This is a genomic window from Edwardsiella piscicida, from assembly GCF_001896205.1.
In the GTDB taxonomy this organism is placed as follows: Bacteria; Pseudomonadota; Gammaproteobacteria; order Enterobacterales; family Enterobacteriaceae; genus Edwardsiella; species Edwardsiella piscicida.
Genome location: NZ_MPNU01000001.1, coordinates 3378415 through 3422610, shown reverse-complemented (window position 1 = coordinate 3422610; position 44196 = coordinate 3378415). Strand labels below are relative to the sequence as shown.

The 44196-nt window shown below is 62.2% G+C and carries 37 protein-coding genes and 2 pseudogenes; 26 read left to right on the top strand and 13 right to left on the bottom strand.

The features are described from left to right. Together BRD58_RS15775 and BRD58_RS15770 are read left to right on the top strand one after the other, a co-directional pair. On the top strand, nt 1-1230 hold a 1230-nt coding region (locus tag BRD58_RS15775), incomplete at its 5' end, for an autotransporter outer membrane beta-barrel domain-containing protein (protein ID WP_139263917.1). A gap of 209 nt (nt 1231-1439) precedes the next feature. Next, a complete protein-coding gene (locus BRD58_RS15770) occupies nt 1440-2630 on the top strand; it encodes a right-handed parallel beta-helix repeat-containing protein (protein WP_073383650.1) in 1191 nt (396 codons plus the stop codon). Nucleotides 2631-2767: 137 nt separating this feature from the next. On the opposite strand, the gene BRD58_RS15765 is transcribed toward BRD58_RS15770, so the two are convergent. From BRD58_RS15765 to BRD58_RS15755, 3 genes are read right to left on the bottom strand one after another with little or no spacing between them, the layout of a single operon-like run. Beyond that, nucleotides 2768-4024, bottom strand: a complete 1257-nt coding sequence (locus BRD58_RS15765; protein WP_073383645.1) for a PTS ascorbate transporter subunit IIC — start codon at nt 4022-4024, stop codon at nt 2768-2770. Nucleotides 4025-4034: 10 nt separating this feature from the next. Further along, nucleotides 4035-4322, bottom strand: a complete 288-nt coding sequence (locus BRD58_RS15760; RefSeq protein ID WP_005289977.1) for a PTS sugar transporter subunit IIB — start codon at nt 4320-4322, stop codon at nt 4035-4037. Nucleotides 4323-4347: 25 nt separating this feature from the next. Further along, a complete protein-coding gene (locus BRD58_RS15755) occupies nt 4348-4791 on the bottom strand; it encodes a PTS sugar transporter subunit IIA (protein ID WP_073383640.1) in 444 nt (147 codons plus the stop codon). Nucleotides 4792-5022: 231 nt separating this feature from the next. Here BRD58_RS15755 and BRD58_RS15750 point away from each other — a divergent pair, with 231 nt between their 5' ends. Beyond that, a complete protein-coding gene (locus BRD58_RS15750) occupies nt 5023-6057 on the top strand; it encodes a LacI family DNA-binding transcriptional regulator (protein ID WP_073383636.1) in 1035 nt (344 codons plus the stop codon). Nucleotides 6058-6087: 30 nt separating this feature from the next. On the opposite strand, the gene BRD58_RS15745 is transcribed toward BRD58_RS15750, so the two are convergent. Beyond that, a complete protein-coding gene (locus BRD58_RS15745) occupies nt 6088-6900 on the bottom strand; it encodes an IclR family transcriptional regulator (protein WP_073383631.1) in 813 nt (270 codons plus the stop codon). A gap of 268 nt (nt 6901-7168) precedes the next feature. On the opposite strand from BRD58_RS15745, the gene BRD58_RS15740 reads away from it, so the two are divergent. The 12 genes from BRD58_RS15740 (at nt 7169) to araD (ending at nt 19527) form a co-directional block, all read left to right on the top strand. Beyond that, the gene (locus BRD58_RS15740) at nt 7169-8722 is read left to right on the top strand and encodes a sugar ABC transporter ATP-binding protein (protein ID WP_073383628.1); all 1554 of its coding nucleotides are present in this window, start codon (nt 7169-7171) and stop codon (nt 8720-8722) included. Further along, on the top strand, nt 8703-9776 hold the full coding sequence (locus BRD58_RS15735; protein ID WP_073383624.1) for an ABC transporter permease: 1074 nt from the start codon (nt 8703-8705) through the stop codon (nt 9774-9776). The genes BRD58_RS15740 and BRD58_RS15735 overlap by 20 nt, the downstream gene beginning before the upstream one ends. Nucleotides 9777-9806: 30 nt before the next feature. Then, nucleotides 9807-10919 (top strand): ABC transporter substrate-binding protein, encoded by a 1113-nt coding sequence (locus BRD58_RS15730; protein WP_073383620.1) that lies wholly within the window; start codon nt 9807-9809, stop codon nt 10917-10919. 1 nt (nt 10920) lies between these two features. Further along, on the top strand, nt 10921-11826 hold the full coding sequence (locus BRD58_RS15725; protein WP_052219224.1) for an SMP-30/gluconolactonase/LRE family protein: 906 nt from the start codon (nt 10921-10923) through the stop codon (nt 11824-11826). Then, a complete protein-coding gene (gene yiaK / locus BRD58_RS15720) occupies nt 11820-12818 on the top strand; it encodes a 3-dehydro-L-gulonate 2-dehydrogenase (RefSeq protein ID WP_034168445.1) in 999 nt (332 codons plus the stop codon). The genes BRD58_RS15725 and yiaK overlap by 7 nt, the downstream gene beginning before the upstream one ends. A gap of 255 nt (nt 12819-13073) precedes the next feature. Further along, the gene (locus BRD58_RS15715; RefSeq protein ID WP_034168444.1) at nt 13074-13532 is read left to right on the top strand and encodes a TRAP transporter small permease subunit; all 459 of its coding nucleotides are present in this window, start codon (nt 13074-13076) and stop codon (nt 13530-13532) included. Continuing rightward, entirely contained in the window at nt 13532-14812 is a 1281-nt protein-coding gene (locus BRD58_RS15710; protein WP_073383614.1) for a TRAP transporter large permease subunit, read from the top strand. The genes BRD58_RS15715 and BRD58_RS15710 overlap by 1 nt, the downstream gene beginning before the upstream one ends. Before the next feature lie 17 nt (nt 14813-14829). Next, nucleotides 14830-15813 carry a TRAP transporter substrate-binding protein gene (locus tag BRD58_RS15705; protein WP_034168442.1) on the top strand — a complete coding sequence of 328 codons (984 nt, stop codon included), beginning with the start codon at nt 14830-14832 and terminating at the stop codon, nt 15811-15813. A gap of 9 nt (nt 15814-15822) precedes the next feature. Next, nucleotides 15823-17325 carry an FGGY-family carbohydrate kinase gene (locus BRD58_RS15700; protein WP_139263916.1) on the top strand — a complete coding sequence of 501 codons (1503 nt, stop codon included), beginning with the start codon at nt 15823-15825 and terminating at the stop codon, nt 17323-17325. Beyond that, the gene (ulaD, locus tag BRD58_RS15695; RefSeq protein ID WP_073383604.1) at nt 17322-17981 is read left to right on the top strand and encodes a 3-keto-L-gulonate-6-phosphate decarboxylase UlaD; all 660 of its coding nucleotides are present in this window, start codon (nt 17322-17324) and stop codon (nt 17979-17981) included. Before BRD58_RS15700 ends, ulaD begins: the two co-directional genes overlap by 4 nt. Continuing rightward, nucleotides 17978-18838: an L-ribulose-5-phosphate 3-epimerase gene (locus BRD58_RS15690; RefSeq protein ID WP_073383600.1), complete on the top strand. Its 861-nt coding sequence runs from the start codon at nt 17978-17980 to the stop codon at nt 18836-18838. Before ulaD ends, BRD58_RS15690 begins: the two co-directional genes overlap by 4 nt. Beyond that, a complete protein-coding gene (gene araD, locus BRD58_RS15685; protein ID WP_034168439.1) occupies nt 18832-19527 on the top strand; it encodes an L-ribulose-5-phosphate 4-epimerase in 696 nt (231 codons plus the stop codon). The genes BRD58_RS15690 and araD overlap by 7 nt, the downstream gene beginning before the upstream one ends. Nucleotides 19528-19647: 120 nt before the next feature. Here the strand turns inward: araD and BRD58_RS15680 are convergent, their stop codons facing one another. Beyond that, nucleotides 19648-21462, bottom strand: a complete 1815-nt coding sequence (locus BRD58_RS15680) for a cation:proton antiporter (protein WP_015462328.1) — start codon at nt 21460-21462, stop codon at nt 19648-19650. A 165-nt stretch (nt 21463-21627) separates the two neighbouring features. Here BRD58_RS15680 and BRD58_RS18280 point away from each other — a divergent pair. After that, nucleotides 21628-21729 (top strand): annotated as a pseudogene (locus tag BRD58_RS18280) (hypothetical protein); the annotation flags it as partial. Nucleotides 21730-21833: 104 nt separating this feature from the next. Here the strand turns inward: BRD58_RS18280 and BRD58_RS15675 are convergent. Continuing rightward, a complete protein-coding gene (locus BRD58_RS15675; RefSeq protein ID WP_073383596.1) occupies nt 21834-22061 on the bottom strand; it encodes a hypothetical protein in 228 nt (75 codons plus the stop codon). A gap of 451 nt (nt 22062-22512) precedes the next feature. Between BRD58_RS15675 and BRD58_RS15670 the strand changes: the two genes are divergently transcribed. Next, a complete protein-coding gene (locus BRD58_RS15670; protein ID WP_069579334.1) occupies nt 22513-23817 on the top strand; it encodes an MFS transporter in 1305 nt (434 codons plus the stop codon). A 45-nt stretch (nt 23818-23862) separates the two neighbouring features. On the opposite strand, the gene BRD58_RS15665 is transcribed toward BRD58_RS15670, so the two are convergent. Further along, nucleotides 23863-26229 carry a glycoside hydrolase family 31 protein gene (locus BRD58_RS15665; protein WP_073383586.1) on the bottom strand — a complete coding sequence of 789 codons (2367 nt, stop codon included), beginning with the start codon at nt 26227-26229 and terminating at the stop codon, nt 23863-23865. 14 nt (nt 26230-26243) lie between these two features. After that, nucleotides 26244-27546 (bottom strand): annotated as a pseudogene (locus BRD58_RS15660) (MFS transporter). Between the two features lie 287 nt (nt 27547-27833). On the opposite strand from BRD58_RS15660, the gene BRD58_RS15655 reads away from it, so the two are divergent. Further along, complete coding sequence (locus BRD58_RS15655) at nt 27834-28928, top strand: LacI family DNA-binding transcriptional regulator (RefSeq protein WP_162274057.1); 1095 nt, start codon at nt 27834-27836, stop codon at nt 28926-28928. 189 nt (nt 28929-29117) lie between these two features. Further along, nucleotides 29118-29807: a 2'-5' RNA ligase family protein gene (locus tag BRD58_RS15650; protein ID WP_015462321.1), complete on the top strand. Its 690-nt coding sequence runs from the start codon at nt 29118-29120 to the stop codon at nt 29805-29807. A gap of 9 nt (nt 29808-29816) precedes the next feature. Here BRD58_RS15650 and BRD58_RS15645 read toward each other — a convergent pair whose 3' ends face one another. Continuing rightward, nucleotides 29817-30236, bottom strand: a complete 420-nt coding sequence (locus BRD58_RS15645; RefSeq protein WP_012849837.1) for a hypothetical protein — start codon at nt 30234-30236, stop codon at nt 29817-29819. 408 nt (nt 30237-30644) lie between these two features. Here BRD58_RS15645 and BRD58_RS15640 point away from each other — a divergent pair, with 408 nt between their 5' ends. From BRD58_RS15640 to BRD58_RS15610, 7 genes are all read left to right on the top strand, one after another. Next, on the top strand, nt 30645-31640 hold the full coding sequence (locus tag BRD58_RS15640; RefSeq protein ID WP_012849835.1) for a sugar ABC transporter substrate-binding protein: 996 nt from the start codon (nt 30645-30647) through the stop codon (nt 31638-31640). After that, nucleotides 31640-32389, top strand: coding sequence for an ATP-binding cassette domain-containing protein (locus BRD58_RS15635; RefSeq protein WP_012849834.1), 750 nt, complete (start codon nt 31640-31642; stop codon nt 32387-32389). The genes BRD58_RS15640 and BRD58_RS15635 overlap by 1 nt, the downstream gene beginning before the upstream one ends. Nucleotides 32390-32393: 4 nt before the next feature. Continuing rightward, nucleotides 32394-33359 (top strand): ABC transporter permease, encoded by a 966-nt coding sequence (locus tag BRD58_RS15630; RefSeq protein ID WP_012849833.1) that lies wholly within the window; start codon nt 32394-32396, stop codon nt 33357-33359. 40 nt (nt 33360-33399) lie between these two features. Further along, nucleotides 33400-34779, top strand: coding sequence for an alpha-glucosidase/alpha-galactosidase (gene melA / locus BRD58_RS15625; RefSeq protein ID WP_012849832.1), 1380 nt, complete (start codon nt 33400-33402; stop codon nt 34777-34779). Between the two features lie 137 nt (nt 34780-34916). Beyond that, nucleotides 34917-36542, top strand: coding sequence for a LytS/YhcK type 5TM receptor domain-containing protein (locus BRD58_RS15620; protein WP_045474943.1), 1626 nt, complete (start codon nt 34917-34919; stop codon nt 36540-36542). Further along, nucleotides 36539-37273, top strand: a complete 735-nt coding sequence (locus tag BRD58_RS15615) for a LytR/AlgR family response regulator transcription factor (protein ID WP_196796973.1) — start codon at nt 36539-36541, stop codon at nt 37271-37273. The genes BRD58_RS15620 and BRD58_RS15615 overlap by 4 nt, the downstream gene beginning before the upstream one ends. 144 nt (nt 37274-37417) lie before the next feature. After that, nucleotides 37418-38635 (top strand): L-lactate MFS transporter, encoded by a 1218-nt coding sequence (locus BRD58_RS15610; protein ID WP_069579330.1) that lies wholly within the window; start codon nt 37418-37420, stop codon nt 38633-38635. 84 nt (nt 38636-38719) lie between these two features. Here BRD58_RS15610 and BRD58_RS15605 read toward each other — a convergent pair whose 3' ends face one another. From BRD58_RS15605 to BRD58_RS15590, 4 genes are all read right to left on the bottom strand, one after another. Beyond that, the gene (locus BRD58_RS15605; RefSeq protein WP_012849828.1) at nt 38720-39361 is read right to left on the bottom strand and encodes an RpiB/LacA/LacB family sugar-phosphate isomerase; all 642 of its coding nucleotides are present in this window, start codon (nt 39359-39361) and stop codon (nt 38720-38722) included. 504 nt (nt 39362-39865) lie between these two features. Continuing rightward, entirely contained in the window at nt 39866-42001 is a 2136-nt protein-coding gene (locus BRD58_RS15600) for a lysine decarboxylase CadA (RefSeq protein WP_073383583.1), read from the bottom strand. A gap of 15 nt (nt 42002-42016) precedes the next feature. Then, entirely contained in the window at nt 42017-43348 is a 1332-nt protein-coding gene (gene potE / locus BRD58_RS15595; RefSeq protein WP_034168430.1) for a putrescine-ornithine antiporter, read from the bottom strand. A gap of 100 nt (nt 43349-43448) precedes the next feature. Beyond that, the coding region (locus BRD58_RS15590) for an Orn/Lys/Arg family decarboxylase (RefSeq protein ID WP_456303529.1) at nt 43449-44196 on the bottom strand (748 nt) is incomplete at its 5' end.

Genomic DNA, 44196 nt, shown 5'->3' with positions numbered 1-44196 from the left:
GGCGGCTCATCGTCGGGCAGCGGCGTGGGCGATTCGCCGTCGGGCAGCGGTGCGGGCGGCTCGTCGTCGGGCAGCGGCGCGGGCGGTTCATCGTCGGGCAGCGGCGCGGGCGGCTCATCGTCGGGCAGCGGCGTGGGCGGTTCGCCGTCGGGCAGCGGTGCGGGGGATTCATCATCGGGCAGCGATACAGGCGGCTCATCGTCGGGCAGCGGTGCGGGCGGCTCATCGTCGGGCAGCGGCGCGGGGGATCCGTCGTCGGGCAGCGGTGCGGGTGGTTCATCGTCGGGCAGCGGCGCGGGCGGCTCGTCGTCGGGCAATACCAGCACGTCTGTTAATGGGGAGCATCTGTTCAGGAAACAGGATAATACGGCGCTGCTGAAACAGGCGCGGAGTCTGTTTGCCGCCCGAGAATATCTCCTCAGTGATCACGTGGATAATTGGGAACAGATTATTGATTACACGGATGCGCAGAGCGGGGCATGGGCCATGACGGGCTACAGCCACGGTGGTTATGACGCTTATACCGTGAAGCAGAACGGCCTGGATTTCGGTTTCAGAAAGCACGGTGACGCAGGTGAATTCTGGGGTACCGCGCTGGCGCTATACGACGGCGACAGCCGCGCTACGGGGTTCCGCGATGATTACAGACTGTGGGGCGTCAGCCTTTTTGCAGGCCAGACATTGGCATCAGGCCTGTTTGTGGATGGCTCCGTGGGATACCAACGGCTGTCTGAGCGATTTTCCGTTCAGGGTGAGCTGAGTGATCTGTCTGGAAACGTGAAGAGCCATATTGCCACCGCCGGGGCCCGGCTCGGCTGGAGGATATCCTTTAACGACGCCGATATCGCTATCACGCCCTCGGTGTCGGTGAACGGGGCCCGTATCGATGGCAATCATCTGCAGGGCAATGCGCGGTCGGCAGAAATGCATGCGGGGGGCGCGCTATGGCTGAAGGCCGGCGTGATGATAGAGAAGGATTTTGGGCCCCTGTCGATTAAATCCGGGCTCTTCCGGAATATCACGCTGAATGAGATGCCGGGCATTACGCTTACGGATAATTGGAAGGCAAGGCGCTATAACGCGGAGCGCGCCGATCGCTATATCGCCACCGTGGGCGTTGACGGCAGCGTGACGGAAAACCTGCGCGTACAGCTGAGGCTGAGCAGCAGTTTTGACGGGAAGTTTACGACAGATGGTGAGGGTGGGCTGGGAATACGCTATAGCTTCTGATATTCGAAGTCTGTCTTTGCGAGGGTGTCATCGCCTGATGTTGATCTGTTCAATCCAGGATCAACATCAGGTTGTTTGATGGATGAAAAACGGTTGGCTCTCGATTCTTGGGTTATCTGGTCGATAAACGCAGCGATGATGTATTTCGGTAGTCGATAGCCTAAGGCGTGGGTTGATGCTTGGCTCTAACTATATTGACGATATAAAAAATGATTGTATTCCTTAAAAAAGACTTTGGCGCAACAGGTAATGCCGTTGACGATGATACATCATCAGTTCATAAATTCTTTAACTATCTATCTACACATGGCGGGATTGGCGTTATTGAGGCGGGCACGTATAATACATCTGCTTATAAGTTTAACCATGATACTAAGCCGCTCTCTATCCTTGGCGAGGGGCCGACGCAGTGTCTATTTAAAAATCTCTCCCACGGGACCTTTTTGACATTCGACAGATGCTCCGGCGTTAAGATCTCCGGTCTCACCCTGGACTGTCAGTACACAAGAACGAAGGCCCGTATGCATGGTATTGCACTCAATACGTGTATGGACAGCACTATAGATAATTGTCATGTTTATGACTATCTGGGGACCGGGATTATTGCCTATGGGAGCAATACGGTCGACGGTAAAAAATGCAGCGGCATTCATGTAAGGGATTGTTTGGTTCAGGCCGAAGCGGCATTTAAAGATTGGCAAAACGAACCGCCTGAAAGCAAAAAAGACAAAGAGTGCAATGGTGTGGTGTTGTCTGACTGCGAGAACAGTAAAATATCCGGCTGTAGGGCCGTTGATATATCCTTGTTCGGTATTGAGCTTAAAGGCCATTCAATATGGAACTTTGTGGTTAACTGCGCCGCCAAAAACTGCAGGTATGGCTTTGGCATGGGGCAGCAGACGATAGATGATACGGGATGTGAAAATAACATTGTCAGCGACTTTTTGGCTCAGGGATGCTACATGGGCGGCATCGTTGGAAAGGCAAAAAGAAATAACATGGCTAATTTTACCGTTGATTTTACTGGTGTGCCCTCCAACCTGGCCCAAAATGCCTTTCGCTTTCAGTTAAAGTCCGTTTTTAATTCATTGGATAACCTTGTGGTGTCCGGCGCTGCGAATGGGATCGGCATGATAAGATATGAGTCCGGCGCGAGCAATAACACGGCAAAAATCACCAACTGCCAACCGCTGTCTGACGAGTTAGCATTAGTCGTTGCCGAATATTGTGATGAGTCTCAGAAAACAGAGGGTAACTATACCGTCCTGCTCCGTTCTCATGTCGATAGCCCCCATTTAACGGTGGTGGGAGATGCCGCCTCAATGAATAAAACGTGGTATGCGTGGGATCACACCGAGATCTGCAGGCTGGGTTTACTAAATGACACCGTGGCTGACTGAGCGGGGGGATTGCGCGCGCCGCCGTGCGCGCTTCACGCTCCGCGCTTGACTCGGCTATCCGGCTTGCCTTTCGCTCTGCGCGGTAAAAAAAACGCCCCGTCGATAGCGACGGGGCGTATTGTCACGCGGGGGGCAAATCAGCGCACGATAATGCCCAGTAAAATACCGATCACGCCGAAGTCGGCGTCGCTGAAGGTGGTGTTGGCGATGCCGATCTGGCCGAGCACCGGCAGCAGAAACACCGGCAGGAAGGTGATCAACAGCCCCTGGGCGAAGGCGCCCAGGATGGCACCGCGCCGCCCACCGGTGGCGTTGCCGAATACACCGGCCGCCGCACCGACGAAGAAGTGGGGCACCACGCCGGGGATGATCACCGTCATGTGCAGCGCGTAGAGTACGAACATGCCGATGACCCCGGCGGCGAAGCTGCTGAGAAAGCCGACCAGCACCGCGTTGGGAGCGTAGGGGAACACGACCGGGCAATCCAGCGCCGGCTTGGCGTTGGGCACCAGTTTGTCGGAGATCCCCTTAAACGCCGGGACGATCTCGGCGATAACCATCCGCACGCCCTGCAGGATGATGTAGACCCCGGCGGCGAAGGTGATGGACTGCATCAGCGAGAACATAAACCAGTTTTTACCGCCGCTCACCTCGCGTACATAGTCACCGCCGGCGAACAGGCAGGTGATGATGAAGATGATGAACATGGTAAATGAGATAGCCACCGGCGTGTCGCGCAGGAACAGCAGGCTCTTCGGCACATTCATGTCTTCGGTTGAATGCTCTTTATTGCCGAACTTGCTGCCGATAAAGCCGGCCAGAACGTAGGATACCGTCGAGAAATGGCCGATAGCCACGTCATCCGAGCCGGTGATCTTTTTCATATAGGGGTGGGCGATGGCCGGGAAGAACACCATGCAGAAGCCGACGATCAGCGAGCCGACCAGCACCAGCATCGTTCCCTGCATCCCGGCGGTGGCCAAGATCACCGCCACCATCATCGACATAAACAGCGTGTGGTGGCCGGTCAGGAAGATAAATTTCCACGGCGTCAGGCGGGCGATGACGATATTGATCAGCATGGCGAAGAACATGATCATCGCCATTTCACGGCCAAAGCTCTTTTGTGCAATGGAAACGATGGCCTCGTTATTCGGCACGACGCCGTTAATACCGAAGGCGTGCTGGAAAATAGCGGAGAAATCGCCCAGCGAACTAACCACCAGGCCGGCACCGGCGCCCAGAATAACAAAACCCATAATGGTTTTGATGGTGCCTTTAATACATTCGGTGACCGGTTTTTTCTGCGCGATAAGGCCGATAAGCGCAATCAGGCCGACCAATATCGCCGGCTCTGAGAGCACATCCTGCATCAGAAAACGAAAGAATGACATGCTGCCTCCACTAGAGTGCGCCGAGTTTACGCAGTGCGACGCTCAGACGCTCTTTCATCGCCACTTTGTCGATCATATTATCCAGCGCGACGATCTCGCCGCCGACCTGCTGGGCGACCAGCTGCTCGGCAATATCGGCGGTGCCGACAAAGATATCGCTGGCGGTGCCTTTGGCGGAGCCTAAGTCAACGTGGTTAACCTCGGCGTTGACCTGCAGATCTTTAAGAATGGTTTTGATGCTCATTTCCATCATCAGGCTGGTGCCTAAACCGTTTCCGCATACAACCGTAATATTCATGGTATTCCTCTTGATGCTTTATTCGTTAATAACGAGCAATGATGCTGAGAATGTCATCTGCGTTTTCTGACTGCAGAATTCTGTCGATATCGTCTTGGTTATCAAAAAGCTCGGCGAGTTTGGCGATAACGCCGATATGGCTGTTGCTGTCGGTGGCCGCCAGCACAATCAGTAATTTAATCGGGTCGTTACCCTCAGAGCCGAATTCCACGCCCTGTTTGATCACCGTCAGCCCCAGCGAGAGGCGATTAATGCCGTCTTCGGGGCGGGCGTGGGGCATCGCCATGCCTGGCCCCAGAACATAATAGGGGCCGATTTTTTCGTGGGACTGAATTATGGCGTCGATATAGCGGGGGGCGATCGATTGGTTGTGGATCAGCGGCGCGCAGGCGATATGGATCGCATCACGCCAGTTCTCGGCCCGTTCAACCACCTGAATAACGTCGGGGGTAAGCAGCGTCGTCAACATGAAATCAGCTCCTGGTTATATGCGCTGTTTTTTTCGTTCTTCTTCTTACCTACGGCATAGTAGAGATCTATGGTAGCGCTATCTAGCGTGGGACGGCGTTTTCGTGATAGCGCTATCATTTTAACCAGAAGAGGACAGGATGCGGCGCTGAGTACCAATGTCCGCTGATCATCGCCGTTGAGCTGTGCTAAGTTAGGGCGTCGCGATGAACCTGGGCAATAACCGCATTTCATGGAAAAAACACGCAAGAGAAAAACAACCGGGCGCGTCACCCTGCAAGAGGTGGCCAGGCATGCAGGCGTGGGGGCCATGACGGTCTCCCGGGCGCTGCGCACCCCGGATTTGGTCTCTGACAAGCTGAGAGAGAAGATAAATCAGGCCGTTGACGAGTTGGGCTACATTCCCAACTTGGCGGCGGGGAGCCTGGCGTCGGGGCAAAGCCGGACGGTGGCGGTGATCGTCCCCTCCCTGCGCGACTACGCCAGCTCGGTGTTTCTGCAGTCCCTGCAGGAGGGGCTGAATAAAAACGGCTATCAGGTGGTGATCGGCAGCCACGACTACCAGCAAAAGCGCGAGTCAGAGGTGCTGTTCACCCTGCTGCAGAGCAATCCGGCGGCGCTGGTGATTTTTGGCGCCCTGAACTCCGAAAAGGCGCTCGGCTACCTGGATAATATTGATATTCCGCTGATCGGCGCCGGGTGCGAGGCGCCCAGCGCGTTTGCGTTGCACATCAAAAGTAATATTGGCGATGCCGCTTATTTCCTTACTGAATATTTATTGGATAAGGGGTATCGACGCATCGGGTATATCGGTGCCCAGATGGATCGCAAGATGCAAAGCCAGCAGCTGAGCGGCTGGACTCGCGCGATGCTGCACCATAACGTCAGCGCCGAGCAGAGCATCACCACCCCCTACGTGGCGACCCTCGACTTTGGCCGCCAGGCCATCAGCGAGATACTGACCCGTCAGCCGGAGCTGGAGGCGGTGGTGTGCAGCCACGAGGCCATCGCGCTGGGGGTGCTGTTCGAGTGTCAGCGCCGGCTGATCAAGATCCCCTCGATGCTGGCGCTGGCCTGCGTCGAGGGCTCATCTAACTGCGATCAGATTCACCCTTCGCTGACCTCCGTGCGCATCGACTACGCCAAGATGGGCGGTGAGACGGCGCGGTATGTGCAGCAGTGGCTGGCGGCGCCGGACGCCGGGCGCCTGACCCGCCAAGAGACGGTGGTGTTCCCCTATAAGTTCGTGGCGCGCCAGAGCGCATAGGCGCGCGGCGACGTCTGGCCCGCGCGCGGCCTACCCGTTAAATCCCAGCTCGGCGGAGATGGCCTCGGCGGTGGCGCGCAGGGGGGTAAGCAGCGTCTCCAGTCCAATCTGCGCCAGACGGGCGCTGGAGAGAGAGACGGAGACCGAGTAGGTGACGCGCTGGCGAATATCGAACACCGGCACCGCGATGCAGGAAACCCCCAGCTCATTCTCCTCGCGATCCAGCGCAACCCCCTCTGCGTGCACCTGCGCCAGCTCCTGCTGCATGGCCGGAAGTTGGGTGATGGTGTTGCAGGTCAGCGCCTGGATCTGCTTGCGATGGCCGCGCCAGTAGGCGCTCAGGTAGTCGGGCTGTCCGTAGGCCAAAAAGATTTTCCCCATCGCCGAACAGTACAGCGGCATCCGCTGGCCGATGTAGGCCCGGGTGCGCAGCATGCCGGTGGTCGGCTCCAGCTTATAGATCAGAATAGCGTGGTCATCTTCACGGCTGGAGAAGTTGACGGTCTCGCCGCAGCGCAGATTGAGCGCCTCGAGGTGGGGGGCCGCTACGTGCAGAATATTGAGGGACGACAGCGCCTTTTGCCCAATCGCCACCAGCTTGGTGGTCAGACGGTAGCTGCCCGCCGCCGGCGCCGGGGTGACATAGCCACAGGCCTGTAGACCCTGCAGCAGGCGGTGCACGGTGCTTTTGTTCAGCTCGGCCAGCGTGGAGAGCTGCGCCAGGGGGCAGCCGTTGGGGTAGTTGCTGAGGATCTCCAGCAGCATTAGGCCGCGCAGCAGGCTCTGGCTGCCGGTCGGCATCTCTTTCTCTTGGCTTTCGTCCCGTCTTTCCGCCGCTGTCATCACTCTTCCCCTTTGCGTTGTGGATTACCCCTCTTGGCTCGCCGCCGTCGCTGCGCTGCAGTATAGGGCCGCCGTTGATGGTAGCGCAAAGTGTGTCGCAGTTCACGATCTGAGCACAAACAAAATAACTGATTGATATTTAAATACTTAGCAATGTGTTTATTTTTTGACTTGTCAAAAAATGATCAATATATTTGAAATCAAGTTTTGCAATATGAAATTTATAGCGCAATAAATGCGCGATAAATCACCCGGAGGGATCACGCCGATGACGCACCACGCCGCACCGCCCTTGCTCTCCCTGCGCCATATCGTTAAGCGCTTTGGTCACCATGCCGCCGTCAATGATGTCAGCCTGGATGTCTGGCCGGGGCAGATCGTGGCGCTGCTGGGGGAGAACGGGGCGGGCAAGTCGACGCTGATTAAGGTGCTGGCGGGGGTCTATGGCCGCGACGGCGGCGAGATCCTGTTTAAGGGGCGCGCGGTGGCCTCTGCGCGGGCTCTGCGGCGCGCCCGGCGTCAGCCGATCGCCTTTATTCATCAGGATCTCGGTCTGGTGGAGTGGATGACGGTCGCGGAGAACATGGCGCTGGTGATGGGCTTTCCGCGCCGCTGCGGGATGATCGACTGGGCGGCGACGCGGCGTCAGGCCGCTCAGGCGCTGGCCCAGATCGACATCGCGCTGGATCCCGACGATCGGGTGTTCGATCTGTCGCGCACGGAAAAGTCGCTGCTGGCGATCGCCCGGGCGCTGGCGGTGAATGCCGAGGTGCTGGTGCTGGATGAGCCGACGGCCTCGCTGCCGGCCGATGACGTGCGCCATCTGTTTCGGGTGATGGGGCTGCTTAAGGAGAAGGGGGTGGGAATGGTCTACATCACCCACCGCCTGGATGAGGTGATGGAAATCGCCGACGGCGTGTGCGCCATGCGCGACGGCGCCTACGCCGGCGGCGGAGCGTTGGCCGATTATACGCTGCAGGGGCTGGTGTCGCTGATCGTCGGCGGTACTCTGCAGACGAGTCAGCGCGCGGCGCTGCCGCCGGATGCGGCTTTGCCGGTGCTGACGCTGCATCAGGTGCAGGTGGGCGAGGTGGGGCCGCTGTCGTTTCAGCTGCGCGCCGGTGAGATGGTGGCGCTGGCGGGGCTGCGCGGCGCCGGTCAGGAGGCGGTCGGCCGGCTGCTGTTTGGCTGTCAGGCGCGACAGCGCGGAGAGATAACGCTGTGCGGCGCGCCGTTTGAGGCCGAAAGCCCAGCGCAGGCGATGGCGGCCGGAGTGGCGCTGGTCGCCGGCGATCGCCTGGGCGAAAGCCTGGTGGACGGTATGCGCGTGGGGGAGAACCTGTTTCTGAATCCCGTTATGCACGGCTATCGTCCCTGGTCACGCTACGACGCCGCACAGGAGCACGGGGCGGCCCTGGCGACGATCCGGCGCTTTGACGTCCGACCGCCGGACGGCGACAGCGATATTCGGGCGCTCTCCGGCGGCAATCAGCAGAAGGTGGTGCTGGCCCGCTGGCTCTCGCTGGCGATGCCGCTGCTGGTGCTGGAGGATCCCACCGCCGGGGTCGACGTGGGATCGCGGGCGGAGATCTATGCGCTGCTGAACCAGGCGTTGGCGCAGGGGGCGGCGATCATCGTGATCTCTAACGATCTGGAGGAGGTGGCGCACATCTGTAACCGTGCGCTGGTGTTTAACCGCGGGCGGATCGTCGCGGAGCTTATCAATCAGGATGTCACCTTTGCCCGTTTGCTGGAGCAGGCCGCGGCCGCCCCCTGCGCCGCCGGGTCAGTCGGAGCGCACTATGGCGAAAACCTCTATTAAATCTACGGCGCTGGAAACCCACGTGTCGCTGCGCCGGGACGGCACAGCGGCTTGGCTGGGGCAGGCTTTGACCCGCTATGGCCTGCTGATCCTCTGCGTGGCGCTGATCGGGCTGTTTGCGCTGACGACGCCTTCATTTGCATCGCTGCTGACGCTGCAGGCGATTCTGGGCAGCAAGGCCAAGATAGCGCTGCTGGCGCTGGCGGCCACCGTGCCGATGATCGTCGGCAAGATCGATCTCAACGTCGGCTTCGGCATTGTGCTGTGGCACATCCTGGCGATCACCTTGCAGGTGGAGTACGGGCTGGCCTGGCCGCTGGCGGTGTTGGTGGTGCTGGGGCTGGCGGCGCTGTACGGGCTACTGAACGGTCTGCTGGTGGCGCTGGCCGACATCGACAGCTTTGTGGCGACCCTCGGCTCCGGCACCGTGCTGTACGCCATTGCGCTGTGGCACTCCGGCGGTCGGCAGATCGTCGGTACGCTGCCGGAGGCATTTACCAACCTGCACCACCTTGAACTGTTCGGACTGCCGGTGGTGGCGCTGTACGTGGTGCTGGCGGCGGTGGCGCTGTGGCTGGTCACCGAGCACACCCCGGTGGGGCGCTGCATGTATGTGGTCGGCGGCAACCCGATCGCCGCGGCCCTCAACGGCATCGCGGTTAACCGCTATGTGATCGGCGCTTTTGTGACCTCTAGCCTGCTGACTGGCTTTACCGGGGTGATCATCGCCGCCGAGCAGGGGATCGGGCAGGCCAGCGTGGGCATGGACTACCTGCTGCCGGCCTTGGTCGGTGCCTTTCTCGGCAGTACCACCATTCGCCCTGGCCGGGTGAACGTGTGGGGTAGCGTGGTGGGGATTGCGGTGCTGGCCATCGGTATCGCCGGCATCCAGCAGTTCGGCGGCGCGTTCTGGGTTGAGCCGCTGTTTAACGGCGCCACCCTGCTGCTGTCCATCACGCTGGCGGGCTATGCCCAGCGTCACCGTCGCCTGCGCCGCGCGTCGCGCCAGGCCCCCGCGGCCGATAGCGCCGCGCCGTCATCCAGCGCGCCCTGAGCGCGGAGTCAACGCAAGGAGCCTCATCTTATGAAACGTAGATTCATTACCACGCTGATCGGCCTTGGCCTGCTGTACGGCAGCGCGGCCTCTGCCGCAACGGCAGAGGAGGTCGTCCAGCAGGCCCGTCAGGCGGTCGCCCGCGCCACCGCGCCGGTCAGCGCGTGGGATGGACCGCGCTCTGGGCCTGCGCTGGCCCCGGCCAAGCGGATTATCTTTATCGCCTCCGACATGAAGAACGGCGGCGTCTTAGGCGTAAGGCAGGGGCTGGCGGAGGCCGCCACCGCCGCGGGCTGGTCGCTGGATACCCTGGACGGCGCCGGATCGGTCAAGGATCAGCTGGCGGCGCTGAACCAGGCCATTGCCCGCCGCCCGGACGGGATCGTCATCGGCGGGTGGAACCCCAACGTGGCGAAGATCCCGCTGAAGAAGGCGCGTCAGCAGGGGATCGTACTGACGGCCTGGCACGCGCTGCCGACGCCGGGGGCGATCCCCGAGTACGACATTTTCTATAACGTCACCTCCGACTCCGACGAGGTGGCGCGGGTGGCGGCGCAGTATGCCGTGGCGGCCTCTAACGGGACGGCGCGGGTGCTGATCTTCACCGATTCGCTGTACCAGATTGCCCTGGACAAGGCCAATGCGATGAAGGCGGTGATCGAGCAGTGCCAGGGGTGTCGGGTGGTGGAGTTTATCGATACGCCGCTGGCGGATACCGCCAATCGCATGCCGGGAATGACCTACAGCCTGCTGCAGAAGCAGGGCGATGACTTTGAATATGCGCTGGCGATCAACGATCTCTATTTCGACTTTATGGCGCCGGCGCTGCAGAGCGCCGGAAAGGGGAGCGCGGGCCAGGCGCCGTTTACCATCTCCGCCGGGGATGGGTCAGTCAGCGCGTATCAGCGGGTGCGCAGCGGCAGGGGGCAGGTGGCGACGGTGCCGGAGCCGCTCAGGCTGCACGGCTGGCAGCTGCTGGACGAGTTTAACCGCGCCTTTGCCGGAGAGGCGCCGTCGGGCTACGTTACCCCAGCCCATCTGGTGACGCGTGACAACATTGAGTCCGACGGCGGGCGCAACAACGAGTTTGATCCGGACAACGGCTATCGCCAGCGCTATCTGGCGCTGTGGGGAGTGCGTTGAGATGGCGGCCTCCCATCACTATCTGGGCGGCACGCTGGAGAAGCTGTGTTCGCCGGCGCGCTGGGCCGAAGGGCCGGTGTGGCTACCGGCTCAGCGCTGCCTGATCTTCAGCGATGTGAAGGGCAACTGCATGTATCGCTGGGATGCGCGCCGCGGGGTCACCCTGTTTCGCGCCGAGTCTGACTACGCCAATGGCAATGCGCTGGATGCCCAGGGGCGGCTGATCACCTGTGAGCACGGGCGGCGCGGGCTCAGCATGACCGATGCCGAGGGGCAGCGCCGTCTGCTGGTGGATCGGATCGAGGGGCGGCGCTTCAACTCGCCCAACGACGTGGCGGTACACCGCGACGGCAGCATCTGGTTCAGCGATCCGCCCTATGGGATCGTCGGCGATGACGAAGGGTACCGCGCCGACAGTCAGATCGTCGGCTGCTATGTCTACCGTTTTGACCCACGGCACCGGCGGGTGACGATCGCCCTCTGCGACACCCAGCGACCCAACGGGCTGGCCTTTTCGCCAGACGGACGCTGGCTGTACGTGGTGGATATGTCGCAGCTGGACTTTCCGCAGCAGGGGCGTCATGAGATCCGCGCCTATCGGCTACAGGCGGATCGCGCCCGCTTTTCCCACGTACTGGCCGAGGTGACGCCGGGTCTGCCCGACGGCCTGTGCGTGGACGGGGCGGGCAATCTGTACTGCAGCTGCGGCGAGGGCGTTGCGGTGTACTCCCCGCAGGGGGCGCGGCTGGGGCGTATCGACGTGCCGGAGCGGGTGTCCAACTGCACCTTTGGCGGCGACGATGGCCATACGCTGTTTATTACCGCCAGCGCGTCGCTGTATCGGGTTACCTTTCCGTCCGGCGCCGTCGTCGGCCCCCTATCTAACCATGGAGAAATGCAATGTTAGTCACCTTTGCACAGTTAAAGCAGGCCTTCCTGCGTGTACTGCTGGCGCGCGGCGTGGCGGCGGATCGCGCCGAGGCGTGCGCCGAGATGTTCGCCCAGACGACCGAGGCCGGCGTCGCTTCGCACGGGGTGAACCGCTTTCCCCGCTTTATTCAGCAGCTGGAGGCGGGCGATATCGTTGCGGACGCCGAGCCGGTTTGCGTCACGGCGCTGGGCGCCATTGAGCAGTGGGACGCACGGCGCGCCATCGGCAATCTGACCGCGAGGCAGATGATGGATCGCGCGATGGCGCTGGCGGATAGTCACGGCATCGGCCTGGTGGCGCTGCGCAACGCTAACCACTGGATGCGCGGCGGCGGCTATGGCTGGCAGGCGGCGCAGCGGGGCTACATCGGCATCTGCTGGAGCAACTCTATCGCGGTGATGCCACCCTGGGGAGGGAAAAGCTGCCGTATCGGCACCAATCCGCTGATCGTGGCGATACCCAGCCAGCCGATCACCATGGTGGATATGTCCATGTCGATGTTTTCCTACGGCATGCTTGAGGTCAACCGTTTGGCGGGTCGCGCGCTGCCGGTCGAGGGGGGCTTTGACGACGCGGGGCAGCTGACCCGCGATCCGGCGGTGATCGAGCGCAACCGACGTATTTTGCCGATGGGCTACTGGAAGGGATCTGGGCTGTCGATCGCGCTGGATATGATCGCCACGCTGCTCTCCGACGGCGCCTCGGTGGCCGAGGTGACGGAGGATCACCGCGATGAGTACGGCGTCAGCCAGATCTTCATCGCCATCGAGATCGATCGGCTGATCGATGGGCCAACGCGCGAGGCCAAGCTGGCGCGCATCATGGACTACGTCCGCGGGGCGCAGCGCGCCGATGAGCAGGTGGCGATCCGCCTGCCGGGGCACGAGTTCACCCAGCTGCAGGCGCGTAACCGGGCGCAGGGGATCGAGGTGGACGATCGGGTATGGCAGCAGCTCTGTGCGCTGTAGCCACGCGGCGCCAGCGCCGGGGAAAATATAAAATAATTATTTTTGTCTTGGTTCCTTTTTTATTTATCTGCTTTCGGCAAATAACCGTCAGCTGATGGAAGTTATATGACGTGTAATAACCGGCAGGCGCGCTGCCGGTAAATAGTGTCGGGCACTCGCCTGCGGCGATCCGCTTTATGGAAAAGGCTACATTCAACGCGGTGCGGGCGTTATTTCCCGGTCGCTCTGAAAATAACGCTGTGCGCTGGAGGATTAATGAAACGCGGATTAGAAATGGTCTCTGCATCGTTATTAGCGCTGTTATCCTGCATTGTTTTTATTAATGTGGTGCTGCGCTATGGCTTTGCCAGCAGCCTATTATCGGTCGATGAACTGTCGCGCTATCTCTTTGTTTGGCTGATCTTCCTTGGCGCCATCGTCGCATTTATGGAAAACCGCCATGTCAGGGTGACCTTTTTTATCGACAGGCTGGCGCCGGCGTGGCGCCGCCGTTTGGAGCGGGTGACCCATCTGGTGATGCTGGCGCTGTGCGTGATGCTGCTGGTGGGAGGCACCCTGAAAACGCTGCAGGACTGGGATAATCGCACGCCGATCCTGGGGCTGCCCGTCGGGCTGCTGTATGCCGCCGTGCTACCGACCAGCGCCGGCGTCGCGCTGATCCTGCTGGCGCGCCTGCGTCGCCTGTGCGCTCGCGCGGCGGATCAGGGGGCATAATGGCGATCCTGATCTTCCTCTGTGTCCTGCTGCTGGGGATCCTGTGCGGCATTCCGATCGCCTGGTCGCTGCTGCTGTGCGCGCTGGCGCTGATGGGCTATCTGGATCTGTTCGATGTCCAGATTATGGCGCAGACGCTGGTCAACGGCGCCGATAACTTCTCCCTGCTGGCGATCCCTTTCTTTGTGCTGGCCGGCGAGCTGATGAACGCCGGCGGGCTGTCGCGCCGGATCGTCGATTTACCGATGAAGCTGGTGGGGCACCGCCCCGGCGGGCTGGGGTACGTCGGCGTGCTGGCGGCGATGATCATGGCCAGCCTGTCCGGCTCGGCGGTGGCGGATACCGCCGCGGTCGCCGCGCTGCTGCTGCCGATGATGCGGGCGGCCAATTACCCGCACAACCGCTCCGCCGGGCTGATCGCCTGCGGCGGCATCATCGCGCCGATCATCCCGCCGTCGATCCCGTTCATCATCTTCGGCGTCTCCAGCGGGCTGTCGATCAGCCGGCTGTTTATGGCCGGGATCGCGCCGGGGATCATGCTGGGGCTGGCGCTGATGCTGACCTGGTGGTGGCAGGCGCGCCGCCTGGCACTGCCGCGCCAGCCGCGGGCCGATCGGCGTCAGGTATGGCAGGCGCTGCGCAGCGGGATCTGGGCGCTGATGCTGCCGGTGATCATCATCGGCGGCTTTCGCTCCGGGCTGTTTACCCCCACCGAGGCCGGCGCGGTGGCGGCCTTCTATGCGCTGCTGGTCGCCGGGGTTATCTACCGTGAGCTGAGCTGGGCCGCGCTCTATTCGGCGCTGGTCGCGGCGGCTAAGACGACCGCGGTGGTGATGTTTTTGGTCTCCGCCGCGCAGGTTTCGGCCTGGCTTATCACCGTAGCGGAGCTGCCGCAGCGGGTCTCTGCGCTGCTGCTGCCGCTGGTGGACTCACCGCGGCTGCTCTTCATTGTCATCATGGTGGCGATCATGGTCATCGGCATGGTGATGGATCTCACCCCGACCATCCTGATCCTCACGCCGGTGCTACTGCCGCTGGTCAAGGCGGCGGGGATCGATCCGATCTATTTCGGCGTGATGTTTGTCATCAACTGCTCCATTGGCCTGGTGACCCCGCCGGTGGGCAACGTACTGAACGTGATCGCCGGCGTCGCGCAGCTGAAGTTCGACGATGCGGTGCGCGGCGTGTCGCCCTATTTCCTCACTCTGATAGGCATGCTGCTGCTGTTTATTCTGCTGCCGCAGCTCATTACTGCGCCGTTGGCATGGCTGCTTCCCTGACCATAAGGATAAGACCGATGAAATGCTTCGCTCCGATCTCTGCCTTGCTCCTCTCCGTATCGCTACTGTCGCCGCCGTCGCTGGCGGCGCAGTCCCTGCGCTTTGGCTATGAGACTTCACAAAGCGACTCTCAGCACCAGGCGGCTGAAAAGTTCAGAAGCCTGCTGGAGGCGCGCACGCAGGGCGCGCTGAGTCTGCGCCTGTTTCCAGACAGTACGCTGGGCAACGCTCAGGCGATGATCAGCGGCGTGCGCAGCGGCAGCATCGATATGGAGATGAGCGGCACCAATAACTTTGCCGGTCTGCTACCGGCGCTCAATGTGCTGGATATCCCCTTTCTGTTTCGCGATACCGAGCACGCCTACCGGGTGCTGGACGGCGAGATCGGCGCGGCGCTGCTCAGCCGCCTGGAGACGGTGGGGCTAAAGGGGCTGGCCTACTGGGAAAACGGCTGGCGCGACGTGACGAACTCACGCCGCCCGATACAGACGCCCGCCGATCTCAAGGGGCTGAAGATCCGCACCAACAACAGTCCGATGAACATCGCCGCCTTTCGTCTGCTGGGCGCTAATCCGCTGCCGATGCCTTTTTCGGAGGTGTATACCGCGCTGGAGACGCGCACCATCGATGCCCAGGAGCATCCGATCAATGTGACCTGGTCGGCCAAATTCTATGAGGTGCAGAGGTACCTGACCCTGACGCACCACGCCTATTCGCCGCTGATCGTGGTGATGAATCTGAAGCGGTTTCAGACGCTGGAGCCCGACCAGCAGCAGGCGCTGCTGAGCGCGGCGCGCGAGGCGGGAGAGTATCAGCGCCAGCGGGTGGTGGAGGATCAGCAGCGCATCATCGCCGGGATGCGAGAGAGCGGGGTCGAGGTGATAGTGCAGCCCGATCGCCGGGCATTCGCCGAGGCGCTGGGTAGCCAGGTGCGCGACATGTTCCTGCAGGCGCATCCGCAGGAAGCGGCGCTGTTACAGGCGATTGAGCAGACGCAATAAGGACGGTTGATCATGGCGTATTGGTTGGGCATTGACTGCGGCGGCACCTGGCTTAAGGCCGGGCTGTACGATGCGTTGGGGCGTGAATGCGCCATTGTGCGTCAGCCGCTGGCGCTGATTTCACCCTGTCCCGGCTGGGCCGAACGGGATATGCGGCTGTTGTGGCAGCAGTGCGCCCGAGCTATCCGCGATCTGCTGGCGCAGTCGGCGACGGCGGGGCAGGCGATCCGCGGCGTGGGGATCTCGGCGCAGGGGAAGGGGCTATTTCTGTTGGATAAACAGGATAGGCCTCTGGGCCATGCCATCCTCTCCTCCGATCGGCGCGCGCAGGCGATTGTGCAACGCTGGCAGCGTGACGGGGTGGCGCAGCGTCTGTACCCGCTGACGCGCCAGGCGCTGTGGAGCGGGCACCCGGCGACGCTGCTGCGCTGGCTGAAAGAGCATCAGCCGCAGCGCTATCGCCAGATCGGCTGCGTGTTGATGGCGCACGACTATCTGCGCTGGTGTCTGAGCGGGGTGAAGGGGGGCGAGCTGAGCAATATGTCGGAGTCCAACCTGTACAGCATGGCCGACGCCGGTTTCGACAGCCGCCTGACGGCGTGGCTGGGGATTGCGGAGATGGATGCGGCCTTACCGCCGCTGGTCGGCTCGTCGCAGGTGTGCGCGGCGGTGAGCCCCGAGGCGGCGGCGCTCACCGGGCTGCGCCCCGGCACCCCGCTGGTCGGGGGGCTGTTCGATGTGGTTGCCACCGCCCTGTGCGCCGGCCTGCAGGATGAGCATACCCTGAATGCGGTGATGGGGACCTGGGCGGTGACCAGCGGCCTGGCCGACCGGCTGGAGGAGGGGGAGCCCTACCCCTATGTGTACGGCCACTACGCCTTTCCCGGACGCTATATCGTCCATGAGGCCAGCCCGACCTCCGCCGCCAATCTGGAGTGGCTGCGCGCGCAGTGGGGGGATCTGCCGCTGGAGCAGGTCAATCGCCTGGTGGAGCGCCTGCCGCGGGCGGGCAGCGATCTGTTCTTTCTCCCCTTTCTGTACGGCAGCAACGCGGGCGCGGCGCTGACCGGCGGTTTCTATGGCCTGCAGGCGCTGCACCAGCGCGATCATCTGCTGCAGGCGGTGTATGAGGGGGTGATCTTTAGCCATATGACCCATCTGGCGCGCATGCGCGCCCGCTTTACCCAGGTCAGGACGCTGCGGGTGACCGGCGGCCCGGCGCGCTCGCGCCCCTGGATGCAGATGCTGGCCGACGCCAGCGGGCTGCCGGTGGCGCTGCCGCAGGTAGAGGAGACCGGCTGTATGGGTGCCGCGATGATGGCGCAGGCGGGTATCGATGGGGGCATCGACGCCGCGCTTTGGCAGCCGTCCGCACCGCAGATCCTGTACCCCGACCCCGCGATCTATGCCGCCTATCAGGCGAAATATCAACGTTATCAGTCGCTGACTGTGGCCCTGCGCGACTGGCACGCCGCGAGTGCGGCGCGCGAGCAACAGGAGGAACCTCAATGAGCCGACCGGGACTGCAGTTGGCGCTGGACCAGCGCGATCTGGACTCGGCGCTGCGGGCTGCCGCGGTGCTTTATCCCTATGTAGATATCATCGAGGCCGGCACCATCCTGTGTCTCAACCAGGGGACGGCGGCGCTGAAGGCCCTGCGTCGCTGCTGCCCTGAGCGGCCTCTGGTGGCCGACTGGAAAGTGGCCGACGCCGGGGCACTGCTGGCGTCACAGGCGCTGGAGGCTGGCGCTGACTGGATGACGGTGATCTGTGCCGCGCCGCTGGCGACGGTCGAGCAGGCCCAGCGGGCGGCGCAGGCGCGCGGCGGCGAGATTCAGATAGAGCTGTTTGGCCACTGGACGCTGGACGATGCCCGGGCCTGGCGGCGTCTCGGCGTCCGTCAGGCCATTTACCACCGCGGGCGCGACGCCCAGGCCAGCGGGCAGCAGTGGGGCACGGCGGATCTGACGCGCATGGCGCGGCTGTCGGATCTCGGGCTGCAGATCTCCGTCACCGGCGGGGTTGTCCCGGCGGATCTGGCCTACTTTCGCCACATCGACGTTAAGGCGTTTATCGCCGGGCGGGCGCTGTATGGCGCGGCGGAGCCGCAGCAGGCGGCGCAGGCGTTTCAACGACAGATTCAGGACCTTTGGGGAGATAAAACATGAAAAAGCATCCGCTGGGGATTTACGAAAAGGCGCTGCCGCGCCATCTCTCTTGGCCGGAGCGTCTGGCGCTGGCCAAGGGCTGCGGCTTCGATTTTGTCGAGATGTCGCTGGATGAGAGCGATGAGCGTCTGGCGCGCCTGAGCTGGTCGCGCGCCGAACGCCATGCCCTGAGCGGGGCGATCCTGGAGAGCGGGATCGCCGTCCCCTCCCTGTGCCTATCGGCCCATCGTCGCTTTCCCTTGGGCAGCCGCGATCCCGCGCTGCGCCAGCGTGGCGAAGAGATCATGACCCAGGCTATCGGGCTGGCGCGCGATCTGGGGATCCGTACCATCCAACTGGCGGGCTATGACGTCTACTATGAGCCCCACGATGACGACAGCGAGCGGCGCTTCGCCGACGGGCTGGCCCGGGCGGTGGCGCAGGCGGCCGCCGCTCAGGTGATGCTGGCGGTGGAGATCATGGATACCGCCTTCATGAACGCCATCAGCAAGTGGAAGACGTGGGAGGCGCTGATGGCCTCCCCGTGGTTCAGCGTCTATCCGGATCTCGGCAACCTCAGCGCCTGGGGCAACGATGTCGCCGCTGAGCTGCGGCTGGGGATCGATCGTATTGCGGCGATCCACCTGAAGGACACCTATCCGGTGACAGTCGACGAGCCGGGGCAGTTCCGCGACGTTCCCTTCGGCGCGGGCTGCGTCGACTTTGTCGGGGCGTTTCGCACGCTGCGGCAGCTGAACTACCGCGGTGCCTTTGTCATTGAGATGTGGAATGAAGCGGCGCCGGAGCCGCTGCTGGAGGTGATCCAGGCGCGTCGCTGGATCACGGCGCGGATGCAGGAGGGGGGACTGATATGCTAGCACCATTGAAAGAGGCGGTGCTGGCCGCCAATCTGGCGCTGCCGCAGCATCACCTGGTGACCTTTACCTGGGGCAACGTCAGCGGACGGGATAGCGACGGCGAGCTGATGGTGATCAAGCCCTCCGGCGTTGACTACCGGGCGATGACGGCGGCGGACCTGGTGGTGGTGGAGATCGCCAGCGGACGGGTGGTCGAGGGGCGCTATAAGCCCTCTTCCGATACGGCGACCCACCTGGCGCTGTACCGCCGCTATCCCCAGATCGGCGGGATCGTGCATACCCATTCGCGCCATGCCACCATCTGGGCGCAGGCGGGGCGCGATCTGCCCGCCTGGGGCACCACCCACGCCGACTACTTCTATGGCGCCATTCCCTGTACCCGCCCGCTGAGCGAAGCGGAGATCGAGGGCGACTACGAATACCAGACCGGCGCGGTGATCATCGAAACCTTTGAGCGGCGCGGCCTGGATCCCAGCCAGATCCCCGCGGCGCTGGTCTACGCGCATGGCCCTTTCGCCTGGGGCGCGGATGCCGCCGACGCGGTGCATAACGCGGTGGTGCTGGAGGAGTGCGCCTACATGGGGCTGTTCGCCCAGCAGCTTACCCCCGGCCTGAGCCGGATGCAGCAGCCGCTGCTGGATCGTCACTACCTGCGCAAGCACGGCGCCGCTGCCTACTACGGTCAGTGAAGCGCCGCGCCCGGCCCCCGTGGGTGCGCTGGCGCGGCGACGTCTGGCCCGCGCGCGGCCTACCCGTTAAATCCCAGCTCGGCGGAGATGGCCTCGGCGGTGGCGCGCTCCCAGGCGGCATCAGGCGCGGGGGGCGGGGTCCGCCTCGCCGTCGCGCTGTACCAGCGCGATCAGGGTGCAGGGGGCCGCAGGCGCGCTGTCGGCGCGCACGGGCTGGAGCTTTCCGCTCTCCGACAGGGTAAACAGCGGAATGACGCCCTGGTGCATCGCCAGGTACTCCGGCCAGCCGAAGTTCTGATTTAGGCGCGTGACCTTGATGGTGGCGCCTTTGGCGATCAGGCTACTCAGCTTCCCGTAGCTGGCCTCGTGATTGAAAAGGCTCTCGTGGCGGCGGAAACGCGCGCTCTCCGCGCGATCGCCGCGTCCCTTCAGCGGTGAGCCGGAGCGGATCGCGAAGACGTTCTCATCGCCGAGAATATGGCCGAAGTGGTAGATGGCCAGGGCATTCTGGTGGCGGTTGGGCGACAGGGCGAACACCCGCGCCGTCTCGCCGAGATTGAGGTAGTTTTCCGCATGCTCAGAATAGGCGTGGCCGTAATAGGCGGGGATCCCCTCCATGCGCGCCTGGCGGTAATACTCCCAGCTGCTGTCGCTGACGATGACGGGGATCTCCAGCTTGATCAGCGCCTGGGCCAGCAGGCGGGCCACGCTATTGGCCCCGATGATCAGCACGCCGCGCGGCTTACGCTGCTGGACGCGCAGCAGGCGGGCCACGAAGCGGCTGGTCAGGCTCTGCAGGATGACGGTGCCGATGATGATGGCGAACACCACCGTCACCAGCCGTCCGGCATCTGGGTAGCCGCTGCGCTGCAGCGTCAGGGCAAAGAGGGAGCTGACGGCCGCGGCGACGATGCCGCGCGGCGCGATCCAGCTGAGCAATAGCCGCTCGCGCCACTGCAGCGAAGATCGCCAGGTGGAGACGGCGATGCACAGCGGCCGGGCGATGAACTGCACGACGCACAGCACCCCGATGAGCGGCCAGCCCATTTGCCAGAGCGCCGCGATATCGAGGCGCGCCGCCAGGATGATGAAGAGGGCGGAGATCAGGATGACGGAGAGCTCCTCCTTAAAGGCGAGGATATCGCTGGTGTCGACATCGCGCATGTTGGCCAGCAGTATGCCGATCACCGTGACGGTCAGTAACCCCGACTCGTCGGCGATGGCGTTCGACAGGCCGAATGCGGCCAGCATCGAGGCGAGGACCGCCAGGTTCTGCAGATAGCTCGGCACCCAGGCGCGGCGCAGGCTGACGCCGATAAGGTAGCCGCACGCCAGCCCGACGAGCAGGCCGACCAGGACGGTGCTGCCCAGTGTCCAGAAAAGATGGCCGTAAGACTGGGCGCTTTGCTGCAGGACGATGAATTCAAAGACCAACAGCGTGAAGATAGCGCCGATGGGATCGATGATGATTCCCTCCCAGCGCAGCACCTGGTTGACGCTGGCGTTCGGGCGCACCACGCGCATCAGGGGGGCGATCACCGTGGGGCCGGTGACCACGGTTACCGCGCCGATCAGCGCCGCCAGCTCCGGCGGCAGCCGCAGCAGCCACCAACAGGCGAGGCCGATGACGGCGAAGGTGGCCAGCATGCCGATGCTGACCAGGTTACGCACGACGCCGCCCAGGCCGCGTATCTCCTCTAGGCGCAGCGTCAGCGCGCCTTCGAACAGGATGATCGCCACCGACAGGGAGACGAGGGGAAACAGCAGCTCGCCAAAGAGTCGGTCGGGCTGAACCAGGTGGGTGACCGGGCCGAGAGCAATCCCAAACAAGAGCAGCAGCAGTATGGCCGGTAGGCGCAGTGACCAGGCGGCCCATTGCGCCAGCAGGGCGCTTAACCCAATCAGTACCAACATCAGCGGGGTAGATAACGCCATAATGATCCCTTCCTGTAGACAGCGCGATTCATGGAGAGAGGCTTCTCTCTATTTTAGCGGGTCTATTTTTAGTCATCATTTATATAAATGTGCAGAGTTAATTGTATTTCTGTATTTGATTTGTATTGATGATCAATGGGTTGGAATTATCTGAATCTGTACTGCGCCGATCGTACGCGGGAGAAACGCCCGGGTAGCCACCTGGGCGATCGTCTGAACTATTGGGATATTAAGGGCGGTATTCAGTATGACTTTGTGCTGAAGTGACGCGCCGTGGCCGCCAGTCCGCAGGCGGGCTTGCCCCTGGCGCCGCGCATATCGCGGCCATTCACTGCGCGGTGGATAGCGCAGTGAATACGCCGGGGCTGTTGTTAGGGAATTACTGCGTTGACCTGGTCAATAATTCGCTGCCGGCGTTTTTCAGCCATGCTATTCGAAAAGGCGCGAATCGCGGCGCCCAGCGTCGATTTCCCGCCAGACGCCGGCGTATCCCGCTGGGGATGATGATCGTAGGCGTTATCGAGCGTAGCGGCGCTCGATGCCCGGTTGACCACCTGTGAACTGATATAGTCAGGGAATAACGTGTCGATATAAAACATACTACACCTCGATTAAGCGTATAGGTTAAAAATAATCTGCAGTCGCGTCGGGCAATATGCGGCGCGTGGATTGACTATTCTTACTTACGCATGAGCGGGTGTTCAGAATCGTCAGTCCGTCGCGTTGCCGAACGATGGAGGTTCGTCTGATGTTGCGCTGAACATATCTACTCTCCTCTGGGGGAATGAACGGGTTATGGACAGTATGCGCCGCGAAAGATAAACGTAGCCTGTACCGGTCGGCGGGTTTTATTGTTGAGGCGCCGCCATCGCATTACGCTCGACGCCGAGAACGCGCACTTTTTCCGGAGGATCTCTGCCACATATACCCTAACAAAAAGGGGCTTGTTGAAATAAAACGGGGGAAAGTGTTACCCGTGAATTTGAGTTTTATCACAAAAGATGACGCGGCGCCGGTGGTGTGATAACGCCCCATATCTAAGGAGTGTTTATGACCAGGCGGCGTTATTTAATTATATTGCTGATGTTTATAGTCATCGCGATTAATTATATGGATAGGGTTAACTTTTCCGTGTCGATTCCGGAGATTCAGAAAGATTTGCACTTTAGCCTTGCGCAGATCGGCGATATCTCTTTTGTCTGGGGCATGGCCTATGCCCTGTTTAATTTCCCCGGCGGCTGGCTGGCGGATAAGCTGGGCCTACGCTGGGGGATCTTTGCCGCCTTTGGCTGGTGGTCGCTGTTTACCATCGCCTCGCCCTTTGCCACCACGCTCACCGGATGGTTTATTCTCCGTGGTTTGATGGGGGTCGGCGAGGCGCCGATCTGGCCGTTTAATGCCAAGGCCGCCAACAGCTGGGCGCCGCCGGGCGAGCGTTCGACCGCCTATACGCTGGCGGGCTCAGGGCAGTATCTGGGGCCGGCCATCGGCTCTATTTTGGTCGGCTGGATCGTGGTCGCCCTGGGCTGGCGCTGGGCGTTCGTTATTTTTGGCGGCGCGGGCCTGCTGCTGCTGCCGCTGTGGCTGTTCGTGGTGCGAGACACCCCGGCCAGCGATAAGCGGGTTAGCCAAGAGGAGCTGGCGCTGATCGGTAATCTGGCGAATGCCGCGCAGGAGAAGGTTGACTGGCCGGGGATCCGTCGGGTGTTTACCTCGCGCACCGGTATAGGGATGCTGCTGATTTACCTGACGTTTGGCTATATTTTGTTTACCTTTCTCAACTGGGTTCCCAGCTATATGTATTACACCTTCCACATGGATATTCTGAAGAGTGCCCTGTGGTCCAGCCTGGGCGCGTTTATGGGGTTTATCGGCTTTGTGCTCTCCGGCCCCTTTAACGATCGCCTGGTGAAAAAATATCGCCGTCTGACGGCCCGGCGCATTGGGACGGCGCTGCCGATGTTTTTGGCGGTGCTGTGCGTGGTGGCGTCGCTGATGACGGCGAGAAGCGGGCTGGGGCAGATGACCGCTATCCTGATCGGGATGGTGCAGCTGTTAATGAACCTGACCGTCGGCGCGTGGGCGGTCAACATTATCGATATCTCTCCCAATCAGGCGTCGACCGGCATGGTCTACGGCATTTTTAACGGGGTGCTGAATATGATGGGGGCGTTGAACTCCCTGATCCTGACCGCCATCGCGTCGGCCTATGGTTTTCCGCTGGCCTTTGGCAGCGCGGTGATCTTTATGCTGATTTTCCTGTTCAGCATTCTGTTTATCGTCGACCGTCGGAGCTATGAGGCGTTAACCGCCTATGCCATGGACGCCCGTCGCCGCGGGGCGGCGCAGGCGTAGCCATTCGGCGCCTGAGCGTGCAACCGTACTCAGGCACCGTTCGGTTTAGTCGATGTGCCACGCGTCGGTCGCGACGCCGTTGATCAGCAGCTGACGGCGCTCCCCCTTGGGCAGGGTGACTCGCAGCTGGCGCCAGGCCGGTCGGTACTGGCCGCGCGGCGTCACGCTGAGCGCGATCTGCGTGGCGCTGCAGGTCATTTCCCACGTCAGCCACAGCGCATTTCCCTGCTGGTAGCCCCAGCTTTCGCCGTCGTCCTCAAACAGCAGGCCTGAATCGCTGCCGCAGCCCTGCCGCGGGAATAGCCTGAGTTCGCGGCGATCGTCGGCGGCGCTATCGACGTGGCGGACGCGCTCGCTCAGCGGCAATCCGGCGCCGGCGCGCACCAGCAGCGGCAGTCTTTCCAGCGCGGCGTCCAGCGTGATCCACTGTCCCCCGCAGAACCACGCCTCGCTATAAAAGTCATACCAGCCGCCGCCGTTATCGGGCAGCCAGACCCGGCGCGTGCGGGCACCCGGTTCGACGACGCTGGCCACCAGAATATCGCGGCCCAGCAGGAAGTCGTCGCACTCGGCGAAAGTCTTCGCGTCGTGCTGATGGTCGAGAAAGGTGGGGCGCAGCATCGGCTCGTCGTCAGCGTGGGCCTGCCATAGCAGGGTGTACAGGTAGGGCAGCAGGCGATAGCGCAGTTCGATGGCGCCGCGGATGGCTGGGGTGATGGCCGGGTACATCCAGGGCTCGTTGACCGTCTGATCATCGTTCCATGAATGGATGGTAAAGCGCGGGTGCATGACGCCGTTCTGTACCCAGCGCACGAACAGCTCCGGATCGGGCTTATCGCCGGAGAAACCGCCGACGTCGTGGCCGACGTTAAACAGCCCGGACAGGCTCATACCGACCCCCATGCGGGTGTTGTAGCGCAGGGTCTCCCAGCTGGTGCGGTTGTCGCCGCTCCAGGTTTGGACGTAGCGCTGCATGCCGGCGCAGCCGGAGCGGGAGATCAGGTAGGGGCGCAGATGGGGGGCAAAGCGCTGCTGTGCCTCCATCGAGGCGCGCATCATCAGCAGCGGCATCACCGGGCGGATCTGCTTGATGGCGATCGGCTGGCCAAAGCCGTGGCAGCGGGCTTCGCCGTCCCACACTTCGAATTCGTTGTTGTCATTCCAGGTGGCGTCGATCCCCATCTCCAGCAGCTGGGTCGTGACCCCGTTTTGCCACCAGGCGACGGTGTGCGGGTTGGTAAAATCCAGGTGCGATCCCTCATCGTCCCAGAAGGTGGAACGCTCCGGGGCCTCGCTCTCCGAGTCGCGGATGAACAGCCCCTGCGCCGCCGCCTCTGCGTAGCGGGGGTGATCCTGCAGCAGGCACGGCTTGATGTTGGCCGCCAGCCGGATCCCGGCGTCGTGAAAGGCCTGGCTCATCACCTTGGGCTGCGGCACTTTGTCGTAGTTCCAGTTGAAGACATAGCGTTTACCGTTAATCGAGGTATAGCCAGAGGAGAGCTGGAACGAATCGCAGGGGATCGCGTGATCCTGACAGAGACGGATAAAGTTCATCAGCTGGTTCTGGGCATCCGGCGCATCGGTGTAGTGCATGGTGGAGCCGCTGTAGCCCAGGCTCCACTTCGGGCCGAACAGGGTTTTACCGGTCAGCCGGACGAACGTCTTGGTGATGTCCAGCACCCGTTTGCCGCAGAACAGGTAGTAGTCGATATCGCCGGCCTCGGCCTGCCAGCGGCGATAGGCGGTGTGATAGTTGTCGATCTCATTGCCCAGATCCAGCCAGGTGCTGCTCAGGTTGTCGTAGAACAGCCCCATGCTGACGTCGTCGCGTTGGGTAATGGTAAAGGGGATATGCTTGTACAGCGGATCGGTGCTGCGGGCGTTATACCCCATGGCGTCCAGATTGCGCATTTCATAGCGTTTGCCGTTGCGCAGCAGATCGCCGGCCTTTTCCCCCAGGCCATAAAAACGCTCATCCTTACGGCGCTGCAGATAGTGCGCGACGCCGTCGCCGTGGGGGTTGAGCAGGTAGGCGCTGGTGGGGCGATCGCCGGCCAGGTATTGCCATGCGCCCTGCTCATCGCGGTAGTGCCACTCCAGCCATAGCGGCTGGTGCACCGTGACCCGCAGCGCCGCCGTGGCGATGGTCAGGCTATCCTGGTGCTGCTCCAGCGTCCAGGTCGGCAGGCTAAAGCCGCTCAGATCGTCGCGCTGACGCCCCTCCCAGGGGACATCCTGCTGCGGCGCGATGCTCCAGGTGCGATCCAGGGTCAGCGCGCCTTTTCGCTTCAGAACGATGCGGAACAGATGCTCCTCCAGCATATACAGGCACAGGGTGTGCTGCCCATCGACCCGCAGCTCTACATGGTGGGCCGTGCGTTTTTCAAAACTCCAGTGTTTCAGCGTTTTCATCGTTTTTTCCACTATCAGGCGCGCTTGGCGCGGCGTTCAGCAATAAAGGTCACCAGGAAAAAGGCCCCGATCAGGTCAAAGAATCCCATGGCGATAAACAGCGGGTTGAAGCCGATTTTGTCGGCGGTCACCCCGATAAGCAGCGAGAAGAGGAAGCTGGCGATCCAGGCGGCGGAGCCGCGCATGCCGTTGACGGTGGCCATTTGCCCCTTGTCGAAGGACTCCACCACCAGGGCGCTCAGCATGCAGGAGATGATCTGGTGGCCGAAGCCGCCGATGGAGATCAGGACGATGGTGATGTAGGGATCGCGGGTGATGGCGACGACCGCCAGGGAGATCATCATGAACGCGCCGGTCACCGAGCTGGCGACCACCGAGTTGACGCGCGAGCAGCCGAACAGGCGCGTGTACAGGCGGGTCAGGTAGCCGCTGGCGATGCTGCCCAGATCGGCGGCCAGAAACGGCAGCCAGGCGAACATGGCTATCTGCTTCAGATCCATGCCGTGCTCTTTGGCCAGGTACAGCGGCACCCAGAAGCTGAGTACTGCCCAGGCGGGCTCCGCCATAAAGGCGGGAATGGCAATGCCGTAGAAGCGCTTGTTCTTCGCAACGATCTTTAAGGCGGTGAAGAAGGGCTGCTTGACCGGCGGCGCCTCGTGATCCTGCTTGATATAGTCCAGCTCCGCGCGGCTTAGGTTGGGGTGCTGCTCCGGGTTGTGATAGAACAGCCACCACAGGACGACCCAGATCAGCGCCAGCACGCCGGTAAACATAAAGGCGCCCTGCCAGCCGAATGAGGCATGGGCAAAGTAGATGATGGGCGGCGCCAGCATGGCTCCGATGGAGAAGCCGACGCCCGCCCAGCCGGCGGCGATGGGACGCTCGGATTTAGGGAACCATTCGCCCAGGGTTTTGGCGTTGGCCGGGGTGGCCGCCGCCTCGGCGCCGCCCATAAAGAAGCGCAGAATAGCCAGCTGGAGCCAGCTGCCTGCCCCGGCGTGGGCGATACAGGCGATGGCCCACAGGATGGCGCAGAGGGCGAACCCGATCTTCAGGCCAATCACATCGATCAGCCAGCCGCACAGTGGCTGAAAGAGGGTATAGGCAATCTGAAAGGCACCGACAATCCACGAATATTGTTCGGTGGTGATCCCGAGGCTCTCTTTGAGCTCCGGCGCCAGAATACCGAGAGAGTTACGTGTAATATAATTAACGGTAACTCCGAGTAAAAAAACGAATTAATATCCACCAACGCAGATTTTTCACCGCGCGGCGGGGGGTTCCGAGCGTTGCATCATTATTTATGCCTTGGCTCATAGGGGTCTCCACAGGATGTTTTGTCAGGGAATGTGCATGGCCCGCTTACGGCGCCACCTGTCACACCAATTTTGTTATTTTGTTGAAACTTATTGGTTTTATTTTAATAATCTTCTGCACCACTTGGCCGGAAGTTGTCAGGCCAATTCAGACTAAGGCAGAAGAATGGCTGGCCATAGCGCAATTTATGCAAGTTTTTTCATTAATAAGCGTTATTTCGCGCATTAGTACCTGTTTAATTAGCATCGGCGTGGGATATCTGTTGTGAAAATTCTTTCATTTTCAAAATGGAGATAGATCACAAATTGAATAAAAAGCTTAAGATTGCCGAAATCGCTGCGCGTACCGGCCTCTCTGCCAGCACCGTTTCACGGGTGCTGGCCGGGAAGGCCAACACCAGCGAAAAGGCGCGCAACCGGGTGCTGACGTGCGCGCGGGAGCTGGGGGTGATGGACGGGATGGCGGCGGGGCGGATGCTGTTGAACAGCCTGGTGGTCTTTGCCCCCCAGCGCGCATTCGACGAGCGGTCCGATATCTTTTACTACCGAGTGATTCAAAGCATCAATAAGGCGCTTTCCGCGCACGAGGTGCGGCTGCGCTACTGCGCGCTGGAGGAAGAGGACAGCGACGCCGAGCTGTTTCTGGCGCGGATGAACGAGCCCGGCACGCAGGCGGCGATCCTGCTGGGGATTGATGATGCGCGTATCCACCGTCTGGCCGCCGACGGCGCGCAGCCCTGCGTGCTGATTAACTGTCGCGATGAGCAGATGCGCCTGCCCTCTATCGCGCCCGACCACCGCCTGATCGGTCAATGCGCCGCGCGCTATCTGTTTGAGATGGGGCACCGGGCGGTGATGAACGTGATGTGCCTGCGCCGCTATACCATGGATCTGCGTCTGGTCGGGATTAAAGCGGCCTGGCGGGCGCAAAATCTGCGCTTTCTTAGCGCCCGGGATCTGATCGCGCTGTCCAGCTTTAGCGCCCGCGAGGCCGAGGAGCGGGTGGGCGGCTGGCTGGATGCTCAGCGGGGGAAACCGCTGCCGACGGCGTTTTTGGTCGGGGGCGACTTTATGGCGGCCGGTACCATCACCGCGCTGCGCCAGCGTGGGCTGCGGGTCCCGCAGGATGTTTCCGTGATGAGTATTGACGGGTTTAATCTGGCGGCGATCCAGGATGTGCCGCTGACGGCGGTGCACGTTCCGCGCGATGCGCTGGGGAGCGAGGCGGTGCAGATGCTGCAGCAGCGGCTGCTGCGACCTCGGGCGCCGTGCGGCTCGCTGCTGCTGTACGGAGAGCTGGTGGTCAGGGCCTCGGTTCGGCGGATCCGACCGGGAAATCGGCGCGGCGAGGTCTCCAGCGAGGGGCTCTATGACGATCGCTGAGGCCGGCGCCAATACCGATCGGGATCAGTCCTGTTTCTGCAATATACATATAGCGCGGCCTGTTTTTTGAGTGCGATCTCATTTTTGCCGCTGAGGGGCAGGGATGATAGCGGGGATAAACGGGATCGCCCGCGTCGCCTGAGCGCCGGGCGGCCGCAGAGTATGACGATCCGAAGGGGAGGCGAGACGATGGGTTATCGGTTGGGCGGCGCTGTGCTGCTGTGTGCGCTGACGGGGGCGGCCTGGGGCGCGGGGGCGAGCAAGAGCTATGATGTGTTCATTATTCCCAGCCGCGGGATGGAGACCCTGCTCGCCCAGACCACGGCGCAGCTGGGGCAGTATCATTTAACCAGCCTGGCGGCGCAGGGGTTTCAGCCCCATGTCACGCTGTATCTGGCCGAGTATGGCCCCGATGCCCTGCCGCGGCTGAAGCAGGAGGTCGCGGCGCTCAGCCAGCGTCAGCGGGCGTTTCCCCTGCGCCTGACCCACCTGATCCAGACGCGCGGCGACTGGCTGATGGTGGCGGTCGAGAACAGTCGGGAGCTGCAGAGTCTGTCGGATACGCTGGTGCGTCGGCTGTCACCCTATCGCGATAAGGGGGCGCCGCTGCCGGGCTGGGTGAACGCCTATCCGGAGAAGAAGGCGGCCTTTGTCCGCTATGGCAGCCCGAATGTGTTCAGCCACTTCGATCCCCACGTCACCCTGCTGGCGCAGAGCGACCATGCGGCGCTAAGCCAGTTTATGCAGCGCGATGGTCAGCGCTTTGGCGCGCAAACCCTCGAGGCGGTTGGGCTGGGGATCGCGGAGACGGACGCCAACGGACAGAGCAAGACGGTGCTGGCCCGCTACGATTTTGCCGCGCCGAGCGCGGGACAGTAAGGCTATCGCTTAGCGACGGATGATGCGACCGTCGTTGCCCTGGCCGTCGCGCGCCTGCTTGAGCTTTTCGGCACCGGTGGCCTGGATCAGCCACAGCGAGGTAAAACCGCGCAGATTGCCGTAGCTGTACTTGGGGTTGTTCGGCTCCAGCGGCTGGGTGACGGTCAGCAGACGCTCGCCGTCGCGGCGGCGGGTCTTATGGAATGAGACATAGATATCGTCGTCTTTCAGGTGAAATAGCACCTCCTGAGCGACGATGTCGGCGTTAATATCGTTGTCCGCCACGCTCCACAGGAACATGACGATCTTGACCGGGCCAAAGGAGCTGTCTTCCACCAGATGGACGTTGATTTCGCTGGTCTGCAGTTTATTGCCCTTCAGCGCATCCTTAATTCGCTCAACCAGAATGGCGGCCCGTGATTTGGACATGGTCGTTTCCTTAAATGGTGAAAATGGCCGGGCCTGGGCGAGTATCCGCCCGCCCCACGGCGATACATGATTATCTTATCGGCTGTCTTATCGATTATGTTATCGGGCGCTCACCCGCGGCATGCGTCGCAGAACGGTGGACGTTTTTCCCGCAGAGGTTGACGCGGCGCGGGCGATCCCTATTAACAGTCTACCGCAGACACCGCCAGAGTGGTATCGCCCGGGCGGTGCGGATGGGCTTTAGCTGAAGGATAAAAACGCCTACTATATTTCCCCCGCGTAAATGGATGTGACGAAAAACGACAGCGACGCCGTTGTCCCCGCTGTACTCCTCGTCCCCGACTGCGGCCTGGTGGCGTCCGTCTCTGCGGCGGCCGTCATACCCTACCAATAATAAAGGTGATAATGATGGGTGTTTCTCAAAGGATTAAAGGTTGGGCTGCGGCCTGTTTGCTGGCCGTTTCCTGCGTGGCTTCGCCGGCGTTTGCCGCGCAGTCCGGTAAGGATATGAGCATTTGGTTTGACGTGGGCGGCCCGGTGGGTGAGTCCTATGTGACGGTGGTGCAGAACGGGGCTAAGCAGGCGGCCGAGGATCTGGGCGTCGATCTGCGTCTGGTTTACTCCGACTGGCAGCCGCAGAAGATGATCGAAAACTTTAAGCAGGCGCTGGCGGCCAAGCCGACCGGCATCGTGGTGATCGGCCTGCCGGGCGACACCGCCTACCAGCCGCTGATCAAGGAGGCCATCGATAAGGGGATCCTGGTGACCTCTATCGACACCGAGCTGCCGGGCACCATGGCGGCCGAGCAGAGCAAGGGCTTTGGCTACGTTGGCGATAACAACGCGGTGCGCGGTCTGCGCCTGGCCAAAGAGGCGGTGCGCCGCAGCGGGCTGAAGGCGGGCGATCGCGCGCTGGTGTGGGGGCTTAAAGATCGCGCCGCCCGCAGTGAGTCAACGCTGGGGCTGATCAAGGGGCTGGAGCAGGCCGGGGTGAAGGTCGACTTCCTGCAGATCTCACCGGAGGTGGACAAAGATCCGTCTCTGGGCGCACCGGCCTTTACCGCCTATATGGCGACCCACCCAGATGTGAAGATGGTGCTGGTGGACCACGGCGCCCTGACCGCGCAGATGGGCAACCTGATGCGTAACGCCGGGATCAAGCCGGGCGAGGTCTACGTGGCGGGCTTCAGCCTGTCGCCGGCGACCGCCGAGGCGATTAAATCCGGCTATGTACAGCTGGTGGCCGATGCCCAGCCCTACCTGATGGGCTACTTCTCCGTGGTGCAGATCGTCCTGAGCAAGCGCTATGGCTTCTCCGGTCTGGATATCAACACCGGCGCCGGGTTTGTCTCTCAGGAGAATATCGGTCTGATCGCGCCACTGGCCAGCCAGGGTCTGCGTTGATGACGCAGCCTGCGCTGGAACTGATCGGGCTGAACAAATGGTTCGGCCCGGTTCATGCCCTGCGCGATATTCATTTTCAGCTGTTCCCCGGCGAGGTCGTTGCCCTGCTGGGGGATAACGGCGCCGGCAAATCGACCCTGATCCGGGCGATCGCCGGCGCCGAGCGCTTTGATAGCGGCACGCTGAAGGTGGCGGGGCAGGCGGTCGATGGGCGGCGCTACAACGTGCTGGGGGCCCGCCGCCAGGGGATCGAGACCGTGTACCAGAATGGCGCGCTGGGTCTGGGGCAGTCGCTGTGGCGCAACCTGTTCCTGGGGCGTCACCTGCGCAACCGCTGGGGCTTTATCGACGAGCGGGCGGAGCGACAGCGGGCGCAGGCGCTGCTGCGCCAGCTCAACTTTCGCGGCGTCGGCGCCAACGTGGACGCGCTGGTCGGCCAGCTCTCCGGCGGCGAGCGCCAGGGGCTGGCCATCGGGCGTGCCATGCTGTTCGACGCCCGTCTGGTGATCCTGGATGAGCCGACCACCGCCCTGTCGCTGGGGGAGGTGGAGAAGGTGCTGTGCTTTATTGAGCAGCTGCGCGCCCAGGGGCGGGCCTGCCTGCTGATCACCCACAACATGGCCGACGCCTATCGGGTGGCGGACCGTTTTGTGGTGATGGATCGCGGCGCCATCGTCGCCGCCTACCCGAAGGATCAGCTGACGCTGGCCAGCCTGCAGCAGGCGTTGTTGGATGCCGTGAGGTCATGAGTCGATGAAACTGTTTTTTGCCCGTCACCGGGCGCCGCTGCTGACCGGGTTTATCCTGCTGCTGTTGTGGAGCCTGTTTGCCGCCATCAGCCCGGTGACCTTTCTGCACGCGCGGATTTATACCTCGCTGCTCTCCACCATTCCGCTGACGGTGCTGCTGGCGCTGGGGATGACGCTGCTGATCATCGCCCGCGAGATAGATTTGAGCTTTCCGTCGGTGGTGGCGCTGGGGGGCTTTGTCTTCGCCTGGCTGTATCAGCATACCGGCTCTGCTTCGCTTGCGCTGGGCGGTGCCGTGGGCAGCGGCATGCTGTGCGGGCTGCTGAACGCCCTGCTGGTGGTGCGCCTCAATATTCCGTCGATTATCGCCACCATCGGCACCCAGTTCTTTCTGGGCGGCCTGTCGACGGTGCTGGCCAACGGGCTGGCGATCAGCCTGCCGACGCTGCGCGACGATGGGCTGTCAACCCTGCTGGTGGGGCGCCTGGGCGACTGGCTGCCGGCGCAGAGCCTGTGGGGGCTCCTGGTTACGCTGGTGATGTGGCTGTATCTGGCGCGTCACCGCTATGGCGATCAGATCAACTTTATTGGCGATAACCCTGAGTCGGCGCGCCTGATGGGGGTGCCGGTCAGCGCGACCCGCTTCTGGCTGTTTATCGTGATGGGGATTCTCTCCGCGCTGGTCGGGGTGCTGCTCAGCGTCGAGATGAGCAGCTGGTGGCCAAACCAGGGACAGGGCTACATGCTGCTGGTGTTTGCCTCGGTGTTTATCGGCGGCACCTCGGTGCTGGGCGGGCGCGGCTCGCTGATGGGCAGCCTGTTCGGCGCCTGCATTATTGGCATGCTGGAGGCGGGGATCATCAGCGCCGGTCTGGACGGCTTCTGGACCCGTCTGGTGTACGGCGTGATTATTCTGGCGGCGCTGGTGGTACACGGCTCTCTGCTGCAGCGCCGCCCGCGACGGCGTTAAGGCTGCGCCGTCGGCGCAGCGTATTGATTAAGGCAATCTAATGAGCAAGATCACCCTGATCGGCGCGGGCAGTATTATGTTTTCGCGTCAGATCATTTCCGCCCTGCTGTCCAGCCCGGTGCTGGCCGGCAGCGAAATCATCCTGATGGATCTGGATGAGCAGGTGCTGGCGCGCAGCCAGCGCCTGATCGGTATGATGGTGGCGCAGTCGGGGGTGCCGGTGACGGTGCGCCACACGACCGACAGACGCAGCGCGCTGCGCGGTGCCGACTTCGTCATCAACGCCATCCAGGTCGGCGGCCTGGCGCCCTGGCGGCTGGATATGGAGATTCCGGCGCGCTATGGCGTGATTCAGGAGGTGGGTGACACCCTGGGGCCGGGCGGTATCTTCCGCGCCCTGCGCCATATTCCCCCGATGCTGGAGATTCTGCGCGATATGGAGGATCTGTGTCCGCAGGCGCTGTTCATCAACTACGCCAATCCGCTGGCGCCGTTGACCTGGGCGGCCAAAGAGGCCAGCGGCGTGCGCAGCATCGGCCTGTGCTACGGGGTGCGCTATACCGTGGCGCAGCTGGTCGGCTATCTGGGGCTGGGGCCGTGGGTTGACCACCCCTCCACGCCGCAGCGCTGGCAGCGCCTGATGTACCACGAGGTCCCGGCCGATATCGAGTATGGCTTTGCCGGGATCAATCACATGACCTGGATTACGACGCTGTCGCGCCATGGCGAGGATCTGCTGCCGCGGGTACGCGCCCTGGCGGACGATGAGCGTACTCGTCAGGCCGATTTGGTTCGCTGCGAGGTGCTGCGCTTCTTCGGTCTGTGGTGTACGGAGAACCACTGGCACTGCAGCGACTATCTGCCCTACTTCCGCAAGAACCCGCAGATGATCGACCGCTTCCTGCCGCAGCGCTGGAACCTGCTGGCGCTGGAGGAGCAGGTGCACGCCGCCGGCAAGGCGGAGATCGATGCCCAGCTGGCCGGTGAGCGTCCCTTCGTTATCGCGCCGAACATGCTCAATGCGCCTAAGCTGATCACCGCGCAGCTCAGCGGTGAGCGCATCCGTATCAACGGCAATATGGCCAACCGTCAGCCGCAGGGGCTGCTGGTGGAGAATCTGCCGGCGGAGTGCGTGGTGGAGGTGCCGATTTGGGTCGACGGCGACGGGCTGCACCCCCAGACGATGGGGCGTCTGCCGACCCAGTGCGCCAGCCTGTGCAAGAGCAATATCGCGGTGCAGGAGCTGGTGGTGCAGGCGGCGCTGACCGGCGATCTGGACGCGGCGCGCTATGCGCTCTCCCTCGATCCGCTGACCGCCGCCGTCTGTACCCTGGATCAGATCCAGGCGATGTTCGACGCGCTGTTTGCCGCCCAGCGGCAGTGGCTGCCGCAGTTTAACGCCGCACGGACGCCGGCATGAGGCGTAAGGGGGGCGCGTGCTCCGCGCCGCCCTTACGGAGATCCCCGTCGGCCGCATGAGGCCGCATTGCCTGCCGAGGTCGTGGCGTGTTCAGTGATATCCTGCGGCTGCTGGCCGTGTTTGAGCGGGCGGCGTTGATGCTGATGATGCTGTTTTTCCTCACCCGTATTCGCCCGTTTCAGTCGCTGCTGCAGAAGCAGAAGCATTCGGCCATCGAGCTGGCCACCGTGTCGGTGCTGTTCTGCGCCTTTGCGGTCTTCAGCACCTACACCGGCCTGCGGGTCGAGGGGGCGCTGATCAACGTGCGCATTATCGCCATCGTCGCCGGTGGGATCCTGTTCGGCCCCTGGGTGGGTATCCCCGCGGGGATCGTTTCCGGGCTGCACCGTTATCTGATCGATGTGGATGGCTACACCTCGCTGCCCTGTCTGCTGAGCAGCGTGGCGGCGGGGCTGCTGGCGACGCTGATCTACTACCGGGTGCGCCGTTCGCGCCTGTGGCTGTATGGCATTCTGGCCGGCATGGCCTGTGAGGGGCTGACCATGCTGCTGATCCTGCTGCTGACCCAGCCCCACGCGGTAGGGATCGCTATCGTCGATCAGATCGGGGTGCCGATGATCGTCGGGACGACCTGCATCGGCCTGATCATCCGTCTGGTGCAGGATCTCAACGATGAGAAGGCGCTGATCGCCGCGCGTCAGGCTAAGCTGGCGATGGACGTCGCCAACCAGACGCTACCCTATTTTCGCCAGATCACCCGCAGCGCGTTCGAGTCGGTGTGCGAGATCATCCGTCGCGAAATCGGCGCCGATGCGGTCTCGATCACCGATACCCAGGATGTGCTGGCCTACGCCGGCGTCGGGCGCGAGGAGTACGCGCTGGAGGGGCATCACGCCATCGGCCAGCTGACGCGCGAGGCGGTGGAGAGCGGCCAGATCCTGCTGAACAATAACCTCAGCAGCTATAGCCTGTCGGGCTTTCACTCGGTGATCATCATTCCGCTGCGCGAGCAGCAGGAGGCGGTGACCGGGACGCTGAAGATTTACTACCATCGCCGTTATCGGATCAGCGGTGCGCTGCGCGAGCTGGCGGTGGGGCTGTCGCAGCTGATGTCCACCCAGATGGCGGTGGCGCGCACGGAGCAGCTGCGCGAAGGGGCGCGCAGGGCGGAGTTCAGCGCGCTGCAGAGCAAGATCAATCCCCATTTTCTGTTTAATGCGCTGAACGCCATCTCATCCCTGATCCGCATGGATCCGGATCAGGCGCGTCAGCTGATCGCCTCGCTGGCCGACTACCTGCGCTATAACCTGGCGCGCGGCGATAGGCTGATCGACCTGCAGGAGGAGCTGATGCAGGTGCGCAACTACATCGCCATCGAACAGGCCCGGTTTGGCCATCGGCTGAACGTGACCTTTGCGCTGGACCCGGTGTCGATCTCGCTGCCCAGCCTGCTGCTGCAGCCGCTGGTGGAGAACGCCATCCTGCACGGGATTCAGCCGCGCAGCGGGCCGGGGCAGGTGACCATTGAGGTGCGCGATGAGCCGACGCGGGTGCGCATCGCGGTGCGCGACACCGGCTATGGCATCAGCCAGGCGGTGATCGCCCAGGTGGCGAACGGCGAGTCCAGCGGCGACAGCATTGGGCTTGGCAACGTGCAGCAGCGTCTGCTGCTGCTGTATGGCGAGGGGCTGCATATCCGCCGCCTGGAGCCGGGAACCGAGGTCTGTTTCTATTTGCCGAAATCCGGGAGGAGCGCATGCTGACGGCGATCATTGTGGAGGATGAATACCTGGCGCGGGAGGAGCTGGCCTACCTGATCGGGCGTCACAGTCAGATCCGGGTGCAGGCGCAGTTTGAGGATGGCCTGGAGGCGTTCAAATACCTGCAGAGCCACCGGGTGGACGCGGTGTTTCTCGACATTCAGATCCCCTCCATCGACGGGATGATGCTGGCGCGCAATCTGCTGGGCCAGCAGCGCGGCGAGGGGGGGCCGGCGGTGGTGTTTGTCACCGCCCATAAGGAGTTTGCCGCCGAGGCCTTTGAGCTGGAGGTGTTCAACTATATCCTCAAGCCCTATAACGAGGCGCGTATCGTTCAGGTGCTGCAGCAGCTGGAGCAGCAGGCGCGGCGCCCGGCGCCCGGAAGCGTCGAGGTCAATGCGCCGGCGGCGACGGTCAATCTGACCAAGGGGGAGCGCATCATCGTCACCCCCTGTGAGCAGATTTACTACGCCGAGGCGGATGAGAAGCTGACCTATGTATACACCCGCGACGATCGCGTTGTCCTGTCGATGAGCCTGAGTGAGTTTATCAGCCGGCTGCCGACGGAGCGCTTCTTCCGCTGCCACCGCTCCTACTGCGTGAATATCGATAAGATCCGCGAGATCGTGCCCTGGTTTAACAGCACCTATCTGATCCACCTGCACGATCTGGATGCGGAGATACCGGTCAGCCGCAGCAACATCAAGGCGTTTCGCCAACTGATGCGTTTATAGCCTGCATTTTATGCGGCGCAGGGTGCAGTTCATTCCCGTCTAGCTGTATCTCATGCCTTTTTTGCCCGCCGCGCGCGGGTACATGCCTATAGTGCCTCTTAATTCGGCAGCGTATCGCCCGCCGCGAGCATTCTAGAGGTCACTATGGATTCATCTTGCCAACGTACCCGCGTACTGACGCTGATCGGTACGGTCATCACCCAGTTTGCCCTGGGCTCGGTCTATACCTGGAGCCTGTTTAACGCCCAGCTGTCGCAGCGGCTGGATCAGCCGGTCAGTCAGGTGGCCTTTACCTTCGGCCTGCTCAGTCTGGCGCTGGCGCTGGCCTCATCGTTGGCGGGCAAGCTGCAGGAGCGTTTCGGGGTGCGCCGGGTGACGCAGGGGGCGGGGATTGCGCTGGGGATCGGCTTTTTTCTGACCGCCCACGCCAACAGCCTGGTGATGCTGTACCTGTGCGCCGGGGTGTTGGTGGGGCTGGCGGACGGCGCCGGCTATCTGTTGACCCTCTCCAACTGCGTGAAGTGGTTTCCGCAGCGGAAGGGGCTGGTTTCCGCCTGCGCTATCGGCGCCTATGGGCTGGGCAGCCTGGGCTTTAAGTTTATCAACGGCCTGCTGCTGAGCCACGCCGGGCTGTCCCAGGCTTTCACCTACTGGGGGGCGATCGCCATGGTGATGGTACTGCTGGGGAGTCTGCTGATGCGTGACGCGCCGCCGCGTCAGGACAGCGCCGCCGCCGCGGACGGTCAGGATCGCCGCGTGGACTTCACCCTGGCGCAGGCGATGCGTCAGCCACAGTACTGGGTGCTGGCGCTGATCTTCCTCTCCGCCTGCATGAGCGGGCTGTACGTCATCGGGGTGGCCAAAGATATCGGTGAGCATCTGGCGCACCTGTCCGGCAGCGTCGCCGCCGGGGCGGTGGCGATCATCGCCGTGGCGAATCTGGGGGGGCGGCTGGCGCTGGGGGTTTTGTCGGATAAGATGCCGCGCATCCGGGTGATTTCGCTGGCGCAGCTGGTGACCCTGCTGGGCATGGCGCTGCTGCTGTTCGTGCCGCTCAATGAGACGCTGTTTTACCTAGCGGTCGCCTGCGTCGCCTTTAGCTTTGGCGGCACCATTACCGTCTATCCGTCGCTGGTCAGCGACTTCTTTGGCCTGAACAACCTGACTAAAAACTATGGGGTGATTTACCTTGGCTTCGGCATCGGCAGCATCATCGGTTCGATCGTGGCGGCGCTGTTCGGCGGTTTCCTGGCTACTTTCTACCTGATTTTCGGCCTGCTGCTGGTGACCCTGTGCTGCTCGCTGCGGGTGGCGCGCCCGCGTCTGCCGCACGTCGATGCGCGCCTGGCGCTGGAGTCGTAATTCTTCCTGATGTCGCCCCTGCGCTTCAAAGAGCAACAACGGCGCGGCCGAAAGGCCGCGCCGTTGTTTGACGATGTTGCTCGGTTACGCGGCCAGCAGGCTGCGAACATAGTCGATAATCGCCGGATCCTGCCCCTGCTCAAACAGGCACTGCTGGAAACGCGCGCCGCTGACGGCGGTCTTGACCAGATCGCGATCGAGAGCGTTCAGGGTATCCAGATAGTTGTCCTTGATCACCGCCGCTTTTACGCGGTTGAGGATCGCCGCGTTGCGCACCTGCGGTTCGCGGCGATCCTGCGGGTAGCCCTGGCCGCGCTCGCCGGCGAAGGCCTTTTCAAAGATATAGCGCAGGTTCAGCTCGGCGCCCCAGCCAAAGCCCTTGGCGAACGGCAGCGACAGGGCGTTACCGTTATTGATCTGGGCGAACAGGAAGGCGTCGGCCGGATCGATGCAGTAGCCGCAGACGACGCCGGGGTGCGCGTTGAGGGAGAGCAGGGCGCCCTGACCGGTGCCGCAGCCGGTGACCACAAAGTCAACCGCGCGGGCGTTGAGCAGGATGCTGGCCATGATCCCCAGGTGAATATAGGTCAGATGGTGATCCTGTTCGTCGCACATGCCGACGTTATAGACCTGGTGCCCGCCGTCCTGTGCTACGGCGTTGAGTTCGTTCAGAACCACCGCATTCTTGGCGGCCTGGCTGTTTTCCATCATGAGTGCAATTTTCACAACATATCCTTACATCGTAACCCAAAGGAAGGGCGGGAATTGTCGCCGCAGGCGCGGCCCGCAGCGCGAATCCGTCCGCGAATCTCTGGCTAGTCTACTGATGCTGGTCTGCCAATTCAATTAATTTGAAATGATGTTTTATTATTTGTGAGGGTGCGCCAACCGCGCAGCCGGATCTTGGGCGGGAAAAAAAAGTGCCGACGGACGGGGGCCACCGTAAAGGGCATAGGAGGCTTTAGCGGTGTCCGTCCGTCGGCATCAGGGCTTGTCAGCCGATGTCACGCCGGAGAGATGAGCCGCGGCAGGCAAAGCCTGCGCCGCGGCTCGGGAGACGGCGTGATGACGCGGCGACGGCACGTCGCGTCAGAAAGGGTGGATAAATAGTGAGGGGGAATCTCTCCCTTTCCCCCGGCGCCGCTGCGGCGCCTCCTACGCGCAGCCGTCTTCAGGCAGGAAAATGCAGAAGGTTACTGCGGGGCACCGCGGCGCCCCGCACAAGAGACGCTACTGCTTGAGCACTTTCACCGTATAGCGCCCGTCGGCCTGACGATAGGCGCCGTGGATGTCGGTTTCGAAGCCCGGATAGTGGGCGCCGATTTCGCACAGCATCTGCAGAAACTCCAGCACCGGCCGGCTCTCCTCCGTCAGCATTTCGCCCGGCATCACCAGCGGCACGCCCGGCGGGTACGGCAGAATCATGTTGGCGTTGACCTTGCCGATCATCTCGTCGAGGTAGACCTCTTCGGCCTGGCCGCGCAGCTCCTGTTGGAAGGCGTCGTGCGGGTTCAGCACCATGGTCGGCAGCACCTCGAAGGCGCGGTACATCAGATCCGGCAGGTTATGGTGCAGGATCAGCGCGTGGATGCCCTGGGCCAGCTCCTGGATCCGCATGTGCTCATAGAACTCCGGATCTTCGCGGTACAGCGACGGCAGCATGTTCTTCACGCGCAGGTTCAGGTCATAGGCCCGCTTGAAGTCGGTCAGCGCGCGCAGCAGGCTCAGGGCCTTGGTCTTGTCGATGCCGATGCTGAACAGGAACAGCAGGTTGTACGGGCCGGTCTTCTCGACGATGATGCCGTGCTCGTCCAGGTACTTGGCCACGATGGCGGCCGGGATACCGTCATCCGCCATGGTGCCGTCCGGGTTCATCCCCGGGGTCAGCAGGGTGACCTTGATCGGGTCAAGGTACATGTGGTTGTCATCGATGCCCTTAAAGCCGTGCCAGGACTCTTTCGGATCCAGCTTCCAGCAGGCGACCTGGTCAATATTGTCCGGCTGCCAGACGTCGAAGAACCAGCCGTCGGACTCGCTGCGCAGGCGCTTGATCTCCTTACGGAAGCGGATGGCTCGCGCGATAGAGTCATTGATCAGGCGTTTACCGGCGTGACCCTTCATCATCGCCGCCGCGGTTTCGATGGAGGCCACGATGCCATAGTGCGGTGAGGTGGAGGTGTGCATCATGTAGGCTTCGTTAAAGGTTTCTTGGTTGAAGTCGCCTTTCACGTGGATCATGGACGCCTGCGAGAACGCCGCCAGCAGTTTGTGGGTGGACTGGGTTTCGTAGATAACCTTGCCCTCGATGCGCTCGCCGCTCATACCGCACAGCCCCTGGTAGATCGGGCTGAAGTTGGTGTAGGGCACCCAGGCGGAGTCAAAGTGGATGGATTTTACGTCCAGGGTTTTCTTGATGTACTCCGCGTTGTAGAACAGGCCGTCATAGGTGGAGTTGGTGACCACCGCATGCACCGGCCAGGTGGCGTTCGGGGTATTTTTCACCCGCGCTTCGATGGTGTCGTGGGTGAACTCGCGCTGGGGAATCCCCCCCAGAATGCCGTAGGCGTTGCGGGTCGGCCGCAGGTAGATCGGGATAACGTCGCTCATCATCATCAGGTGGGTCAGCGATTTGTGACAGTTACGGTCGATCAGGATAGTGCTGCCGGCCGGCGCGGCATACATGCCGACGATCTTGTTGGCGGTCGAGGTGCCGTTGGTCACCATGTAGCTGCGATCGGCGTTGAAGGTGCGGGCGATGTACTCTTCCGCCTCTTTGTGCGGGCCGGAGTGGTCCAGCAGGGAGCCCAGTTCGGATACGGAGATGGAGATGTCGGACTTCATTGTGTTGGCGCCAAAGAAGTCATAGAACAGGCTGCCGACCGGGCTTTTCTGGAACGCGGTGCCGCCCATGTGCCCCGGGGTACAGAAGGTGTATTTTCCCTCTTTGACGTAGTGGAACAGCGCCTTGGTCAGCGGCGGCATGATGGTATCGATGTAGTCGTCGGTTCCCTGGCGGATCTTGTCGGCGATGTCGGCCGCGCCACCCAGCGTATACTCAAAGAACTGAATGTTCATGCGCAGGTCGCCCAGGCTGACGTCCAGCGTGGAGTGGGTGTTGGCGAAGGCATACAGCGGCAGCATTTCGTTCAGCGCCGTGATGTGCTTGCACAGATCCAGACTGTAGCTATCCCAGTCGAAGACGACCCCGGCCAGCTGGGCGTTGTTGCGCACCAGATCCAGCAGATCGTCGACCGAGGTGCTTTCGATGATGTTAAACCCCCGATCGCGCAGCTGGGCGTACAGCTCCTCCAGCGGAATCCGCTTGAAGGTCGGCGAGGGGTTACACAGGAACAGAATGTCTTTCATTTCACGTTCTCCGAGTTAAACATGTTGAATCTTGTCTTTCGGGCAGGTGTTGTTGTCCCGCACGAACAAGCCATAGCAGCTCCAGCCGGCAAAGGTCACCAGTGACCCCATCAGCATGGCGTCTGAGCCGGATGAGTAGAGGGCGTAGAAGCTGTAAACGGTACCGATGATGGCGGTGAGCAGGATCATCACGTGGGTCTTGTTGGCCATCTTGTACAGGCGGTGCATCGGGATCAGCGCCGCCATGGAGAGGATGTACGGGATCAGGTTGGTGACCACCGCCAGGTTAACCAGCGAGTTGAACTGATTGTTCAGCGACGGGCTGATGGTCATCAGCGACAGGATGGTTTGCGCCACCCCCAGAATGATCATCCCGGCGATCGGCGCATCCTTGGCGGTGACTTTGGCGAAGATCTGCGGGAAGTAGCCGATATCGGAAGAGGACTTAAACACCTGGGCGACGGTGAACTGCCAGCCCAGCAGGGAGCCGATACAGGCGACGACCATCAGGGCCATGATGATCTTACCCACCGTCGGGTCGAACATGTAGGAGAAGGCCAGGCCGAACGGCGCGGTCGAGTTGGCCAGATCCATGTTGGGGACAAAACCGGCCATCACGTTGGTGGACAGGATATACACGATGGCGCAGATCAGGGTGCCGCCGAAGACGGCGACCGGGATGTTTTTCTCCGGGTTTTCCACGGCGTCGGAGTTGGCGCAGGCGGACTCCAGCCCCAGGAAGGCCCACAGGGTCATAGCGATGGAGGCACCCAGACCGGAGGCGAAGGAGAGGTGATGCGGGTTCCAGGCCTGGATGTACATGTTCGGGCTAAACCAGAACCAGCCGAGAATGGAGATACCGACCACCGGGATGATCACCCCCCAGACGGTGACGGAGCCGATGCGCCCGGTGATGCGCGCCCCGCCGAAGTTGGCCACGGTGGTGAGCCAGATAACGGCGATGGTGGCGATACAGGTCATGATCGGCGACGGATGCCAGTCGAACAGCACGGCGCCGTAGCCGACGGCGGAGATGGCGATGGCGATATTGGCGATCACCAGGCTGATGGCGTAGGTGAAGTTAGCCATAAAGTTACCGGACTTGCCGAAGGCGTACTCGGCGTAGCCGCCCATCCCGCCGGACTTGCGGCTGAACATCCCGCACTTGGAAAATCCATAGGCCAGACACAGGCTACCGAAGGCGGTGACCAGCCAGGAGAGTATCGACATGGTCCCCACGGAAGCCAGCTTGGTCGGCAGCATGATGATGCCGGACCCCATCATGTTCACCGCCGTCAGTATGGTTAACTGCACGACGCCCATCTTATTGCCACTAGACGTACTCATAGTTTCTCTCTCTCAAAATGCGAGGAGCCGGGCAGGAGCAACCCAGGAGCCGCGGCCCCCCGCCAACCTTGTTTTATTGGTAATGTCGATGTAAAGGCTGTTACTGCTTGATCACGTAGCCATAGGCACGCTTGCGGCCATCCTCATCCTGCTGGATGTAGACCCCCTGCAGCTCCGGCGCGAAGCCCGGCAGCCGGTTGATGCCCTCTTCCAGCGCCAGGAAGTAGCGCTGCACCGAGCCGCCCCAGATCTCTCCCGGCACCACGCACAGCACCCCCGGCGGGTACGGCAGCGCCCCCTCCGCCGCGATGCGCCCTTCGGCCCGCGCCAGGGAGACCAGCTCGACGTTGCCGCGCACGAACTCGATGTTGGCCTGCTGCGGGTTCATCGCCACCCGCGGGAAGTGCGCCTTGCGGAACATCTCCTTCTGCAGCTGCTTCACGTCGTGGCTGACGTACAGGTCGTGCATCTCCTGACACAGCTGGCGCAGGGTGTAGCCGCGGTAGCGCGCCTCGTTGGCGCGGTAGATGGACGGCAGCACCTCGGCCAGCGGGGCGTCCTGCTCCAGCAGGCGCTCGAAGCGGGCGATCTGGGCCACCAGGTGCTGCATCTTGGCCATGTCCTCCGCCGGGGTCAGCAGGAACAGGATCGAGTTCAGGTCGCATTTCTCCGGCACGATGCCGTTTTCGCGCAGGAAGTTGGCCAGAATGGTCGCCGGCACCCCAAAGGACTGGTACTCGCCGCTCTTGGCGTCGATGCCCGGGGTGGTCAGCATCAGTTTGCACGGATCGACAAAGTACTGGTGCTCGGCATAGCCCTCAAAGGCGTGCCAGCGCTCGCCGGGGATG

Bases quoted from the DNA above. Each gene is read 5' to 3' on its own strand.
- BRD58_RS15770 (WP_073383650.1), top strand. From the start codon at position 1,440: ATGATTGTATTCCTTAAAAAAGACTTTGGCGCAACAGGTAATGCCGTT.
- BRD58_RS15765 (WP_073383645.1), bottom strand. From the start codon at position 4,024: ATGTCATTCTTTCGTTTTCTGATGCAGGATGTGCTCTCAGAGCCGGCG.
- BRD58_RS15760 (WP_005289977.1), bottom strand. From the start codon at position 4,322: ATGAATATTACGGTTGTATGCGGAAACGGTTTAGGCACCAGCCTGATG.
- BRD58_RS15755 (WP_073383640.1), bottom strand. From the start codon at position 4,791: ATGTTGACGACGCTGCTTACCCCCGACGTTATTCAGGTGGTTGAACGG.
- BRD58_RS15750 (WP_073383636.1), top strand. From the start codon at position 5,023: ATGGAAAAAACACGCAAGAGAAAAACAACCGGGCGCGTCACCCTGCAA.
- BRD58_RS15745 (WP_073383631.1), bottom strand. From the start codon at position 6,900: ATGACAGCGGCGGAAAGACGGGACGAAAGCCAAGAGAAAGAGATGCCG.
- BRD58_RS15740 (WP_073383628.1), top strand. From the start codon at position 7,169: ATGACGCACCACGCCGCACCGCCCTTGCTCTCCCTGCGCCATATCGTT.
- BRD58_RS15735 (WP_073383624.1), top strand. From the start codon at position 8,703: ATGGCGAAAACCTCTATTAAATCTACGGCGCTGGAAACCCACGTGTCG.
- BRD58_RS15730 (WP_073383620.1), top strand. From the start codon at position 9,807: ATGAAACGTAGATTCATTACCACGCTGATCGGCCTTGGCCTGCTGTAC.
- BRD58_RS15725 (WP_052219224.1), top strand. From the start codon at position 10,921: ATGGCGGCCTCCCATCACTATCTGGGCGGCACGCTGGAGAAGCTGTGT.
- yiaK (WP_034168445.1), top strand. From the start codon at position 11,820: ATGTTAGTCACCTTTGCACAGTTAAAGCAGGCCTTCCTGCGTGTACTG.
- BRD58_RS15715 (WP_034168444.1), top strand. From the start codon at position 13,074: ATGAAACGCGGATTAGAAATGGTCTCTGCATCGTTATTAGCGCTGTTA.
- BRD58_RS15710 (WP_073383614.1), top strand. From the start codon at position 13,532: ATGGCGATCCTGATCTTCCTCTGTGTCCTGCTGCTGGGGATCCTGTGC.
- BRD58_RS15705 (WP_034168442.1), top strand. From the start codon at position 14,830: ATGAAATGCTTCGCTCCGATCTCTGCCTTGCTCCTCTCCGTATCGCTA.
- ulaD (WP_073383604.1), top strand. From the start codon at position 17,322: ATGAGCCGACCGGGACTGCAGTTGGCGCTGGACCAGCGCGATCTGGAC.
- BRD58_RS15690 (WP_073383600.1), top strand. From the start codon at position 17,978: ATGAAAAAGCATCCGCTGGGGATTTACGAAAAGGCGCTGCCGCGCCAT.
- araD (WP_034168439.1), top strand. From the start codon at position 18,832: ATGCTAGCACCATTGAAAGAGGCGGTGCTGGCCGCCAATCTGGCGCTG.
- BRD58_RS15680 (WP_015462328.1), bottom strand. From the start codon at position 21,462: ATGGCGTTATCTACCCCGCTGATGTTGGTACTGATTGGGTTAAGCGCC.
- BRD58_RS15675 (WP_073383596.1), bottom strand. From the start codon at position 22,061: ATGTTTTATATCGACACGTTATTCCCTGACTATATCAGTTCACAGGTG.
- BRD58_RS15670 (WP_069579334.1), top strand. From the start codon at position 22,513: ATGACCAGGCGGCGTTATTTAATTATATTGCTGATGTTTATAGTCATC.
- BRD58_RS15665 (WP_073383586.1), bottom strand. From the start codon at position 26,229: ATGAAAACGCTGAAACACTGGAGTTTTGAAAAACGCACGGCCCACCAT.
- BRD58_RS15655 (WP_162274057.1), top strand. From the start codon at position 27,834: ATGGAGATAGATCACAAATTGAATAAAAAGCTTAAGATTGCCGAAATC.
- BRD58_RS15650 (WP_015462321.1), top strand. From the start codon at position 29,118: ATGGGTTATCGGTTGGGCGGCGCTGTGCTGCTGTGTGCGCTGACGGGG.
- BRD58_RS15645 (WP_012849837.1), bottom strand. From the start codon at position 30,236: ATGTCCAAATCACGGGCCGCCATTCTGGTTGAGCGAATTAAGGATGCG.
- BRD58_RS15640 (WP_012849835.1), top strand. From the start codon at position 30,645: ATGGGTGTTTCTCAAAGGATTAAAGGTTGGGCTGCGGCCTGTTTGCTG.
- BRD58_RS15635 (WP_012849834.1), top strand. From the start codon at position 31,640: ATGACGCAGCCTGCGCTGGAACTGATCGGGCTGAACAAATGGTTCGGC.
- BRD58_RS15630 (WP_012849833.1), top strand. From the start codon at position 32,394: ATGAAACTGTTTTTTGCCCGTCACCGGGCGCCGCTGCTGACCGGGTTT.
- melA (WP_012849832.1), top strand. From the start codon at position 33,400: ATGAGCAAGATCACCCTGATCGGCGCGGGCAGTATTATGTTTTCGCGT.
- BRD58_RS15620 (WP_045474943.1), top strand. From the start codon at position 34,917: ATGCTGATGATGCTGTTTTTCCTCACCCGTATTCGCCCGTTTCAGTCG.
- BRD58_RS15610 (WP_069579330.1), top strand. From the start codon at position 37,418: ATGGATTCATCTTGCCAACGTACCCGCGTACTGACGCTGATCGGTACG.
- BRD58_RS15600 (WP_073383583.1), bottom strand. From the start codon at position 42,001: ATGAAAGACATTCTGTTCCTGTGTAACCCCTCGCCGACCTTCAAGCGG.
- potE (WP_034168430.1), bottom strand. From the start codon at position 43,348: ATGAGTACGTCTAGTGGCAATAAGATGGGCGTCGTGCAGTTAACCATA.